We start from the raw sequence: 57,671 nt of genomic DNA on the forward strand, positions 1-57,671 counted from the left end.
CAAGTTATTCCAGGGATGGTAAAAAGATCATCTTCTCGAGCGACAGAACCACTTATGATCAGTCGTTAGAACAGGATATTCCCTTTAACCTGGCCGAGCTTGATCTGGCCACGGGCAAAACAACCGACATCAAAATATTTAACGGTGCGAACAACCTCAACCCGCAATACTCTGCCGATGGTTCACAAATCTACTTTTTATCAAACCGCGATGGTTTCCGCAACATGTATCGCTACACTCCTGGCAGTGGCAAAATTGAGCAAATGACCGATCTGTTTACAGGTATATGTGGCATTACAGAATATTCACCGGCTTTGAGTATCTCTACTCATGATGATGTGATTTACTCCTACTATCGCGCCCAAAAGTATTCCATTTATAACGCAAAGGCATCAGATTTTAAACCGGTTACTTTGCAGGCTACCGATGTAAACTTTAGCGCAGGTATACTGCCACCGGCCCGTGCTGTTGGCGTAGATCTGATCAACTCCAATTTGAATAATTATCTGGCTTATAAAAAAATACCGGCAGATTCGGTTATCAACATTGGCTATAAACCTAAATTTAAGCTAGACTATCTGGCTGGTAGTGGTATCGGAATCGGCGTAAGTAGTTTTTATGGCACAAGTTTGTCAAGCGGTATACAAGGCGTGTTCAGTGATATACTGGGGCGCAACCAGATATTCGCGGCAGCCTCAGTTAACGGGCAAATATATGACTCCGGGGCGGCGATAACTTATGTAAACCAAACCGGCCGGTGGAACCTCGGCTTCGGTATATCGCATATCCCTTACCAGTTTGGTGTACAATCACAAACTTTCCCAACAAAAACTGTGAGTGGCAAAAATGAGACTGTTCTCTCAAATAATATCGATATCATACGCAATTTTGAAGATGCTGCCAGGGTATTTACCTCCTACCCTATTTCCAAAACTACGCGTTTTGAGGTTGGAGCCGGCGCCTCGTATAACTCCTACCGGGTTGATCGCTACGCCGATTACTATGCATTGGATACTACTGTAAATGCTGATAAAAGCAAAACCATCACCCAGAACTACTTAACATCTGACAAGAAAAAGATAGCTAACGATGATGAAAGCAAGCTCATTGGTACCAGCTTAAAATCATACTCGCTTTTCAACGTATCAACAGCTTTAGTTGGCGACAATTCGTTCTTTGGTGTTACCTCGCCACTCAATGGATTCAGGTACCGCCTGGAAGCCGAATACAATTTTGGCACCTACCATTTCTTTGCACCAACTATCGATCTTCGAAAATATGTACGGGTTGAACCTGTTACCTTTGCAGCCCGCTTTTACGGTTACGGACGTTTTGGTGGCGATGCCACCGGACTGTATCCTTTGTACGTGGGTTACCCGTTTTACATACGTGGTTACGAAGGACAAACTTTTTACAATAATGGCAAAGCGGGCACCAATGGCTTCAGTATTGATCAGTTATCGGGCAGCCGCATCGCAGTATTTAACTTCGAGGTACGTTTGCCTTTTACCGGTCCGGAGAAGTTGGCCCAGATCAAATCAAAGTTCCTGTTTACCGATCTTAACTTATTTTTCGATGCTGGTTTAGCATGGAACGCCGGCGATCATATTTATTTCCAGAAAAACCCACCTGTAATTGGTGAAAAACCTGTGCTTAATGACGATGGTACACCTTCCATAGTAAACGGACAACCGGTTACCCAGCCGGTATACGGCAGGGTTCCGGCACTAAGCGCAGGTATATCATTAAGGATCAACATATTTGGAGCCTTTGTATTGGAGCCTTACCTGGCCGTTCCGTTTAACCGTACCGATGTTAAAAAACCATTATTTGGTTTAGGATTTACGCCTGGCTGGTAAGATAATGATCATATAAAAGTAATAAAAGCAAAAGCGGCCCCAAAGCCGCTTTTTTTATTTAAAACCTAAACGGTTCAAAATAGTTATGAAATAATATCTGTTTATATTTGCAGCCTGAAATGAAAAAAATACTGTTGTTGAGTTTGGCTCTGATGATGTGTAGCTTCGCCGTACTTGCCCAGGCAGCTGATACCGACCCCGTTGGCAATGTGCCGGCACTAGGTTCGATGAAAAGTACTGCTGGCGACAGCATGCTACCAGCCAATGATATTATACAAAATATAGCCGCCGATAAGGATCTGTCCATATTTTATAAATTTGTTAATTCGGCTAATTTAGCCGAAACCTATGAAAGCAAAGGCCCCATTACCATATTTGTACCTGCTAACGAAGCATTTGAAAGTTTACCTCCCGGTAAGCTCGATACACTTTTTAAACCCGCACATGTTTGGGAATTAACCCATATATTGGCATATCACGCTATCGCAGGGAAATTTAGTACCAAAGAGTTACACAAGCGGATCAATAAACATAAAGGCTCAACCACTTTAACTACCATTAGCGGAGGTAAACTCATTGCTAAAACTGACGGTGATAACAATATTATATTGGAGGATGAAACAGGTGGCCAATGTATCATTAGCCGGTCTGATATTGCACAAAGCAACGGTGTAGTGCATATCATCAGCAAAGTATTGCTGCCCAAAGCAAAGGCTGTATAATAATACAAGTAGGTGACAATCTGTCTAAAACAACACTACGTATTTAAGATATAATAAATTGTAAGGTTTAGTTGCTATTGGCGACTAAGCATACAAAAGCACAGGTGGGCTTAATAACTCATCGTGTTATTTATATTGACTAAATACCTCAAAATGAAAAGATCGATTTTAGTAATAGCGATATTATTTGTTGTAACCGCATTCGGCTGCCAGAACAGCAGTGGGCAGGATGCCAAAAGAAAGCTGAGCAAACCGGCAGAAGAGTGGAAAAAAACATTAACGCCCAACCAATACCATATTATGGTTGAGAGTGGAACAGAACCGCCTTATAAAAACGACTACTGGAACAACCACCAAAAGGGTGTTTATGTAAGTGCCGCTACCGGCGAAGTATTATTTAGCTCCGACGATAAATTTGACAGCGGTACAGGCTGGCCAAGCTTTGTTAAACCCGTCGACTCCAAAAAAGTGACCATTGTGCATGATGACAGCTATGGCATGAGCCGCGATGAGGTCATTGAAAAAAGTACCGGTTTACACCTGGGTCATGTTTTTGATGATGGCCCCGCCAACCGCGGAGGCAAAAGATATTGTATGAACTCAGGCGCTTTAAAATTTATTAAAAAGTAACCGCCCGGCGATTAGCATTTACAGATGGGCGCAATTGCGGGCGTACCCGTAAACCACTTTCATATTTTAAACCAATGGTCAGATCTACCCAGTCAGGATTAACAGGTCTGATCATTTTTTCTTTTTGCGGGCGTGTGTAGGTGCTTACTACTTTAAAACGTTCCATAGCCTGCTCTTCGGTGTTAATCTCTTCAAAATAAACCAAACGGTTAAGCTGCTGCGCGCTGTCGAAAAACAAAGTGGGCATATCGCTATAAAATTGCAGTGTTTTTACAAGATCTGAGCATAAACCCACGTGAAGATTTTTCCTGTTTCTGTCGGTGATGATATATACAAAACGTTTCATTTTATGATAAAAATTTTGGTGAACCAATATTTATTACTAACTTTATGAGCATAAAATTACTAATAATTTTAGCAAATGCAAATTTTATGTCAATAATTTCACAAAATATTAAGTTTCTCCGCAAAAAGAAGGGTTTAACCCAGCAACAATTTGCCGACCAGTTAGGTATAAAACGTTCATTAGTAGGCGCATATGAAGAAGAAAGAGCCGAACCGAAATACGAACTACTAAAAACTTTAGCAATATTTTTTGACATTACTATTGATGATTTCATCAATGAGAGCATCGATGAAAAGTGGGCTCCCAAGCCCAAAGGCAATCCTGCCAACCTGCGCATACTAAGTATCTCTGTTGATAAAGAGGATAACGAAAATATTGAAATGGTACCGCTTAAAGCAAGCGCGGGCTATCTGAATGGCTATGCCGATCCGGAATATGTATCCCAGTTGCCTAAATTTTATCTACCCATGTTTAAGCAAGGCACCTATCGTGCTTTTGAAATAAAAGGCGACTCGATGCTGCCTATATTGTCGGGCGATATTATTATAGGCGAATACCTGGAAAACTGGGCTGATATTAAAAGCGGCGAAACTTATGTTGTGATATCCAAAAACGATGGCGTAGTATATAAACGCGTTGGCAATAAATTTAAAGAAAACAAAAAGCTCAAACTGATATCTGATAATCCCGTTTACGAGCCTTACGAAATAAATGGCGAGGATGTACTGGAAATATGGAAAGCAAAAGGCTATATCTCCACACAGCTGCCACAACCCACCCCCGAGCCTACCATGGAAAGCCTCACCAGTATGATGGCTCAAATGCAGCGCTCCATATCCAATTTACAACAAAGCAACAATTAAGTTACATCGGCTTATTTAAACCTTTACGATATATCTTTATCCTAAGATTATAAAACGTAATAAATTAAAAAGCTATGAAAAAATTGTTGTTAATGTGCTGTTTCCTGATCGGGATTTCAGCGGTAAGCCGTGCACAAGGTGGCGGTATGAGAAAAAGTCCGGAAGACAGGGCTAAAGATCTGCAAACACAGCTAAAGCTTTCTGACGATCAGACCACTAAAGTAACCGCCATATATAAAGAACAGGCTACCAAAATGGATAGCGTAAGAACAGCTGCTAATGGCGACAGAGATGCGATGAGAAGCGCTATGGCACCGATGATGAAAGCAACTAATGATAAGATCAAAGCAGTTTTAACTCCGGAACAAACCACTGCTTATGATGCCTGGATGAAAGAAAGAATGAGCAGAATGAGACAAGGTGGCGGCGGAGGAGGCTCACAGAACTAACAGTGCTCCGCTTATAAAAAGCAAAGGCTGTCTTTTTACAAGGTAGCCTTTGTTTTTTATGCGTAAACCATGCGGCTTATTTAGGCCAGTTGTTTTCATAGACGATGTTACCAATAGCTAACTTGCACTCAGATACCACAAAGTTCAAGGTTATTGGTTTGTTACCAATGATAGATATCCTCGTTATATTGTAACTTTTAACAATTAATAGTAAGCAAAAAATAATTTGTTTGGTATTTTTAGTTTTTGCCCGGCCAGTCATTGATGTGCTCGGCGTCGCCAACTTTAAGTGTCCTGGCCGAAATTACGAATCTCATACTCATCGGCACCTCTCCAACTATATTTATTCCTTCATCGTAGGCTATAATGTAGCTGTCTTCAAAAGTAAGTTCCTTCATTTTGGCATCTTCTTCTGATTTTTTGATCAGCAGGGTACCTTTAAAAGATTTAAACTGGCTGTTTACCATTGTTTCAATAATGGAGGTGTCTTCAGTTGATTCTATCTCAACTTCAATTTTTCCGCCGTAAACACCCGAGGAAGGGCGTCCTTTAGAATCAACATCGCGGTCAAGCGCGTAAGAACAGGTGAGTACATCATAATCCCTGCCCGAAAAATTTAATCTTGCTTTGAAAGCCATAAAGTTAAACTTAGGGGTTATTTTAAATAAAGTACCGGCTTTCGGCACTTAACTCCTAAACCACAAATAAAGGCAAATATTGTTTACGAAAGAATAAAAATATTTATTAAGTTATTTTTATTAACTATTGCTACAATTTAACTAACAATATATATTTTTGCCTACCATCTATTTAAAAACAACGGTGTTTACGCACTCAATATTAACCAAAATTTAAATCAAATGAAGCTTACCCCCAAAGAAGCTATTGATAAGCTGATAGCCAAAAGCGCTAATAAATTTGAACATGAAATTTACCTCATTAGAAGAGGCCGATTAGAATATGTACACCATAACAACAACAGCATTCAATTTAAAAGCAACGTACCACCTAAACAAACCACCGGGAAAGATGTCAACGAGGCAAAACAGTGGTATAGGTGCATGTCGCAAAGTGATTTTTTACACCTGAAAAGAAGAGATGTATTATTAGGCGGCGAAAGCTATGGAGGTATTGCCACTAACTTTGATTATGCCAGTAGTTATTTTAGCGATACCAACAGCCACATTGTAGAGTTTGAAACCATTGCCGATTCTCCATTACTGTATCACACTTTCCTGGGATTAAATACCGGCAAGGGCACCCCGGCGGGCCCTAAAGGCGAAGGAGATGGTGGCACCTTCGGTCTTGGTAAAACAGGCTACCTGGGCGGCAAAGCCGGAGATAAGTTTAACGAACTTCTGGAACGCACACAAATTACTTGGCGACTGGTAGCCTGCAAGCTCCCGCTTCCGGCTTAAACAAAATTATAAAAGCAAAAAAGGGAATGGGTGGTACCCGTTCCTTTTTTGTTATGGATAAAATACAGTTAATCAACTTAAAAAATAAATGATTTCACCCTGTGTGTAAACGGTAACTTTTTACCTTTGCACAAATCATTTCTATTTTGACATCTGCCGAAAAATATATCGAAAGCAAACTCGAAGAACGACGTTCATCCGGCATTTACCGGATGTTAAAACCAGAAAGTGATCTTATTGATTTTTGTTCGAATGATTACCTCGGCTTTGCGCGATCGATAGTCTTAAAACACCATGTTGATGAGGAAGTACAAAATCATCCGCATAGTTTAAATGGATCAACTGGGTCGCGGTTGTTATCTGGCAATTTACAATATGCCGAAGAACTGGAAAAAACCATTGCTGCTCATCACCAATACCCGGCTGGTCTTCTTTTCAATTCTGGGTATGATGCCAACCTGGGTTTGTTATCATCATTAGCACAACGGGGCGATACCATTATTTTAGATGAACTGATCCATGCCTCGGCCATTGATGGTGCCAGGTTAAGCTACGCTAATCGCTATAGCTTTAAACATAACAATACCGAAAGCCTGGAAGCAAAGCTAAAACTGGCTAAAGGAAATTGTTATGTGGTGATAGAAAGTGTTTACTCCATGGATGGAGATACTCCCCCATTATTGGATATATTAAACATCACCGAAAAATATGGCGCGCATTTAATTGTTGACGAGGCCCATGCTGTAGGTTTACATCCTATGGGCCTGGTAACTGAATTTAGTTTGCAAAACAGGGTATTCGCATCGTTAGTTACATTTGGTAAAGCGCTGGGTGGTCATGGAGCCATTGTATTGGGCAGCGATATATTAAGAGAATACCTGATCAATTTTGCCCGCCCATTTATTTATACTACCGCCGCTTCTTTTCATCAGCTGGCTTCCATAAAAATGGCTTACAGGCTATTAAATAGTGTAAAAGAGGAAATAATTGATCTTAGAAACAACATCAAACTGTTTAAAGAACAAATCAACCCGGAAAGCGCGTATCCACTATTAAATAGCAACAGTTCAATTCAATGCATCGTATTCAAGAGCAACGACAAAGCCCGTGAAATGGCAAACATTTTGCAAAATAAAGGGTTTGATGTTAGAGCTATACTTAGTCCAACTGTTGCAGCCGGAACTGAAAGAATACGAATATGCCTGCACTCGTTTAATACCGTCAGTGATATAAACAAACTTGCCACCATTATTAACCAATTTATAAATGCCTGATAAACAACCTATATTCATTACCGGCATAGGCACCGGAGTTGGTAAAACGATTATTTCGGCCATCGTAACAGAAAAACTGAAAGCCGACTATTGGAAACCCATACAATCCGGAGACCTGGATAACAGCGACACCTTAAAAGTACAGAGCCTCGTATCAAACAAAACTACCCGTTTCTACCCTGAGGCATATCGTTTAACACAGCCCTTTTCCCCCCACAAATCGGCTGCTATTGACAAAATAGTAATGGATATTCAAAGTATCATTCCCCCACAAACAGATAATCAATTGGTTATCGAAGGTGCGGGAGGACTAATGGTACCATTGAATGACAATGAATTGATCATTGACCTGATCAAACAATTAAATGCGCAAGTGATATTGGTATCACAAAATTATCTGGGTAGCATTAATCATACCCTGCTATCTCTTAGCATGCTTAAACAATATGATATACCAGTAATGGGTATTGTATTTAATGGGGATAAGGATATTTACTCGAAAACATTTATCCTTAATTACTCAGGAGCAACAGAGCTGGGACATGTACCCTCTTTTGATAACATCAACCCCAAAACAATAATTGAAGGAAGTGCCTACATTACTTTATAAAAAAAGGCCTCTTTTTCAAGAGGCCTTTTTTTATAAAGTGTATGTCACGAATATTAATAATTGGGGTTTTGAGTTATGCTCTTATTAACATCGGTTTCTGCTTGCGGAATAGGTAACAACCTCCTGAAATTATCTGTAGCAATGGTAGTAATTGAAGGAGCGCTATTAGCCTCAACAGGGCGATTAATAGTCACATTGGTACGCTTAAGATCAAAGAAACGTAAACCTTCAAAAGCAAGTTCCTTACGGCGCTCGGTTAAAATATCACTTATTAACTGATCACCGGTTGATGCGTAAACCAATGAAGGATCGCGTTGTGCAACTAATTGGTTCAGATATTTTAAGGCATTCACCATATCTCCTAAACGGGCGTAAGATTCGGCCAGAGTAAGCAATACCTCAGAATAGCGAAGTATTTTCAGATCGTCCCGGTCGTTAGGATTGGATACATTGCTGTATTTATTAACTATGTAAGCCTGCGCTCCACTTCGCTTGCCATTAATGATCAGACTTTTTCTAACATCAGTAGCTGAGTAAAGATTATATAACGGATCTGTTGACAATATATCGCCATAGCCAGCCGGATTATATATATAATCTAATCCAGCGGTACCATTGTTAGTTATATTGGTAAGTGCCAATTCAAAAATAGTTTCCTGTTTATTGGTTACAGGTCCGGGATTCGTCCAGTAAGCAGCAAAACCGGCAGCAGTTAACAGGGTGTATCCACCTTTATTTACAACCTCCAACGCTGCATCCCGTGCGTTAGCATAATCACCCTTATATAAGTAAGCGCGGGCTTGAAGTGCTTTAGCCGCATATTTATTCATATATTCTGAGCTGGTAGCCGTAGGAGGCATAATTGCATAGGCACTATCCAAATCACTGATGATTTTGGCATATACATCCGCTAATTTGCTCCTGGAAGGCTTTGTATAAGCACCTTGGTAACCAGTAACAAGAGGCACACCATCAGCACCAGGGTTAACTGTATAAGGTGTGGAATAAAAATTAGCCAATTGTAAGTACACTAATGCCCTTGTAGTATAAGCTTCGCCTTTATACAAACCAACAGCTGTACTGGTAGGTAATGCGGTGTTGATTATTCTGTTGGCTTGCAAAATAGTATAATAGCCCTGCGACCATATATTATTTGCCTCCGCATTCGTAACTATATAAGTATAGTTATTCTCTTGCAGATACCTACCGGAATTTGAACTACTGATATAGGCATTATCAGCTAATACATCGCCCAGCACAGGAATATCCCTGCCAAACAATGAAGATGAGCGCGAGGCATTGAACATACCATTTACGGCATCGCTCATATCACTTTCTGTTTTAATTGCATCGCCTATGTTTACTGCTGCAGGCGGCTTTTGATCAAGGAATGATTTTTTGCAGGATGTTGAAACAACAGCACCGGCAATTAATACATATATAAATTTATTGATTTTCATTTCGGGTAATTTTATAATCCAACATTAAGGCCAATAGTATACGTTTTAACCTGTGGAACTTCCAGGTTACTTACACCATATAAAATCTGGTTAGTAGTAGCGTTGTTTACTAATGCACCAACCTCTGGGTCAAACGGTAAACGTTTATCATATGTTTTAGTCCATAAGTTTGTTCCACGACCATATAGATACAGCTTACTGATACCTAACTTCTTCAAAAAGGCAAGGTCTTTAAAGTCATAACCGATGGTTAGGTTTCTAAGCCGTATATAATCACCTTTATACAAGAAACGGCTTGAAAATGATGAAGACTGACCATTATTAACCCCACCTACAACATATTTCGGCACATCAGTAATTTGCCCAGGCGTAGTCCATCTGTTCATGTTAGAAGCATATTTATTGAAGGTATATTGTGTACCATCATTTAAATACTGAGCCCATGCATCTTGGATATAGTTACCATAATTATAGTAAATATCTGCAGATAAGGTTATTCCTTTATAAGAGAATGTATTATTAAAACCACCAAAAGCTTTGGGATCGGCTTGTTTACCGGCTACACGTTGAGCTTTGGTATAATCATTGGTTGTAGCTGTTTTGGTACCATCTGTATACCACAAAGCATCACCGTTGGCCGGATCAACACCAGCGTACTGACGAGCGTACCAGGTATAAAACGGCTTGCCTTCCTGCACCTGGAAGTTACCATTAAGGAATGGCGCATGGTTAACCAGTTGCGTAACCTTGTTTTTATTTAACGATAAGTTAAAACTGGTTGTCCATGTAAAATCTTTTGTTTTTACAGGAATTCCTTTTACAGCAAATTCAAACCCCTTATTGGTCATTGCACCAATGTTTTGATTTATATTTGAAAATCCAGTGGTTAACGAAACGGGATTTAATAAGATCAACTTGTCAATATTCTTGTTATAATAATCTACAACAAATGTTAAACGATCATTAAAAAATCCAAAATCAACACCAATGTCCAATTGCTTAGCTGTTTCCCATCCAAGATTAACATTACCAATATTATTAAAATTTTGCCCAGGAGAACCAGCATAATTTACACCGTAACCCGCTGTTGGACGCCATCCATAATTGCTTAACCCTGCTGAGTTACCCGTTAAACCATATGACGCCCGGAGTTTTGCGGATGACAAAATCTTTTGAACAGCAAAAAAACTTTCCTGGTCAACATTCCAGGCTACCCCTACAGAAGGGAAATTTCCAAAAGCCTGGCTGCTACCAAATCTTGATGAGCCATCTCTTCTGAATGAACCACTCAGCACATACTTATTTTTGTAATTAGCGCTCACTATAGCAAAAACTGCATCATAAGTATAATCAGAGGTATTGGCATTCCCGGCTATTGGTGTTGACGCATTAATGGAGTTTGTTAAAAGTGGTTGAGTAGCCGGATACAAATTGCTATTGGAAGTAATAAAATATGCACGTGATTTTTGAGCTTCATAACCAACGTTAGCATCAACATAAAAATCAGAAATATTAGGGACGTTCCAACGGTATGATAGTTGGTTCCTGGTTAACCAATTAAAAGCACGGGTATAATAATCATAACCACGACCACCCGAGGTACGACCATCGCCCATAATAGCATTATTAAATTGCCGCTCCTCCAAAACATTGTAATCAATACTTACATAGCTGGTATATTTTAACTCATCCCATATATTCCATTTCAAAGTAGCATTTCCTAAAACACGTGTTTGGGAATCGGTTTTTTTATCGTTTTGTGCTATATATAATGGGTTATAAACACTTGGAAAATTGGTATTTCCGGTACGAGTAGAGTTTAAAGATCCATCATCATTATAAGCCAATTGAAACGGCCGAAGGAAATAGGCTGATAAAATTGGATTGGCAAAACCACCACCATTTGAAGGTGTATTTTGATTTACATTCGAAAAGTTTAAACCAATACCCAAGCTAAATCTTTTACTAATAGTATGATCAATATTTAATAAACCGGTTATCCTTTTTAAATTAGAACCGACAGTGGTGGCCTCCTGTTTAAAATAACCGGTTGAGGCAAATATCCTGGTCATTTCATTACCACCATTCAAAGAAACATTATACTGCTGTTGCTTACCGTTTTTGGTAACCAGGTCATACCAGTTATTGCTTTTTCCGTTTAATCCATAGCTGGTTGTGGTTTGCGGGACATCAAACTGACTTTTGGCATTGGCTGGAATTTGATTATAATTATTTAGCCCCTCTAAAAACAATGTACGATACTGATCGGCTGTTGCAGGTTTGCCTGCATCGGGTAATGAAAGGTTTGAAGTAGAACCCATCTCAGCATCAAAACGAACTTGGGTTTTACCCGATTTACCTTTTTTAGTGGTAATAACAATTACACCGTTTGAACCTCTGGAACCATAAATAGCCGTTGCAGAAGCATCTTTTAAAACGGTAACGCTTTCAATATCATTTTGATTAATACCTGCTAAAACATTGGTAGTTGTGCTTAACCGGGAAAGATCACCTGAGTTGATGATCATTCCATCCACAACATACAAAGGATTCGAATCTGCACCTATTGAACCAATACCGCGGATACGAACTTGCATATTGGCACCTGGCTGACCTGAATTTTGGCTAATATTTAAACCGGCAACTTCTCCCTGCAAAGCTTGCAATGGGGTTGAAAATGGTTTATTTTCATTTTCACGTCCATTAACCGTTGCAGCAGCACCCGTATAAGCTTTCTTTGCCCTGGTTACATAACCATCAGAAACAACCACTTCAGTTAATAAACGAGTGTCGCTTTTTAATTTAACCGAATAATTAGCATTACCTTCAATAGTTAATACCTGCGCAGTATAACCAATAAAGGTAAATACCAATTTTTCACCAGCAACACCTGCAATTGAAAACTTGCCGTCTGCATCAGTCTGCGTTCCGCGGTCTGATCCTTGAATTTTAATAGAAACTCCTGGTAAGGGCTGTCCGTCATCGGCCCCCGTTACTCTTCCTGTAATTTTCCTGCTTTGAGCAAAAATACTATTCAATGAAATAATACTTAAGACAAAAAATAAAAGTAATTTTTTCTTCATGCTTTTTGTTTTAGTTTTTACAAAATAATTGTGATGAAATTATGAATTTTATATCAATCACTATGCAATTGTTACATTAAATTACATATTTGACAATTTAATGACCATGTATTTGAAAATATTTTCTTTTAAAAAGGATTCTTTTTCTATTATAACGTGATATAAATGAAGCTTATAACTCATTCCATCAAGATCTATCTCTCTTTAATATAATGGAGATCAGACGTTGACGAATAGCAAAGCCCAGATTTAGTTGCATCCCAATTTTGCCAAATAAATAATTTACTCCACTTTAGCTCATTGTTTTACAGCAATACATAACCACTTAACATCAGCATGAAAAATATTACCGTAATAGGTTCAGGAACAATGGGCAACGGCATTGCTCATACTTTTGCTCAGCATAACTTTGAAGTGTCATTAGTTGATATTAACCCCGGTGCTTTAAATAAAGCTGTACAAACCATCACCAGTAATCTCGATCGCCAGTTAAAAAAAGGGGCAATAGATGAGCAGTTAAAAAACGATACGCTTAGTCGTATTAAAATATATACTAATCTGCAACAGGGGGTTGCAAATGCTGACCTGGTAATAGAAGCCGCTACTGAGAACCGGGAAATTAAATTGAAGTTATTCAAGCAGCTTAGTGATATTTGTGATGATAAAGTGATCTTGGCTTCCAATACATCTTCCATATCCATCACACAAATTGCCGCAGTTACTAAAAACCCGGGAAATGTGATAGGAATGCACTTCATGAACCCCGTTCCGGTAATGAAGCTGATAGAAGTGATCAGGGGTTATGCTACTACTGATCATGTTACCCAAACCGTAATGCAATTATCCAAAACATTGGGTAAAGATCCGGTTGAAGTGAATGACTACCCTGGTTTTGTTGCCAACCGGATCCTGATGCCGATGATCAATGAAGCTGTTTATACGCTTTATGAAGGAGTTGCCGGTGTTGAAGAGATTGATACTGTGATGAAATTAGGCATGGCCCACCCTATGGGGCCATTACAACTGGCTGATTTTATTGGACTTGATGTTTGCCTGGCTATTTTAAAGGTATTGTACGATGGTTTTGGCAATCAAAAATATGCGCCTTGTCCGTTATTGGTGAATATGGTAACAGCCGGCCATTTGGGTGCAAAATCAGGAAATGGCTTTTATAAATATACCCAAGGCAGTAAAGAATTGATAGTGGCCGACAAATTCACCAAAAATTCATTAAACTTATAGCTATATAGAGCGTCTATAAATTTGTAAGCATTTTTAATTAAAACACTTTACAGATGAAAAAGATAGCGAAAATAGGATTATTACTAGCCTTAACCGGCACCTTGTTCAGCTCATGCGCTGCTGATTATTACGTGGCTGAACGCCCTGCTGAACCCGTATATGTACGTCCTGTTGCTCCATATCAAGGTGCCTATTGGGTTCCAGGTGAGTGGGCTTGGCGTGGCGGAAGATACGCTTATATAAATGGCTACTATGCTCATCCTCGCCCTGGCCGGGTATATGTACAGGGTTACTGGCACCCAGCTCACCGCGGCTATGCGTGGCACAGGGGATATTGGAGGTAGGCTGCTGATGGGTAGATGTGCGTATATGCAGATGTGAGGATGAATAAACGATTAATTATAAATTGTAAATAAAAAAGGCCTTGCTGAATTCAGTAAGGTTTTTTTTATTTATTTTATCATTTGCACATCTGCATATACGCACATCTGCACATCAAACTACATCCGCTCAGGCACATTTATACCCAGCAGATTCATGGATTTGCTGATCACTTTGGCCGATGATGCTGACAATTGCAATCGGAATTGTTTCGATATCTCGTCCTCGGCCTGGAGGATTGATTTCTCGTGATAGAATTTATTGTAAACTTTGGCTAATTCGTATACATAGTTGGCTATAACTGCCGGACTATAATCGTTAGCTGCCGTATTGATCACATCAGGAAACTGGGTTAACAATACAATCAGGTCACGTTCAACATCCGCAAGCTCAGTAGTTTCAATTGCGCTATTGACTTGGTAATTTGCCTTACTAAGCACCGATTTAATACGGGCATGTGTGTATTGAATAAACGGCCCGGTGTGCCCTTGGAAATCAACTGACTCATTAGGATCAAACAACAACCGTTTTTTAGGATCAACCTTTAAAAGGAAATATTTAAGTGCGCCCATCCCTATAGTATGGTATAATTGCAACTTGTCTTCTTCACTAAAACCATCAACCTTACCCATAGCTTCGGTTTGTTCTTTAGCAGTAGCTTCCATTTCGGCCATCAGATCGTCGGCGTCAACCACTGTACCCTCACGTGATTTCATTTTGCCCGATGGAAGATCGACCATTCCATATGACAAATGAAATAATCCATCTGCCCCGGCTTTGCCTAGTTTACGCAATATCAGGAACAGCACCTTAAAGTGATAATCCTGCTCGTTACCAACCACATAGATAGATTTATCCATATGAAAGTTGTTATATTTTAACTGGGCGGTACCCAAATCCTGGGTAATATAAACCGAGGTGCCATCTGAACGTAATACCAGTTTCTCGTCCAGTCCATCATGTGTAAGATCTATCCAGACAGATCCGTCAGGTTTTCTGAAGAAAACGCCTTTTTCAAGTCCTTCCTCAATAATATCCTTACCTAAAAGGTAAGTATTTGATTCGTAGTAATATTTATCGAAATCAACACCCAGTTGCTTGTATGTTTCGGCAAAACCAGCATATACCCAACCGTTCATGGTTTTCCACAGGTCGATCACTTCAGCATCGCCAGCCTCCCACTTTTGTAGCATTTGCTGGGCTTCTTTAATAACAGGAGCATTCTTTTTAGCCTCATCCTCACTTTGCCCTTCGGCTTTTAGCTCTTCAATCTGAGTTTTATAAGCCTTATCAAACAGCACATAATATTTACCAACCAAATGATCGCCTTTTAAGCCTGATGATTCCGGCGTTTCACCATTGCCAAACATTTGCCAGGCCAGCATAGATTTGCAAATGTGTATACCACGGTCGTTCACCAGGTTTGCTTTTACCACTTCGTAACCAGCTGCGCCTAATATTTGCGCTATCGAATAACCTAACAGATTGTTGCGGATATGCCCCAGGTGTAGCGGCTTGTTGGTATTAGGTGACGAATATTCCACCATTACTTTTTGACCATTGGGTTTGGCAACGGCAAAATCATCAGGTAAAATTTGGTTGTATAACTGACCTATCCAATATCCATCACTTATAGAAATATTCAAAAAGCCTTTGATCACATTGAACGCAGCGATTTCTTTCACCTCGTTTTTCAGATATTCCCCTATTTCGGCACCAGTTTGCTCAGGGCCTTTGCGCGAAAATTTGGTAAAAGGGAATGTTACTATGGTTATTTGCCCTTCAAATTCTTTGCGGGTTTCCTGTAAACTTATAGCAGCCGGGGCTACATCTGTTTGATATAGTTGTTTTATTGCTTTAACAGCCGCCTCAATAATAAAATCCATTCGGCAAAATTAATTAAATTGCCAATATCCTTGTTATAATAAAATGTTGATTATTCTGAATAGATTTGTTCTTCTTATATCCATTTATGACACTTAAAAACAACGATTTTAGAATAGATGTAACCTCCGAAATTGGAACACTCCGCACCTTACTCATCCACAGCCCAGATAGCGGCCTGGGTAAAGTAGTACCATCAAAAGCCCAGGATTGGCTATTTGAAGACATTGTGCACCTGGATACCATGCGTAAAAATGAATATGATTATTACGTAAAACTGTTGCTTTATTTTTTGGATCAGGATAAGATCAAAGGCAAACTGCAGGAGGTTGATAATGACACTGAACGCACATTTTTTAAGCCTGACAACCCGGGTTTCCATGCGTCAGGCAAAGTAATTGAGATACAAACCCTACTGGCCGATATTTTAAAACAAGCCGATATCCGCGAAAAACTGGTAGCATCAGTTTGCGCTATTGAAAGCTGCAACTATCGCCTGCAACAACAACTGATAGATACCGATCCTGTTGAGCTATCCAAAATATTTATATCGGGCTCATTAAGTACGGAAGAAATGATCTTCGCGCCAATTCCTAACCTCATTTTTTCGAGAGATATTGGTATTGCCATCAACAATCACATGCTGTTGAATAAGCCTGCAAAAAAGGCCCGTTTCCGTGAAACACTACTGGCACGGTATATATTTTTTAATCACCCATTGTTTGCTGAATACCGCAACAACATTTTGGAGATACCAGAAACTGCCCAGCACTTTTTACGCCCAGGCGAAGACAATCTCGAAAAAACAACCCTGGAGGGTGGCGATGTGATGATGGTAAGTCCGCAGCACCTCGTTATTGGTTGCAGTGAACGCACCTCCATCAGCGGTGCCAATGAGGCTATTAAACTTTTGTTTGACAACGATGTGGTAAAGAAAGTAACCATTGTAAAAATCCCCCATAAGCGCGACTACATGCACATTGATACGGTTTTTACACAGGTTAGACGAGATACATGGGTACTGTTACGCTCCCTGGCCGTTGCTGAAGCCCCGCTTGAAGAACAGGAGCCTATATCCTGGTTTGCCGATAAAAAACAAAAGGAAAGACCAGAAATTGTACAGTTTGAAAAAGGCGAAAAGCCAAGATTATTTGGCTGTATTGAAGATCTGTTAGCAGATATCAGTGAAAATGACTTGCAAAGTGGTAACAAAACAAAGTTCATTTACTCGGGTAATAACACCTTCCCGTTTGACGCCCGTGAACAATGGACAGATTCTTGCAACCTGCTGGCCATCAAAGAAGGCGTGGTTTTAGGATACGACCGTAATGATAAAACCGTGGAAGCATTTAAACAAAACGGCTTTAGTGTGATCCGCGTGAATGACCTGCTGCAGAAATTTGAATCGGGCGAACTTGATCCACAAGAACTGACCAATACTTTAATTTTAATGCCATCGGCAGAACTTTCCAGGGCCCGTGGTGGTTTTCACTGCATGAGCATGCCGCTTTTAAGAGATAAAATTGTCTGAATCAGAATTCACTGAATTAACGGATTTACAGAATAACACTATAATAATTCTGTAAATTCTGATTCAGACAAAAAAAATAATAAAATGATCAATAATCAATCAACCGATAATATACTAATGATCAGGCCGGTAAGTTTCGGCTTTAATGAACAAACGGCCAGCAGCAATGCTTTTCAGAACCGTGATGCAGACCAACAAGCTGTTCAAGATAAAGCTCTGACTGAATTTAATGGTTTTGTAAAAACACTAAAAGAAAACGGAGTAAATGTTACCGTGATTGACGACACCTCGCAGCCACATACGCCTGATTCTATTTTCCCCAATAATTGGGTATCATTTCATGCCGATGGTCAGATTTTTTTGTACCCTATGCAAGCCGAAAACCGGAGACTTGAACGGCGGGAAGATATCATCAGCAAACTGGAAGATCACTTCAAGGTAAATCATGTAATAGATTTAAGTCGTTTTGAGGCCGAAAATAAATTCCTGGAAGGCACCGGTAGTATGGTGCTCGATAGGGAGAATAAAATAGCTTATGCCTGCCTTTCTCCCCGTACTGATAAAGAAGTATTAAACTTATTTTGCGAGCAGGCAGGCTACCAGGCTATCAGCTTTGACGCGGTTGATGAACATGGAAAAGCTATTTACCATACCAACGTGCTCATGTGTGTAGGTAGTGGATTTGCTATAATTTGCACAGATAGTATCCCTAATCCTCATGAAAAAGTAGAAGTCCTGGAATCGCTAAAATCTACCCAAAAGGAAATTATCGAAATATCATTTGAACAAATGAATCGGTTTGCCGGCAATATGCTGGAGGTAAAGAACAAGGCCGGCGAAACCTTGATCGTGATGTCGAAGAATGCTTATGACGCACTTTATGAAGAACAAAAAAACACACTCCAAAAATACGGAAAACTGGTCTATGCCGATATCAATACGATTGAAACCAATGGTGGCGGCAGTGCCCGGTGCATGATGGCAGAGGTGCATTTACCAAAGGAGGAATAGCCTATTCAGTGGCTCAAAAATCATTGAACAGGGTAAGTATTATAGGTGATTTTCACTATGAAATATTAACTATGAACCATCAACTAAAACATTACATTCAAACTATAAAAATTATCCCAACAATTAGCCGTTAATTCCGTTTTAAAATCACATTTTTGCCCCAAATTTTTTAAGGATGCAGAGTTACCAGGAATTTCTTGATTTGAGTGTAGGTTTTCCTCAGGATGGTTTTGAGATCATCGACGATGAACTATACTTTCAGGACCTTAATTTAATGGAGATGATCGAAACGTACGGTACGCCGCTGCGTTTTACTTATCTACCCATGATAACCAAGAAAATACAGCAGGCTAAGCTGTTATTTCAGCAAGCTATCGTCAAAAATAATTATCGCGGCAGTTACAAATATTGTTATTGCACCAAAAGCTCACACTTCAGACATATTGTGGAAGAAGCGTTGAAGAACGAGATTCACTTGGAAACATCGTCGGCCTTTGATATGCCGATGATTGATGCTTTGGAAAAAAAAGGTGCAGTAAACAAAGACATCACGGTGATATGTAACGGTTTCAAAACCTTCCAGTATAAAACCTATATTATTGACATGCTGCATGATGGGTTCAAAAACATCATCCCAGTATTGGATAATAAGGAGGAATTTAACCTGTATGATGATGAGATCGAAATGGACACCCCTTGTAACCTGGGTATCCGCATAGCGGCCGAAGAGCAGCCAGACTCTCAATTCTATACCTCCCGTTTAGGTGTACGGATGGAAGATGTGATCGATTTTTATCATAACAAGATCGAGGAGAACCCCAATTTCCAGGTAAAGTTGTTACACTTCTTTATTAACTCAGGTATATCAGACACACCATACTACTGGAACGAACTTGAAAAATACGTAACACTTTATTGCAAGTTCAAAAAGGTAAATCCGGCTCTGGATACATTGGATATTGGCGGCGGTATGCCTTTCAAAGATTCGTTGGTATTTGATTTTGATTACGAGTATATGATCAACGAGATCGTGAGCCGTATCAAAGAGATCTGTGCCGATAATGACACTATGGAACCGGATATTATTACGGAGTTTGGTAAATACACCGTTGCCGAAGCTTCGGGCATTTTATATAAAGTCTTAGGCCGTAAACAACAAAATGATCGTGAAAGGTGGTTGATGTTGGATGGTTCATTCATCACCAACTTACCGGATGTTTGGGCTTTGAACCAAAAGTACATCCTGCTTCCGGTTAATAACTGGGATTCGGAATATGAGCGTGTAAACCTGGGTGGTATTACCTGCGATGGTCAGGATTATTATAACCAGGAAGCCCATATGAACAGCGTATTTATGCCTAAAACCCGTAAAGTACAATACCTGGGCTTTTTTAACACAGGAGCTTACCAAGAAGTACTAAGCGGCTATGGAGGTATACATCATTGCTTACTTCCTTCACCTAAACACGTGATCATCCGTCGTAACCGCGACGAAACATTCAACTTTGAGGTGTTTGGTGAAGAGCAGAACAGTAAACAGGTACTAAAAATACTGGGTTATACTACGTAAAAATTTGCAGTTTTGAGTTGACAGTTGGCACAGCTCTTATCATATTTTATTTAGCGATGGAGTTAAATCCATCGCTATTTTTTTGACCGTTGACTTTGGTGATGGCGTTGATTACGTTGATTTTTTTACCTAATTTGTTTGCCATTTTTTGCAAACTGCAAACTTACCTCGAGGAAGCTACTCCCCAATAACAGCTGTTTCTGATCTTTTTCAATATATCAGGGGTTATGCTGGATATGGGCTGCTGGTTTTTACCTTCATTATTGAGCAGATACAGCGTTCCACTTTGATTATTATAGGCATACGAGCATAAATTATGCTCTTCTCCATCTTCATTTTTCCGAACATCTATTCTTAACCCATCGGTCATGTTGGATTTATTTGCTGACTCTGCAGGGGCTGAAGCTCTGATCCAGTTAACCGTATAAGCGATGTTTTGTGATGATACCGATTCCGTGCTTTGTTTATAACTTTTACTAGCCTGTATCACTTGTAACAAGCATTTCACACAGGGTTCTGCCACGGTAGCCGTACCATAATTTTTTTGCGGGTTATTGATCACACTATCCTTTTTTCCCGCCACCTGTATCATAGTTTTTGTAATGTCGGTAGATACTGGTTTAGTTTTGGCATGCTCACAAGCAGTTAATGCTGCCACCATTATACAAAAACAAGTATTCAATTTTAATATCCTCATGCCAGATCACCTATTATTTATTGTATATACAGCAATGAAAGCTTTTTGTGTTAACCGAATGTAAACTGCATCATCCAAATTGATAAAAGCACAGCCATTTTAATTTAAACAAGTTATTTATTGCATTTAATGGACAGTAAAAGACCTGATTTTCTATAAAAATTTCTTAAAATTGTCTGATTTAATTTTCCCTTGCTGCTAAACATGCCTGCAGGACTTAATCATCACAACAATTTTCAAAAAACCGGGTTATACCTGGTATAATTTAACTTGAGCGTACCTTTACAAGGTGTTATAAAAAGATGGCTAATAGCGATAAAGTTTCAGAATCAAAGGTTGACGTAGTTTTAATTGGCGCGGGTATCATGAGCGCTACATTGGGGGTAATGCTTAAAGAACTGCAACCCGATTTGACCATTGAAATTTTTGAACGACTTGATGTTATAGCCGCCGAAAGTTCGGCCCCGATGAACAATGCGGGTACCGGCCATTCTGCCTTTTGCGAATTAAATTACACTACCGAACTCCCTGACGGATCCATTGAAATAAAAAAAGCCATTAAAATTGCCGAGCAATTTGAGATATCTAAAGAATTCTGGTCATATCTTATCGAACAAAAATATATTCCATCGGCACAAAGTTTTATTCGTCAGGTACCACACATGAGCTTTGTTTGGGGCCCCGAGAATGTAACCTATCTTAAAAAACGTCAGCAGGCCCTTACCAAACATCATTTTTTTAAAGGGATGCTGTATTCTGAAGACAAAGCGCAGCTTCAGCAATGGATCCCCTTGGTGATGGACGGGCGTGATGAAAACGAAAAAGTTTCGGCCACATTCATGGATTTAGGCACCGACGTAAACTTTGGCAGTTTAACCAGCAGCTTACTGGATCAGCTGAAACAAAAAAACGGGGTCGCACTTCATCTTAACCATGATGTACGTAACCTTAAACGTAATACAGATAACAGCTGGCAGGTAACCGTAAAAGACAAAACAACCGGTCAAAAAAGAAAACTGACCTCCAATTTTGTGTTTGTTGGTGCCGGAGGTGGTGCTTTGCCCCTATTGCAAAAATCGGGTATTACCGAAAGCAAGGGCTTTGGTGGTTTTCCGGTAAGTGGGCAATGGCTGGTATGTAACAACCCAGATGTTGTCGCACGCCATGAAGCCAAAGTATATGGTAAGGCATCTGTAGGTTCGCCGCCAATGTCTGTCCCTCACCTGGATACCCGGATGATCAATGGTAAAAGAGAATTACTTTTTGGCCCGTACGCTGGTTTCTCTACCCGCTTTTTAAAAAGAGGTTCATTGCTTGATTTGTTTTGCTCCATCAAACTAAACAATATATGGCCCCTGCTAGCTGTAGGGCGCGACAATTGGCCATTAACCAAATACCTCATCAGCCAGGTATTACAATCGCCCACGGATCGCTTAAAAGCCTTACAAGAGTATATGCCCACAGCCAAGGCCAGCGAATGGGACCTGGATGTAGCCGGCCAACGTGTACAGGTAATTAAAAAAGATGCCAAACATGGCGGTGTACTAGAATTTGGGACTGAAGTGGTAACATCAGCAGATGGCAGTATATCAGCATTGCTGGGCGCATCACCAGGCGCATCAACATCGGTACCTATTATGATACAACTGATAGAACGTTGTTTTAAAACCCATATCAAAACCGATGAGTGGCAGCAAAAATTAAAAGAAATGATACCCTCATACGGACAATCATTAGCTAATGATGAAGCACTAAGTGAAACCACCAGGGCCAGGACAAGCAGGGCGTTAGGAATAGCATAGGAGACCTGGAATAAATCAAAAAAAAGAGGCTGTATCATCAATCATGATCAGCCTCTTTTTTTTGATTTATTCAGATACTTAAGCGCTGTATAGCCTCGGGTTGGATTAACTCCATTAACAAAAGTGCGTTTACATGGTTTACACTTTTTATGGTTAACATTCATTTATATACCTAATAATCAGTTAATTGACATAATTTATTCAAAAAAAGTGTAAACCCACTTTTTGTATAAATTATCGACTAAATTTCAATTCAAAGGTAATATAGCACCAGCGATGTCTGTTTTTAAATAGACAATTCTCCAAGATGGTCAATTTGATTTATGATACAGCTTCTTTTTACTTGAAAGCTTCCGGATAATTACTCTACTGAAAAACCCCGGCAGTCATACCACTATTCACCGCTGTTTCTTTAACCTTAAATTCTGCCGCTTGCCCCAGCAAGGTGGTTTTAATAAGAAATGGTATTCGTATACCGCCGTTTATACCTTCATAGTCAGCAAACTCGGTTACCGAGTTTATGGAGCCCTCCACTACCTGTTTTATTTTAAGACCGGTTTTTTGGCTATAAAAATTCCGTATTTGTGTTCCTTCGGCCAGGTTTATGTCAACTTCATAGGCCAGATCGCCATTCACTATCTTCAGGGTAGAGTCGAGTTCCATGGCGTATCCACCTTTTTCATAGTCGAGCTCTGGGAAAGGTCTGCTTTTCGCTTTTATTATTTTTTTACCGCCATCATCCAACGGTATTTCACGACTTAACTGCTGTACACTGATGCGCTCGCCATTTACCAAAACATGGGCCACAACCAAATTATTGTAAGATGGTACGGTTATTTGCTGAAAAAACATATCGGGCGACCTGTACCGGCTAACCATCTGCACTTCAGATCCCTGAACGGTACCTGTTGATGATATTTGCAGATCTTTTATATTTTTTAATTTCTCGGCCCCACCTATCGCATCAATATATGTTTTGAGAACACTGGCAGCAGTAGCACCTGCAGGCACAGGTAACCCACTGAATGAATTATTCTCCGGATTGATATCAGGCAAAAGATGATCAGGGTCAAGTACAGCCGAAACAATTTTTGAGGTGGATTTATAATGAAATGTCCAAACTCCACCGCGCTGCCATATTTCAACCGGGAGCTTTACCGTAGCAGTTTTACCGTTTTCTTCTTTAATCAGGATAGTTACCGGCAACGCCATTTCTTCCAGATTCTCTAGCGTAATAAGCGCTCCTTTGGAGGCATCACCATCGGGGTAAGTGATATCCTTTATACCCTGGTCAAGTTTCCAGGTGGTGAAAAACCATTCATTCCAAAACCAGCTCAGATCTTCTCCAGCGGCATTATCCATGGTATGGAAAAAATCCCATGGTGTAGGATGTTTAAACGCCCAGCGTTTGATATAGGTTTTAAAGGCATAATCAAAGCGTTGTTCACCCAAAACCTGCTCACGCAGAATAGCCAACCCCAGTGCCGGTTTTTCATATGCCGCTGCGCCTAAATAATCGGCCTGGATCACATCCGGGATAGTCATGATAGGCTCTGCTTCCGGGCTGAATAATTGCAATGCTGCCTTTTGCTGATCGGGTTTTACATAAAACTCGCCATTGTTAAACACCTTGGTATCCACATTATTTAAAAACGTGTTAAACCCTTCATCCATCCAGGCATATTTACGTTCGTTCGATCCTACGATCATCGGGAACCAGTTGTGTCCAAATTCATGGTTGGTCACTTCCCATAACTCTCCTGCCTTATTTTCCGATCCGCAAAAAACAATTCCCGGGTATTCCATCCCACCCACAGTGCCTGCCACATTGGTAGCTACGGGATAAGTATATTCAAACCATTGGTTGGAGTATAGTTCGATAGCTCCTTTTACATATTCTGTAGACCGGCTCCAGGATTGCTTACCCTTACTTTCAACCGGGTAAACCGATTGCGCCAAAGCTTTTTTTCCACCAGGCAAGTTAATACGTGCAGCATCCCATATAAATGCTTTTGAAGCAGCCCAGGCCACATCTCGCGCGTTTTTACATAAAAAGTGCCAGGTAATGTTCGGCTTTTTAGGATAGTCATCTTTTCGCAAAATATCGGCCGAATCTTTGATCATTACTGTTTTATCGCTCTTCCTTGCTTCAGCCAATCGTTTCAGGATAGTTGGAGAATACACTTCAGTTGGGTTAAGTAATTCGCCAGATCCTACAAGAAGCAGGCTGGCTGGTGCAGTAACTGAATAGTCAAAATTGCCATATTCCAGGTAAAACTCACCAGCCCCAAGATATGGCAGCGTATTCCATCCGCTTACATCATCATAAACTTCCATACGAGGATACCATTGGGCCAATTCATATATCCAGCCATTTTTAGTAAGCAAGCGCCCCATACGGTCAGTTCCATATTGCGGGATATCAAAACCATACTCAATCCTGATCTGTAATTTGTTTCCATCGGCACGTAAAGAATCTTTCAATTTTATTTGCAAACGGGTATCGGTCACTATATAATCCGCCTTTTCCGTTTTACCATTTTTAGTAACGAATATGGCTTTTATTTCATCGCCTTTGGTATAAGTACGATTGTTAAATCTACCTCCGGTTATCGGGCTGGTAGCTTCGGCCCTCGAATCTTCCCGGTAAATATTTTGCTCCACCTGTAGCCACAAAAATCCTAGTGCATCCGGGCTGTTATTGGTATAGGTAATCAGCGCAGTGCCATCAATACGATGTTTTAGCGTATCTAAAGTAACATTCAGCTTATAATCGGCCCTGTTTTGCCAGTATTTTGAACCCGGTGCGCCCCCCGCATTTCGGAACGCGTTACCTTTTTCGGGATAAAAATTAGGATTGAATACTTTGTGCTGATCGTATTTTACACCGGGCTGGTCGGTATTTTGCGCATATCCTTTAAAGGTTATGGCGCATAGTAGTATACAAAGCGTTAGGTTATAAAGCTTCATGTAGGTGATTTATCATTTATAAACGCCAAGATATTAAAATTATGGTGATGCCATTATGACAATTGAACTGTTATAACATATTTTAACATATCATTACTGTTACATACTTACCAACGCCCTACTTGCTTTATTGCAACCTCACAAAAACAGTATACAAACCATTATCTATTTTTTATATTTTTGCGGATGATTCAGCGTATGCAAAATCGCTGCTCCGAATCGCATTCCTAATAAATGGATATATCAGTAGTAGTACCGCTTTATGACGAAATAGAATCATTACCAGAGTTAACCTCATGGATAAGCCGGGTAATGGACGAAAACCGTTTTACTTACGAGATCATGTTAATTGATGATGGCAGTAAAGACGGTTCATGGGAAATGATCAAAAAACTACAGCTGAACAACCCTTTTATTAAAGGTATTAAGTTCAGACGTAATTATGGCAAGTCGGCAGCATTGAATACAGGTTTTGAAGCAGCCAATGGTAATGTGATCATCACCATGGATGCCGATCTGCAGGATAGCCCCGACGAGATCCCGGAACTATACCGTCGTATCACAGAAGAAAATTACGACCTGATATCTGGCTGGAAGGCAAAGAGATACGATCCGCTGAGTAAAACCATCCCAACCAAGTTATTTAACGCGGCAACCCGCAAAATGAGTGGCATTGATAACCTGCATGATTTTAACTGTGGTTTAAAAGCCTACCGTAAAGCAGTGGTTAAAAACATTGAGGTTTATGGCGAAATGCACCGCTATATACCAGTACTGGCCAAATGGGCCGGCTTTACTAAAATTGGCGAACAGGTAGTTGAACACCGTGCGCGTAAATACGGTAAAACAAAGTTTGGTATGAGCCGCTTCGTCAATGGCTTCCTGGATCTGCTTTCGATATTTTTTGTAGGCAAATTTGGCAAACGCCCCATGCACTTTTTTGGCACCATGGGCACACTGAGCTTTTTTGCCGGGTTGATCATCACCATCTGGATTATCAGTGAAAAACTTTACCTGATAGCCCATAATGAAAAATATAGGGACATTACAGCTAATCCTTTATTTTATATAGCGCTTGTTGCTATCATTTTAGGTTCGCAGCTATTTTTAACTGGTTTTGTTGCCGAGTTGGTTTCCAGGAACTCTAGCGAACGCAATAATTACCAGGTAGAAGAGATTATTTAAAACAGATATGAGACGTGAGATATGAGATATGAGACTTAGAAAAATGTCTTCCATCTCACATCTCATATCTCATATCTCACATCTAACCACATGTTTTTTTCCATCATCATTCCGTTATATAATCGCCCGCAGGAGATCAAAGAATTACTGGAGACTCTTGTGTTACAAACTTACAAGACCTTTGAGGTTTTGGTAATTGAGGATGGTTCTGTAAATGATGCCGAAGCAATTGTAAACAGTTTTAGCGATAAACTGGAGGTACGCTATTTTAAAAAACCCAATGAAGGTCAAGGTTTTACCCGAAATTTTGGTTTTGAACGCGCCAAAGGTGATTATTTTATTGTTTTTGATTCTGATTGCCTGATCCCGCCCAATTACCTGGAGATTGTAAATAATTCACTGGCTACCAACTATCTCGATGCCTATGGCGGTCCGGATGGTGCTCATAGCTCATTTACCCCGACACAAAAGGCCATCAGCTACTCCATGACATCTCCTTTTACCACCGGGGGTATTCGTGGTAACAAAAAGTCCATAGGGCAATTTCATCCGCGAAGCTTTAATATGGGTATATCCCGCCAGGTATGGGAAAAAGCCGGTGGTTTTATCATTACCCGTTTGGGTGAAGATATCGAATACAGTATCCGTATTCACTCGCTGGGCTTTAAAATAGGATTAATACCCAATGCTGTAGTTTACCATAAAAGGCGCACCAACTTCTTGCAATTTTATAAACAGCTTCATTTTTTTGGCAGGGCACGTATCAACATTTACAAATTCTTCCCAAAGGAGTTAAAGGCCGTACATTTTTTCCCGGCAGTGTTTACCATGGGCGTAATACTCACCCTCATTTTCAACCTGTTAGGCTGGCAAATAGCTCTATTGGCTAACATTTTACTAGCAGTTTACATTTTGTTAATATTTTTTCACGCATGGTGGAAAAATAAATCAGTAAAAATTGCATTTTTGAGCATTATAGCCACCTTCACCCAACTTATCGCCTACGGGTTAGGATTTATGCAGGATTTTTGGAAGCGTGTAATTTTTAACAGATCATAAGAACTTATGTACCACCCATTTTCTGTCGCAGAAACCATTAAAACTGCATGGAATGTATTAAAAAGGAATTTTGTACCGCTTATAGTTTATTCGGTGATTTCCTTGTTCATTTATGAATTTGTTGATTTCCTGAAAGCATTTATCCTAATCGATGACGACATGGTAAGCCGCTTAATCATCATCCTTCTGCAAATGGTTGTCCAGGCTTATATCGGATTAAGCTTTTACAAATTGATACTCACCCTGATGGATAGGGAATATTATGAATTTGAATTTAAGGATATCATACCTTCTTTTAAAATGGCCTTTAACTTTATTGTGATAGGTCTTTTGTTGGGTATTTTGTTTGCCATACTATTTTTTCTTTATGTATTAGCTGAGCGAAACCTGGGATATCCCAGCATTTTTGAGACGCTGGAGCTGATTTTCGTTATGTATTTAGGGCTTCGCTGCATTTTTTGTATTTGTTTTATAGTGGACGATAACTCTGCTCCATTAGAATCGTTAAAGCAGAGTTTTGAAATAACAAAAGACAATTTTTTTAAAACACTAAGCATATTCATCATCATTATTGCCATTTTAATTTTAGCACTGATACCGGTAATAGCTATCATGAACTTTTTTGGCTTAGATGAGAACAATGGTGGGTTTGTATTCAGACTAGCTTTTTACTGTTGGTTTATCCTGACATTTCCGTTCATACAGGTTATCATCATGGTTACTTATCGCAAATTGGTTTACAGCCACCTGGATGTGGATGATGATATTGCCGAAACCAATTAGCAAATGGGACTGAAATCTGCATTAAGCAAAATATTTGCGGCCGCAGTGAACCGGCAGCTAAACCGGCTACGCAAAAATGCCATAGCACTACAGCAAAATACCTTTTCTGATCTGGTGGACGCAGCCAAAAACACCGCTTTTGGTCGTGAGCACCGCTTTGCAGAGATCAACAATTACAACGATTTTAAAAAGAACGTCCCCATACATGATTATGAAGACCTCCGCCCCTACATTGATCGCGTAGTCAATGGCGAAGAGAATGTTTTGTGGCCGGGGAAACCCGCTTACCTGGCCAAAACATCGGGCACAACATCGGGCGTAAAATATATCCCCATATCCAAAGAGAGCATGCCCGAGCATATTAAAGCTGCACGTAACGCATTGCTTAGCTATATTCACGAAACCGGCAATGCCGATTTTGTGGATGGTAAAATGATATTCCTCCAAGGCAGTCCCACGCTTACGGTTAAGGCTGGTATAGCAACCGGCAGACTTTCGGGCATTGTAGCTCATCATGTGCCTGCTTATCTCCAAAAAAACAGACTGCCCAGCTATGAAACCAATTGTATTGAGGATTGGGAACAAAAGGTTGATGCCATAGTTGAGGAAACTTTTAATCAGGATATGCGCCTCATATCTGGCATCCCCCCCTGGTGCCAGATGTATTTTGACAGGCTGTCGGCCAAGGCGGGTGGTAAAAAAGTAAAGGATATATTTCCCAATTTTAAACTGTATGTGCATGGCGGTGTAAATTTTGAACCGTATCGCTCTCGTATGGAAGAAAGCATCGGTGCAAAGATCGATGCTATTGAAACCTACCCTGCATCTGAAGGTTTTATCGCTTTTCAGGATTCGCAAAAGGAAAAAGGTTTGCTTTTACTGGTTGACTCAGGCATATTTTACGAGTTTATCCCTTCGGAAGAATATTTTAATGAAACCCCAACCCGTATTAACCTGAAGGATGTAGAACTGGATAGAAACTATGCGCTCATCATGAATACCAGCGCAGGCTTGTGGGGCTATAGTTTGGGCGATACCATTAAGTTTGTATCCAAAGATCCTTACAGAATAGTAGTAACGGGCCGCATAAAACATTACATATCCGCTTTTGGCGAGCATGTGATAGGTGAAGAAGTAGAACAATCCTTAATGACCGTAGCACAACAGGAAGGCGTTGATGTGGTGGAATTCACTGTAGCCCCGCAGGTTAATCCTCTGGCAGGGCAACTACCCTACCATGAATGGTTTATTGAATTTGGTTCTGCACCGGCAGATCTAGAGGCCTTTGCGCTTAAAGTAGATAAAGCCTTGCAAAAGAAAAATATTTACTATTTTGACCTCATTGAAGGTAACATTTTGCAACCTTTGATCATCCAAAGCCTGCAAAAAGACTCGTTCATTAATTATATGCGTTCGCAGGGGAAACTTGGAGGGCAAAATAAAGTACCGCGATTAGCCAACGACAGGAAGATTGCCGACGTATTAAAGGAATACACTATATAATAAGTAAATTTGACGTTGTTTAGATAAACAGTTTCATCATTTAACCGTTCATCTGACTAACAATTGAAACAGGAATATCATTGATTAATCATACAAAAAACATTGCCATTCTTGGCTCTACAGGTAGTATCGGTACACAAACGTTGGAGGTGATCAGGAACAATAGTAATTTGTTCAGGGCATTTTTACTTACAGCGCATTCCAATGCCGATCTGCTGATCAAACAGGCTATTGAATTCAAGCCCGAATATGCCATTATATGCGATGAAAGCAAATATCAGGAAGTTAAAACTGCGTTAACCCATTTGCCAATTAAGGTTCTGGCTGGTCATCAGGCCATTGTTGATACAGTAACTCATCATGATATTGCAGTGGTGCTAACTGCCATGGTTGGCTTTGCGGGTCTTGAACCTACCATTGCCGCCATCAAAGCTAATAAGGACATCGCACTAGCCAATAAAGAAACCCTGGTAGTGGCAGGTGAGCTGGTAACAGGACTGGCGAAACAGCATAACGTAAAAATTTTACCAGTTGATTCTGAACATTCCGCTATATTTCAATGCCTTGTAGGCGAAGAGCATAACCCTGTTGAGAAATTAATCCTGACAGCCTCTGGCGGGCCGTTCCGCGGGCGTGGTCTTGATTTTCTGGCAAATGTTACCCGTGAGGATGCCCTGAAACACCCTAACTGGGTAATGGGCGCCAAGATCACTGTCGACTCGGCCTCGCTCATGAATAAAGGCTTAGAAGTGATAGAAGCCCGGTGGCTGTTTGATGTGGGGGCCGATCAGATCGATGTGGTCATTCACCCTCAGTCTATCATCCACTCAATGGCACAGTTTAAGGATGGTTCCATCAAAGCGCAGATGGGTTTGCCAGATATGAAACTGCCTATTCAGTATGCCTTAACCTACCCAAACAGGATAGCAAACGATTTTAAACGGTTTAACTTTACCGACTATCCTACCCTTACATTCGAAAAACCTGATTTGGATACTTTTCGTAATCTTAGTTTAGCCTATGCCGCATTAAAGCAAGGTGGTAACATGCCATGCATCATCAATGCGGCAAACGAAGTAGTGGTTGCTGGTTTTTTAAGCCACTCTGTCAGCTTTTTAGCCATGAGCACAATTATTGAAGAGTGCATGCAGAAGATCAATTTCATAAAGCAACCAACCTTAACCGACTATTTGAATACTGATAAAGAAACACGCATCTTTGCGCAAAATTTAATAGAAAAAACGCCGGTAAAGGCAATACAATTTTAATATACATAAACGTAGATAATGAGTATAGTGATCATGGTGGGCCAGCTAATACTGGGCCTTTCAATTTTAATAATCTTGCATGAGCTGGGACATTTTTTAGCGGCTCGAGCTTTTGGCATTAGGGTAGAGAAATTCTACCTGTTTTTTGATGCCTGGAACATAAGTCTTTTTAAATTCACCTTCAAAGGTGTTGAATATGGCATTGGCTGGCTCCCCCTGGGCGGCTACGTAAAAATTGCCGGTATGATAGATGAATCAATGGACACCGATCAGCTTGCAGGTCCGCCGCAGCCTTGGGAGTTCCGTTCAAAACCAGCCTGGCAACGTTTAATTGTAATGCTTGGCGGTGTTACGGTAAACATTGTACTGGGTATACTGATATTTTGGATATTGACTATGCGTTTTGGCGATAGCTATATTCCAAACTCAAGCGCTAAATATGGCATTGTACCTGGCGAGATCGGCAAAAAGATTGGCCTTGTAGCGGGCGATAAAATTGTAGCCATCAATGGTAAAGCAATTGAGCGTTTTGATGACTTAACCAGCCCTAAAGTACTACTCGAAAATACCGTATTTACCATACAACGTGGTACACAAACAGTAAGCGTTACAATACCACGCACCATATTAAACGATCTGTCAGACCATGGTATTGAGGAGTTTATCAGCAGGATTCCCCGCAACAAATTTATAGTTGATTCTATTGTGCCTAACAGCAATGCACAAAAAGCGGGTCTGGCCAGGGGCGATAGTATTGTGGCTGTCAATGATCAACCTATTGCGTTTTATGACGAGTTGAAAACCGAATTGCTCAAAGACAAAGGCAAGGTGGTTGATCTGGGTGTAAAACGTAACAACCAGATTATCACTTTAAAATCACAGGTAACTACCGATGGAACTATTGGTTTTGCACAGTCAAAGAACGATTTACCTGAAATAAAAACCATTTATTATGGTTTCTTTGGTTCATTGCCAATAGGCGCTTCAAGAGCCTGGGGCACATTTACCGATAATGCCAAAGGTTTGGGCAAAATTTTCAAAGGCGATGTTAAGTTCAGCAAGGCGGTAAGTGGCCCTGTTGCCATTGCCAATCTGTTTGGCAGCCATGTTGACTGGGTACATTTTTGGAGCCTGGTAGGCTTTTTATCGATGGTATTGGCCCTAATGAACCTATTGCCTATCCCAGCGCTCGACGGTGGTCATGCGCTGTTCCTGATCATCGAGATGATTAAAGGTAAACCACTGAGCGATAAATTCTTGGAACGGGCCCAAATAGTTGGTTTTGTAATATTAGTTACCCTGATGGTTTTTGTTTTTGGTAATGATATTGTAAAACAGGTAATGAAAAAATAAACTCAACAAAATAAGATATATGGCCCTTGGAGTAATTCCAGGGGCTTTTTTGTTACTATATCCTCAGTCTTGGCCATTTGATAAACCTGCGTTTACGCTAACTTTACTTTGCACGATTTTTTATAAGCTTTAAAACCGTACCTTCGCGGAATTATTTTCCTGAAAAGTGCATAATCCATCTGCTTAACTCTTCAACGACAATAAATACTTATTAATCAATACAATGAAAAAAATTGTCGACTACCGCAAACTTTTAGGCGTAAATGAAGCTGCTGAGCTACAGGAATTAAAAACAACATACCGTAGCCTGATGAAGGCCTGGCACCCGGATAAATTCCAGGATAGCCCGGAAAGTAAATTGGAAGCCGAAGAAAAAAGCAAGACCATTATTGAAGCTTACCATTTTTTAGTAAGCATCGCTCCGGAAACCCGCGAACAATCGTTTGCCGAATATACGATCACTACAACTACCTCAAGCATAGCCGATTTTGAATACAAATCACAAGTACTAAAGATCAGTTTTGCCGATGGCAATACTTACGAATATTTTGACGTACCCAAGACGGTTTATGTTAAGCTGATTAACGCCGACTCACCCGGACGTTTCGCCCGCAGACATATCTACAACGACTATGTTTACCGCAGCATCAGCAAGCTTGTGGCAACTGCGTAGTTTTTTACTGAAAACTTTTTAAAGCTTTTATTTTAACACTTTTCTGCCCAAAAAGAGGGCAAAAACGAGGCAAAAACTGCCAAAAATTGCTTCAAAACCATCGATTTTAACACTTTTTAACAAATTTTAACTCAGTTTCAAAGCTTTAAAAAGTTTTAATTTATTGGTTATCAAATAACTACATACAAAACAATCTGTTTTGGTTACCTTTTTTGTTTAACAAAACAGCCCGGTTTTCTCTGGTAAGAGAACCGGGCTGTTGCTTTTTATAAATATACGAAAAATTCAGGACAGCATCAACTGTTCTATTTCTTATGCAGTCTTAAACTGTTGGTTCAACTGTATCTCCGTCGGTATCAGATATTAAAACCGGCGGACGATCTTTTTTAAAGATAGCGGCGCCAATAAGTGCTATAATGGCTCCCATAATTGCCGCAGAGATCAGTGCGCTAATGGTAACACCTACCGGACTAAGGAGTTTTTTGGTAAAGGACATCGCCTGGTCTACCTGCTCCTGCGACAGGCCTTTTGCCGCCATTTTAGCTTCTGTAGATGCAACTATTTTTTCGAGCATCTCCGGACTCAATATGGAGAAGTACAAATAAGTAAATACAGCCAGTACAATACCCGATAATATAGCAAACAAGAAGCCTGTTTTAAATCCTTCACCAAAAGTTAAATAACCGCCGTTTACATCCCTGTACTCTTTCTGTGTCAGAAACATAAAGCCGATAAACAATAACGTACTCAACCATTTAATGGGCGAATCAGGATCGATATTCATAAATTGGATAATATAAGTAAGTACTATAGAAGCTATTACATATATCGCTCCCCATTTAATAATTACCGGCATTGGACTTGTTTTTTGTATTTCCATGATAGTTATTGGTTTATGATTTATTAAAAGTAATTATTATTCCCACCTATTCAAAAAATCAACTATAGAATATGTTCTGGGAAAGTGATGATTATTCTGGAATCCGGGTATTCGGCTTTTTAATTCCTTGAATTTAGAAGGTCTGATTTTCAGCCTGAAGTCATGCTACCACCTACTATTTCATCAGTAAAGCACGACCAGGTATTTTTTTGCGGCACCGATTTCTCGATGTTATCAAACTTCAAATAAGCCACTTTCCGGGCAACCCGCTGAACGTTTTTTTAAAGCTGAATAAATACCGTTGAATTTAAAGAATGGTTATAGCTGTAATTTAAGCACTTAGAATCCTTTATTAGATAACATGATACAAAAGAATGATAGATTGATACAAAACAACGAGAGTGTTAATTGCTAATTTATTCATATTTGATATGACGGACCTGGTAAATGTAATCTCTCTTACAGCGGGCCTTTAATAAACCAATTATTTAACAACTTAATTAAAAATTAGAGTTATGAGAACATCTAACCAGAGTGTCAAGGCACTGTTAACACTTGCTGCTGTATCATTTTTTTCTTTTTCATGCAAAAAAGAAGTATCAAATAACAATTCAAATGATCAAACAACATCCAGAAAATTAGGCATACAGTCTACAACCTATTACTTAAGTGCATCAAGTAACAGTACCGATTTTCAATCGCTTGTTGATGCAGCAGCTGCCAATGACATCATTATTTTAAAAACAGGAAGTCATTATGTAACAACACCCATCCGGTTAATGGCCGGAAAAAATAACATCACTATACGCGGCGAAAGTGGGGCAGTTGTCCGGAAGGCACCCAACAGCTACAATGCTGCCGTCTTTGAGATAACCGGAAATTATAACACTATTGATCTTATTGAGCTCGATGGAGGAAATTTACCAGAGGCAGGCATCATAATTTACGGACAACATAACACTGTTTCAAATAGCAAGGTGCATAATTGTGGCAATGCATCGGCGGTTGGAGCAGGTATATTACTTCATGATACTGGCAATCCGGTATGTTGTTATAACACGGTTATAGGTTGTAGTGTATATTATAATTATATGGTTGGCGTATCGCAACACGGTCATTCAAATGGCACTATTCGTGACAACCAAATTTACCAGAATGGAGCCGAGGGCCTAACTATTGATGTTTTAAGTCACAATAATTATGTATACAACAATTGGATACATCAAAATAACACAAGTAACTTTGGTGTGGGCGGTATAGGTATTGATGACTCAAACGGCAATCTTATTGATAATAACACCATTGACTATACACAATATAAAAGTGGTATTACTTTCCAAAACAATATTGGCGGATGTGATGGTACAACAGTAACTAACAATCGTATCAATTATAACGCCCAATACGGTATAACAGAACGGTGGACACAGTACAGTAATACAAATACATCGTCTTTTTCAACGGATCAATTTATTGGAAACTCTTCGGGTACCACAACAATTATTCATTAACAATAAGATGTGTCTTATTGAGCCACGCAGACAAGTAAATTGAGCCGTGAAAGACATTTGCCATTAATTATAAGGATGATATTTGTATCGTTAACTTATTAAAAATACAGCAATGTCAAACATAACAAAAATAGCCCTTGGCAAAAACGGCCCGCTTGTTTCTAAACTCGGATTAGGCTGTATGCGCATGTCACCTGTTTGGGGAGGCCCGGCGAATAATGAAAGTGAAAGTATCGCTACTATTCAGTCGGCTTTGGATAGTGGCATTAATTTCCTGAATACCGGCGATTTCTACGGTGCCGGCCACAACGAACTACTGGTTGGTAAAGCCATTAGAAACCGAAGGGACGATGCCTTCATCAGCGTAAAGTTTGGTGCTATTTTCTATGGCGGTCAGTGGCTTGGATTGGACTTACGCCCCATAGCCATCAAAAACTTTATCAACTATTCTTTAGTACGTTTAGGGATTGATACCATTGATCTTTATCAACCCTGCAGGCTGGATAACAGTGTTCCGATAGAAGATGTGATTGGAACCGTTGCCGACCTGATTAAAGAAGGCAAGGTGCGTTATCTTGGAGTTTCTGAAATTACGGCAGATCAATTGCGCAAGGCCCATAGTGTACACCCGGTAACCGCATTGGAGATAGGTTATTCATTGGCCGACCGCCAGATAGAAAACGACTTACTCCCTGCGGCGAAAGAACTGGGTATAGGAGTTGTAGCCTTTGCCAATACAGCCGAAGGATTACTTACCGGTGAGATGAAGACACCGCTTGCAGCTGATGATTACCATAATCATTTCTCACGTTTTCAGGGAGAAAACCTAACAAAGAACCTGGAAAAAGTAGGGGTATTAAAACAAATGGCAGCTGAAAAAGGATATACACCAACACAGCTGGCAATAGCCTGGGTTAATGCACAGGGAGATCATATTATGCCATTGGTGAGCATGAGCAGAAGATCGCGACTACCGGAAAATACACAGGCTATGGAGATAGTTTTTACTCCGGAGGAAATGAATATCCTTACCACTCATTTTTCTCCAGGCGCGATACTTGGGGGCACCTACCTACAGCGTTAACTGGGTGTGGCTATATATAAGCCCCACCTATTTTATATATTTACGTAATGATAAATCCGACTGAAATAATTCCGGGAGTCCTTTTTTATTCCTATCACGCTTCTATGCGAAAGGATAAAGTAGCATTTTTAGAACATACTACCTTGGTGTTGCAAGTTTCAGGCCGCTTTACATTGGAAACTGCCAGCGAAAGGTTTTCGATGGAGCAAGGCGAGATGTTGCTCATTCGAAGAAATCAATTGGGAGAACTCACTAAAACACCTTTAAATGGCGAGGATTACCAAACTATAGTAATTTGTCTGAAAGAAGATTTGCTCAGACAGATCGCACTGGAAGAACAAATAGAACAGGGGAAAAAATACACAGGTGCCCCAAACATCCTTATTCCCGGAAATGATTTTCTACACGCTTTCTTTCAATCGGTGATTCCTTATGTGCGTCATTCGGAAGAAAAGATCACCAATGCGGTGGGCATGCTCAAGGTAAAAGAAGCGGTACTGTTGCTTTTACATATCATGCCAGCGCTCAAAGATTTCCTGTTTGATTTTTCCGAACCATATAAAATCGATATTGAAAAATTCATGCTCAACAATTTCCATTTCAATATACCTATTGAAAAATTCGCACAGCTTACCGGCAGAAGCCTTGCAGGTTTTAAACGCGATTTTCAAAAAGTATTCGGTATGGCGCCACGGCATTGGCTACAGGAAAAACGTCTGTCGGAAGCCCGGCACCTGATAGAAACAAAGAATAAGAAACCATCTGCGATCTATCTTGATTTAGGATTCGAAACCCTTTCACATTTCTCTCATTCTTTTAAGAAAAAGTTTGGCAGAACCCCTACTCAGGGAACGTATTAGTGCAATTTATTCCTTATATCATTACCCACTACAGCGTAGAACCTAAATGGGATTAATAAACTATGTCTAAAAATTAAAAATACGAAGATGAAAAACGATAAAATAAGAGTAGGCATCATTGGAGCAAATACAACCAATTGGGCCTCTAAATCACACATTCCGGCATTAAAACTGATACCCGAATTTGAATTGACTGCAGTAGGTACTACCAAACTGAGTAGTGCAAAGGAGGCTGCAGAAAAATTCGGGATAAAGTACGCGTTTGATAATGCATTTGATTTGGTAAGCTGTCCAGACGTTGACCTTGTAGTCATAGCGGTAAAAGTACCGCATCATTATAAGCTGGTCAAGGCAGCAACAGAAGCAGGAAAAATGATCTATTGCGAATGGCCGCTTGGTAATGGCACAAAAGAGGCGGAAGATCTCACTGAAATGGCTGAAGCCAAAGGATTACGTACCTTTACTGGTTTACAAGCACTTTCATTACCTGAAACCCTTTACCTCAAAAAAGTGATTGCTGACGGATTGATCGGAGATGTACTTTCTTCCGGTATTATTGGTTCTGGTGGCATGTGGGCTGATATCCGTAGCGAAGAAAATCTTTATCTGATAGATCCTGCAAATGGGGCTACCATGTTGGAAGTTCCTTTTGCACATACCCTGGCAGCTTACCTCCACATTATTGGTAAATACAAAACCATCAGTGCAACATTCGCCCGGCGCAGAAAGGAAGTTACCCTTTTAACAACAGGTGAAAAAGTTCCTCAATTATCTAACGACCAGGTCGTCGTTTCCGGAATTCTTGAAGGGGGCGCCGTGTCTAATATACATTACCGGAGCGGTATGTCGGCCGGCACAAATTTTCTTTGGGAAATTAATGGCACTAAAGGCGACATTTTAATTACCGGAGATTTAGGTCACTACCAGTTGACGCCAGTTAATATTCAATATGCGGCATCAGGTAACAAATTGCAACAAATGGAGATACCCACCGAATTTTTAGCAGCAGGTATTCAAACGCCAGGTCAACCCGTGCGCGGATTATATTTCGCATACAAGGCGGTCCTGGCAGATATTAGAAACAATACAAGACACGTTCCTGATTTTAAGGACGGGGTTGCTATGCATAAACTTTTGGACAACATCAGGATAAGTGCTGATGAAGGAAAAACGATAGCGTTGTAATTGGTTTTGCTATATTACGTTTCGGTCAAACATCTACGGTGATAACATAGTCCATAAGCTAAATGATAAAATAGAAGAGGCCTTCTTTAACAAGAAAGCCTCTTCTATTTAGGTGATAGATCTTCTTATCAAACCGTTGGAGGATTATAAACCTGTGCTTCCTTTTTAAAGAACGCGGCAAAGATAATAGCCAGCACAAACATAAAGATGATAGAGATGCCTACTCCTTGTATTTGCCTGCCGATAGTAACATCTTTTTGCGCGTTAAATTCTCCCTGAATCTCAGCCAGTTTCTTTTTGATAATATCCGGACTGGTTTTGCTCTCTTTAAGAAACTTGGTTACCGAATTGGTCATGGCCGCTTGTGTTTTTTCAATCATGTGAGGTTCTATCACTTTGGCAAATAACTGATCGCGCAGGGCGAACTGTATGACAAAAGCTGTAAAAAACATAATGAATATGCCTGTTGCCGCTTCACGCAGGGCCCAGAAACCACCAACCCTTTTCCTGAAATTAAAACACAATACCACCACCAGTAAAATGGGGAACAGCGCCGAGAATATAAAAGGCACGGAAGATATGATCACCACCGATGTTGCCGATAGTATGATATAAAACGAGGCGATACTTAGTACGGTTAACACCACACCCAATAGTAAACCAAAAACTAAACCGGTGATTCTTAACCGTTTTTTGTCAATTTCAAAGGCCATTGATACTATTGAAAGTTGATTAAAATATCTAAAACAGCCATATCAAACTCTTTATCCAGGGCGTTTGCTGCTATTTCGGCTTTCATCTCGTCGGTTGGATCGATAGTTTGGAAAAAGCAGATCATCGGGTAAAACAACTCCTTTAATTCCGAATCCTGCGGAAGGCTTTGGGCTACTTTACTTACTTCCGAAACCGGGCTTTCGATCAGGATCTGGTTGGCTATTACCGGTTCATAAATGCGGTACTCGTCCTGAAACTCGTCCTCATCAACCAGTAAAAATTCTTTCAGGTAATCTTCCAGTTCTGGTTCAATATCTTCATCCTCACATTCGTTCAGATACAGCAACAGGTTTAACAGCTCGGTACCGCGGTCAAGGGTCTGCTCTTCAATATCTTCCCATTCTGGCGTATCTAGGTAGTCTTCTTCCAGCTTTTTAACATCGGCGCTAAAAAAGTTCACCAGCAGGAGGTCAAAAAACACCTCGCGTAATGATTCAACGGCTGGATTATTGTCAAATACTTCGTCCAAAGCGTCAACCTTGGTCAAAAAATCTTCGTCAAGCGCAAAAACTTCACCGAAGCTATTGTTCAGAAGGGTAGCATCAAAGCTGCTATATTTTGAAAAAGCTTCCAGAGCGGCTTCAAAAGCGGTTTGTATTTTTGGATCGATCATGATTGTCGTTATTTAAATATTTGTTTGTTATTATAGGTTAGCTGTACTTTTCCTTTTAGATGCTGCCCAAAGAACGGTGAATTAACCGATTTGGAGCGATTATTTTTATTGCTGTATTCCCATTCCGTTTCTGTGTCAAAAAGCACCAGGTTGGCGCGTTCACCTTCGGCAATAACCGGTACGGCTACACCCAGTATTTCGCGCGGATTAATAGCCAGCTTATCAACCAACAACTCCACTGGCAAACCCGACTTCAAAGCCAGCGGCAAAGCCGTTTGGAAACCCGTTATCCCAAATTCGGCCATTTCAAATTCTACATCTTTAAATTCTACCTCATGCGGGGTATGCTGGCTTACAATGGCATCAATAGTACCGTCTTTTAGCCCTTTTATCAACGCCAAAACATCATCTTTGGTACGCAGCGGCGGTTTTACCTTGTACATGCTGTCAAAACCCATCAGGGCCTCATCTGTAAGCACCAGGTGGTGCGCAGCTACGTCGCAGGTAACCTCGAGCCCCTTACGTTTCGCTTCGCGGATAAGCTCCACTGAGCGGGCGGTCGATATGGTGCTGAAGTGTATCCTGGATACGGTATATTCTGCCAGGTAAAGGTCGCGCGCTATCATTAGCTCTTCGGCCAATGATGGAATGCCTTTCATCCCTAACAGGGTGCTTACTTCGCCTTCGTTCACTTTAGCTTTACCGGCTATAGCTGTATCTTCCGGGTAGGAGAACACCATGGCATCAAAACCCTGGGCATACAGCAGGGCACGTTCCATGAGGCCTGCATCCTGTACAGGGCGGTTACCATCGGTAAAAGCACGGGCACCGCTTAGGTACATATCATACATTTCGGCCAGATCCTTACCCTCACGCTTGTGGGATATCGTTCCTAAAGGATATACATCAACCAGGTTATTTTTGGCGCGGTTAAGCAGGTATTCAATTTCGGCTTTGGAGTGTACCGGCGGGGTGGTATTGGGCATCAGGGCAATACCGGTAAAGCCACCGGCAGCAGCGGCTCGTGTACCCGAGTGCATATCCTCCTTGGTTTCCAGCCCCAGTTCGCCGATGTTACAGTTCAAGTCGAAAAAGCCAGGCGATACATATTTGCCCTCTCCATCTACCAGTTCGGCATCGGCCTCAATGTCTTCGGCAATGCGGGTGATCACCCCATTTTCAATTAAAATATCGGTAACTTGTTGATGAAGGGTTGATCCGGGATCAAGAATGGTGGCAGATTTGATAAGCAAATTCATGAGCACTGCTTTAAGGATTTGTATGGATCAAACAGGCTGCTTTACGGCTTGTTTACCCGGGTTAAAGTACCTGATCAACAAAATTTCGGCGGCCAGAAAAATCAATGCCAAAATTATACAAAGTTTCCATAATTGTGTGCCAAAATTTGTTTCGGCCACAATACCTTTTAATGAAGTGTTACCACCTGTTAATAAGGCGGTTGAAGCAGGCATCAATTGTTTCAAGTTAGCCTGGCTCAAATAACTCATGTCAGATTCGCTGCGGTTATCGTTAAAGGCCAGCGTAGCCAGCGTACTATCCTGCTTTTTCAGCGTATAGATCCCGGTTTCGTGTAACTGATCAGACAGGTACAGCATCGTGCTCCCCTCCTGCTGCCGCACATCCGGAATGGTGCTTTGATCGCCCTTCACCAGCTTAAGCAGTTGCTTTTCGGTAACCTGCACGGGTGGTATCTCCAGTGTCTCATCCTGACCCAGGGTATAAAACAAAGGAAGGTCATGTCCGCTTAACAAGGCTATCCGGAACAATGTAGGTACAAAAAGAGCGTGCCTGGGCAAATTGCTATATGCTTCATCAAGCGGAACGGCGGCTACGTATACTTTACCGCGACCAAGGTTATAACCCGCCCAAAAGGTTTGTCCGCCACTTAGTTTCATCAGGTTATCTGACCTTGCACCCGCGTCGCTTAACTGGTAATATTTTTTAACTACCGGCAGATCGGGATTTTCGGGAAAATTCTCAAACACATTTTTAAATACCGGGCTTTGCCTGTTCAGGGTCGATACTTTGGTGGCCTCGGTCAGCAGTTTTTCGGGCCAGGCAGCATTCATTGGTTGCAGAAATGCGCGATAGTTGGCCAGGTCGGCATCCGCGGCTGGGAAAACAACCAACGTTCCGCCTTTGGCAACATAGGTTTTTAACTGTTGCGCCAGACCTGTGGATATAGCTTTTATATCACTGATCACTACAATAGGCAAACTGTTAAGCCCTTCATAATCTACATTACCATCGGGCACACGCTGCGCGGCAAAAAACGGATCAGAAGCAAATACAGCCTTTAAATATGGATTAGGTGTACCACCGTCAATCAACAATACCGGCATTTGTGCACTTACATTAAAGCTGAAATAAAATTGATTATCAAACGTAACCGGATTATCCTGCAGTTCAACCAGGCCCTGTTGCCAGCCGGCTTGTAAACCCATAAAGGCTAGTGTATCAGTTTGTACCACACGGGCTGGAATAGTGTAACTACCCAATGCTTTCTGCGCGCCATTGATGGTGACTTTTAGCGGTACTTTATCGGCCTTTTCATCGGCATAATTGTGTAGCCTTACCACTAGCTTTTCGTTTTCCCCCGGCCGATGCACCGCGCTTAGCAACCAAACAGAATCAACTGCTACATTGGGCAGCTTACCAGCTTTAAGCTGTATCAAGCTGATGGCTATACTGGTATCTGTTTTTAATGACTTGCTGGCCATGTTTTTTTGAAGATCGGAAATAATATAAGCCGATTTGATAGCCCCCGGCTGTGTAACTAACAGGTTCTGCTGACGGTTGATGATTTGCTGCAGGGTACGGCTTTGCGCGCTGATCTTTACCTGATCGACAGCGTCATTAAACTCATCGCGACTTAATAGGCGCTGGTGTTTACCCTCAAAATCCTGCGTAAGTAGCTGAAAACGGTCATTGATACTATAGGCCGAGGCAATTTCTTTGGCTTTTTGTTTGGCATCGTCCAGCAGCGAGCCTTCCCGGTTAAGGGTTTCCATGCTGTAGGAGTTATCTACAAAAATACTTACCGCATTTTGACGACCGGTATTGTTGGCGTTTTGCCCCGGCAAATACGGCCTGGTAAAAGCTAGCACCAGGAAAAACAAGGCTAATAAACGTGCAGTTAGGATCAGCCTTTCTTTTAAATTTCGGCGCGATGCCTGCTGCTCCTGGATCTCTTTTAAAAACTGAACGTTGCTAAAATTCACTTTCTGGAATTTACGAAAGTTGAACAAGTGGATGATGACCGGGATAGCTAATGTAAGCAGTGCAAATAAAAAAGCCGGATATATAAAGCGCATATTTTATCGGTGCAATAGGCAGATATACAAATGTGCAGATTTTATTTCAGATGTACAGATATGCGGATGTGCGGATATGCAGATTAGTGTTATGAATCGATACATCGATCCGCGCTTCGCTGGGTGGGGTAAGTCGTCGTTACTATCCTTATCCCCTATTCCAAACAGAAAATTAATTAAATATTTGTAAGTAAATAATCATTTACTTACTTTTGTATTGAAATTAATAATCAAGGCATTATGCGCCCAAAGAATTTAGAAAAAGAAGAAGCCATCCGTACCATAGCCCTGCAAATTATTGCGGAGGAAGGGTTGGAAAACCTCACCATGCAAAAGCTGGCCAAGGCTGCCAATATATCGCCACGTACCATTTATATTAAGTACGACAATAAGGAGGATCTTTTGGTAAAGCTCTTTATTGAAGAAGTGTTGAGTGCTTACGAGCAGGCGGTGCTGAAAGACTTTCAGTTTGATATGGATTTTTCCGAAGGCATAAAAAAACTCTGGCTAAACGGCTTTGCCTATTTTAAAAACAACCGCCATGCTTTTGTTCTGATGCAATATGGTAAATCGTCGCCCCTGCTGAATAAGGCTTATCAGCAAAAAAGCATTAAACAGGGTGATTTTTTCGGGCCTATTATGCGTTTCCTGGAACACCATGTAGTGGCGGGCACTATCCGGAATTTTCACCACGACATACAACGGGCCCTATTGTTTTCGCCTTTGATTGACCTGATGAGTGAGTATTTTGATTACCAGGAAAGACCTGAACAGATTATCACCGAAGAAACGCTTTTACAATGCTGCGATGCGGTGATAAAAGGAATGTTGAAATAAATTAAAACATAAAAAAATGAACAATATTAAAAATAAAAAGATAGCCATTGTAGGCGGTGGCCCGGGTGGCTTAACATTGGCAAGGCTACTGCAAATGAATGGCGCCGACGTAAAAGTATATGAAAGGGATATCAATAAAGATGCCCGGGCAAAAGGTGCTACGCTTGATCTGCATCAAGACTCGGGCCTGAAAGCGTTGCAGGAAGCCGGGTTGATGGACGCCTTTAACGCTAACTTCCGTCCCGGTGCCGATAGGGTGCGCATTATTGACAAAGACGCCAACATCGTTCTTGATGAACATGACACGCCCAAACGAGAAATGGACAGGCCCGAAATTGACCGGGGACCGCTGCAAAACATCCTGCTTGATTCTTTACAACCCGGTACGGTGGTTTGGGACAGCCATTTTTTAAGTATGGTATCACAGGGCAATTCCTGGAAACTGGAATTTAAAAATGGCCTTTCGGTTATTGCCGATATGGTGATAGCTGCTGATGGGGCAAATTCCAAATTGCGCCCATATATTACACCCATTAAGCCTTTTTATTCGGGAGTTACCGCTATAGAGGGGGCCGTTCATCATTCCGAAACAGCCAGCCCTAAAATGCATCAACTATTAAAAGGCGGTAAAATATTTGGAATGGGTAATGAAAAAACCCTGATCGTAAGCTCCAAAGGCGATGGCAGTTTGGTGTTTTACGCAGGTTTAAAAACTGATGAAAATTGGGTTAAAGATTCTGGTATAGATTTTACCGATAAAGCACAAGTACTCGCCTGGTTCAAAACAGCATATGCCGACTGGGACAGCGTATGGCAGGAATTGTTTGAAAACGCGAGCTATGCCTTTGTGGCGCGCCCGCAATACTGCATGCCTTTTGACCAAACATGGGAAGCTTTGCCGAACCTCACCATACTAGGCGATGCCGCGCACCTGATGCCCCCTTATGCCGGCGAAGGCGTGAACATGGCCATGCAGGACGCCCTGGAACTAAGTCAGTACTTACTCAGCGAGGATTTTGCCGATACACAGTCGACTATAGCTGCTTATGAAGCCCAGATGCGGGTAAGGGCCAGTGAAATAGCCATGATCACCATGGAATCAACAGCCGCATTACACTCGCCGCAGGCTATCGACTTTTTGCTCAGTATCATCGGCTAAGTTTAAAACAAAATGCCACTCGCGTTCTTTTGTATAAACAAACAATACAAGGAATGGAGTGGCATATCGGTTGTTCGGGTTTTCATTATAAAGATTGGAAAGGGCGTTTTTATCCCGCAGATCTGCCACAGCGTAAATGGTTTGATTACTATTGTGAACATTTTAAAACGCTGGAACTCAATGTAACCTTTTATCGCTTTCCACAACTGTCGTTCCTGCAAAACTGGTATGGTAAAAGTCCGGCAGATTTTCGTTTTGCGGTAAAAGCGCCGCGCGCCATCACCCATTACAAAAAGTTTAATGATACAGCAGAGCTCATCACCAGTTTTTATGATACCATTAACCAGGGATTACAGGAGAAACTTGGCCCGGTGCTATTTCAGCTGCCGCCAAGTTTCACTTATGATGATGAAAAGCTCGATCGCATTATCAGCAGCCTAAATCATTCTTTTAAAAATGTATTGGAGTTTCGCCATGTAAGCTGGTGGAATAAATCCGTTTATGAAAGGCTTGCCAAACACAACATCACTTTTTGCGACATGAGTCACCCGAGTTTGCCCGATGATGTGATACAAAATACGCCTATAGTTTATTACCGTTTTCATGGTGTACCCGTGTTGTACCGATCTCCTTATTCCATAGATTTCCTCGAAAAAATCATCAACACGGTAAAACAAAATCCTGATACCCGCGAAGGGTGGTTTTATTTTAATAATGATTTTGACGCCGTTGGCGTTGGTAACGCAAATGATATGATTTCGTTGACTAAATAATTTTTTAATCTCAACAATTAAATACATTTTGCTGCCGGATTTTAAACCACTTATTTATCTATGGAATTTAGACGATTAGGAGAAACTAAGCTTGCTGTTTCGGTTATAACCTTTGGTGCCTGGGCAGCCGGTGGCTGGATGTGGGGTGGTAATGACGAAAAGGAAGCCATTGAAGCCATGCGCGTATCCTACGATATGGGTATCACCTCTATCGACACCGCACCTATTTACGGACAGGGTAAAAGTGAAGAACTGGTTGGCCAGGCCATAAAAGGTTTGCCTCGTGATAAAGTTCAATTACTCACCAAATACGGCATGCGCTGGGATTTGGCTAAAGGCACTTTTGGTTTTAAAAGCCAGGATAATGATGGTAAGGATATCGATATTTACAAATACTCTGGTAAAGAAAGCATCATACTGGAATGCGAAAACAGCCTGAAACGTTTAGGTACCGACTATATCGACCTGTACCAGATCCATTGGCCGGATGCCTCTACACCTATTGATGAAACCATGGAAGCTATATTGCGCCTTAAAGAACAGGGCAAAATACGCGAGGCCGGTGTAAGCAACTATGATATACAACAAATGGCTACTGCCGAAAAAAGCATCAAGCTAGCCTCAAACCAGGTACCTTTCAGCATGGTGAACCGTGATATTGAGGATGAGTTGATCCCCTACTGCATTGAAAATAAAAAATCGATACTGGCTTATAGTCCGCTGGAACGGGGTTTGCTAACCGGAAAAATAAAACCGGGGCATCAATTTGATGCTGGTGACCATCGCGCGGATCACAAATATTTCAAAGAAGAAAATATCAGGCGTACCAATGAATTCCTGGCTAAAATAAAACCCCTGGCCGACGAAAAAGGTGCTACCCTGGGGCAATTAGTAATCCGGTGGACCATCAACCATCCGGGTATAACCATAGCGCTTGTAGGTGCCCGTAATGCAGCGCAGGCTAAACAAAACGCCAAAGCTATCGAAATCCATATCAACGGCGAAGAAATGGAGTTTATCAATAACCAGTTGAGCGATTTGGAGATTGTTGGGTGATTTTTGAGCATATAGCCAATTGTCATGCTGAGCATAGCGAAACATCTGTTATACGACCGGCATCTTGAAGAAGATCCTTCGTTCCTCAGGATGACAAAATATAATTATAAAACAAAAAGAGCGGTATCAAAATGATACCGCTCTTTTTGTTTTACTCCTCCTCCCGATGCCTTCTCCTGTGTTTCTTCTTTTTCTTTGATTTTGACGAAGATGACTTATGCTTCTTTTCAGATTTCTTCTTAGTAGTTGTAGTTTTCTTTTCCACGTTCTGTTTAACAGGCGTGGCAGCTACGGCCCCTTTTTTATCAGCGACATCAGTCGAATCTTTGCTGAGTTGTTTTACAGTAAACTCATTACCTCTTAAACCATACTCCAGCTGGCGTTTGGCGCCGGTAGGTTTAGCCTCTTTTCCGCTGCCACTGTAAATTGGAAATTCCCGCATCAGTTTACCATCGCGAATGTAAAAATTGTCGTTACCCCGATAGCCCTTGCGCTGCGAACTGTTTAGTTTCGGAAAATCGAGCTTATTGGCTTTGTTGTTACTGAACTCGAAAGCATAAATACTGGCGTAATTGGTGGTATCTTTTGATTTGGCCTGTATCAATATCTCCGGATTCCCATCCAGATCCATATCGGCATTGTATGCATCCACTATAGTACCGTCAAGATCACCAGTGGTAGTGGTATATTTTATGGCCGACGAATCGGAATGCAGGATCATGAATGATCCGGCGTCTAACGAACCTCGCCCCCAGCTCAATATATCATAGCTTTGCCCTGGTGATACCTCTATCAATTTATGAAACCTGAAAGGCGGCATCAGTTCCGGCTTTTTAGCCACCGGAGCTGTTGCCACGGGCTTTTGTTGGTTACCACCACAGCCCGCAATTACGGCACCTATTAATAGCGCGAAAAGATAAAATCTGTTGGTCATTTTATTTTACAGGATATTAATTATATAAAGTATCTGCTGTTAATTCAGCTTTTTGTTTGCCCGGCGCGTTGATGAATACTTTTAGGCTACTTGGCCCGCCCGCATCAACATATTTTAAAGTAACCTTGTGATAGCCTTTTAATAAGGGTACTGCACCTGCCTGTTCGGTAACTGCATGTTTGCCATCATTATCAACCACCGGCTGACCATCAATCAGTAACACCGACCCATTGCCTGAAAGGGTAGAAAAGCCATAATTTCCATCAGCATCAATATTCAAATAGCCCGAATAGATAATGCCATATTTACCCTTGCTTTTCCGAAAATCGATAGTGCTGAAAGTTTTAACAGCGCCGCTGTCGGCAGCCGGTAAATTGGTTAACTGGCTGGTAGCCGTATAAGTACCGGGGAATAACTGATATTTTACACCTGGTGTTGATCCTGCATAATTAACGGCTGTCATTGGTGCTTTATTATACATTACGGTACGCGTTACCACGCTCCTTTTGCCCGATGGGGTGATCACGATGGTTTGCAATTCGCGATATTGATCAGGCGGAACAGACAAACTCAGCGGAATGGTATAGATCAGATCGGTCTCTCTTGGAGTATAACCATCAATGGTATAATATACTTTTGCCCCCTCTACCGATGGTTTTAAGGTAGCGCTCAACTGCGTACCTATCATCACCGTGTCTTTAGCGCCGATAGCCACAGGCACGCGGTAATTGATATTGTTTTTATCCAGCCAGGCTAAATGACCAGGCAAACGGGTTTCTGAAAAATCTTTAAAGTTCTTATTGGCCAAAGGCGACCAGGCCACTTCTGACAGGGCCATCAACCGCGGCAGCAACATATATTCTACTTTAGCATCGGTTGCTATATACTCTGTCCATAAATTAGCTTGTACTCCTTCTATGTATTTTTGTTCCTCAGCAGTTAGAACAGCCGGTGTTGGGTTATAGCTGTATATTTTTGATAAAGGCTCGTTGCCACCTATGCTCAAGGGTTCCTGGCTGGGTTTACCCTGACCATGATCGATATATAAACCGCCACTTCCCGGCGTCATGATCACGTTATGTTTTTGCTGGGCCGCTGCAATACCTCCTTCTTCACCCCTCCAGCTCATTACCGTGGCATTGGGTGCAAGACCGCCTTCCAGTATCTCGTCCCAGCCTATAATGCTGCGCCCTTTGGAATTCAGGAATTTCTCTATTCTTTGGATAAAGTAGCTTTGCAAGCCGTGCTCGTCCTTCAGGTTTAATTTTTTAATCAACTGCTGGCAAAAGGCCGATTTTTTCCAGGCATCCTTCGGAGCTTCGTCGCCGCCAATGTGGATGTATTTACTTGGAAAAAGCTCCATTACCTCAGTTAGCACATCCTGCAAAAAGCTGAATGTTTTATCAGACGGGCAATAAATATCCGGAAATACGCCCCAGGTTTCGGCTACTTTAACAGGAGTTCCGGGATCGCAGCCTAATTCAGGATAGGCAGCCAAAGCCGCTGAAGAGTGACCAGGCATCTCAATTTCAGGAACAATGTTAATATATCTGTCAGACGCATATTTGACCACATCCCGGATTTGATCCTGGGTATAAAATCCGCCGTATGGCGTACCGTCAAATTGCTGCGGGGTGCGATCGCGATAACCACCAATTAAGGTTTGTGCACGCATACTGCTGATCTGTGTAAGCTTTGGATATTTCTTTATTTCAATTCGCCAGCCCTGATCTTCAGTGAGGTGCCAGTGAAAAGTATTCAGCTTGTAGGCAGCCAACAGGTCAATGTATTTTTTAACCAGTTCCACCGAGAAAAAATGACGGCCCACATCCAACATTGCTCCGCGATAACCAAAACGGGGATAATCCTCTATCTCGACACATGGAAATTTAGCGGTAGCGCTACTTTCCAGGGGCAGCAACTGTAAAAGTGTTTGTACTCCATAAAAAAGCCCCGAACCTTTACCGGCAACTGTGATTTGTTGCGGGGTAATGGTTAAACGATAACCTTCGGCAGGTAAATTATCGGTACCCTCGGCTGTTAACTTGATCAAATTTGCGTTTGGATGGTTTTTCATCATCGCTTTTACCACAACCGACTTACGATAGCGCATGTTGTTCGCCAGGTAATCTTTAAAAAACAAAACCGCTTTGTTTGAGGGCGAGTCGGCCTGGATAATGGTTTCCTCGCTCAATATAAACTGGCCAAGAGATTTTTTTAATGAAACAGGAGCTGGAATGATGCCCAGGTTAGGATCGGAGTCTTGTGCTTTTGCCATGGTTACAAATACTGTTAACACAGCAAAAAGCACGTAAGATGCTTTTTTGTACATATTTATTAATCAGGTTGGTACGAAGTGGTGAATATAGATGTTTTTAAAAAAATACAAGAAGTTTGGCATGTAAAAAATCTATGCTAAAACGAATTTATTAGCGATATTATCCTTTTAACCATCGCCTATGTCCTCACGGCAACTTCCAACGCCGTTGTCTGTGTTCTCACAGACAACGGCGTTGGAAGTTTGATGTGTAAATAACATATAACAACCACACTAGATTTTCCCTATCTTGATCATAATCTTAGTAGAACAAACACGTTGATAAATATGCTTCAATACAATATTAACTGGGTAAAATTTGGAACAGGAATTATCTTTAGTGTGATACTGTCGCTCAGTGTTCATATTGTTATGCTTCAGAGCATGAATGTAGCATTTCCTGATTTGGCCATTATTACTACGCCTTACAAATTCATTAGCCGTGGGATTTCAGTCCTGAGTTTGCTATTTTTTTGGGAATTAGCAGATAAGAAAATCGGCTATTCTTTCGCAAAAAAATGGATTTTGTTGGTTATTCTCGATGCGATGTTGACGGAAACACTTTTTAGGGGGCCATTCATGAATGGTTATTGTACCAAGTCCATAAGCTTTATGCTTATAAGCAACATCCCAAAGTTGATGACGACTGCTGTGACGTGCGGATTGATAGTTTTTACCGCTCCAAGACTAAATAAATTTTTCTTGAAATGCCTGGCTGCAGCCGCCATAGTCGCTATTTCTATGTTTGTCGCGGGGCCATTAATAGAAACAGCCTGGAAACCGGTAATGAACACCATAGCTCACCTTGCTCCTACAGGTGAATGGTGTAAATTGCCTTACGGCCCTGAAGTGCTCGTACCTGCATATATCAGCTTTATTGAACCTGTTATAGCTTGTGTGATCATGGCCATGTTAATTTGGGATCAACTTTCACCAACAAGGTGGTTCAGGTATTTGCTGTTCATTTTAATTGTATTAGCTATAAGAAATCAATTGTTGCTACCTATATTTTACGCAGTATTGGGCAAAGGTATTTTTGTAATGAATTTGGCAAGTGAAGGTCAATTTGCCTTGGAAGCTATTGTTTTAGCCATAACAGCAGGTTTTACTTTTGAGTGGAGCTTAAAAAGATAAACATCCAAAACACTTGATCATGATACTCCCGAAAATGGATCAAAAAGAAAGCGCCAACTGTTTCCAGTTGGCGCTTAATATATTTCTTTACCACCCTTTAGGAGGGTGGGGGGCTTAACTTATGCTGTAACCACGTGCTCCTTAGCGGCCAGGTAACGTTCGGCATCAATGGCGGCCATACAGCCTGTACCTGCAGCGGTAACTGCCTGGCGGTAGATGTGATCCTGGGCATCACCGCAGCAAAATACACCTTCTACGTTGGTTTCTGTTGATCCCGGGCGGGTAAGGATATAGCCTGTTTCGTCCATATTTAACCAGCCTTTAAAAATATCAGTATTAGGGTGATGACCTATGGCTACAAAGAAGCCGGTCACATCCAGATCTGTTTCTGCATTGGTTTGGTTATTGATCACACGTACACCGGTTACGCTTTGCCCGTCGCCAAGGATCTCTTTGGTTTCGGTATTATAAAGAATCTCGATATTAGGTGTATTCAACACGCGGTGTACCATTGCTTTTGAAGCACGGAACTCATCACGGCGAACAATCATATAAACTTTACGGGTTAATTTAGCCAGATAAGTAGCTTCTTCGGCAGCGGTATCACCGGCGCCTACAATGGCCACATCCTGTCCTTTAAAAAAGAAACCATCACATACGGCACAGGCCGAAACACCAAAGCCGCTGTATTTTTGTTCAGACTCCAGACCCAGCCATTTAGCTGATGCGCCGGTAGCAATGATCACCGTATCAGCAGTAATAGTTTTATTTTCATCGATAACCACTTTATGTGGTAGGCTCGAAAAATCGACAGAACTAGCATAACCAAAACGAATCTCGGTACCCAAGCGCTCGGCCTGTTTGCGCAGATCTTCCATCATTTCGGGGCCCATGATACCTTCAGGATATCCGGGAAAATTCTCTACCTCGGTAGTTTGGGTAAGCTGACCGCCGGCCAGTAAACCAGTGTACATAACGGGTTTCAGATCGGCCCTTGAAGCATATATTGCGGCGGTATAACCGGCCGGCCCTGAGCCTATGATAAGGCATTTGATGTGTTCAGTTTCTTGAGACATTGTTATAAAAAAATGTAGGCGAATTTACGATTTATCTGTCTATCAGACAATAGGTGAATGGTCAATACTGTGCCATCATTTACCTGTATTAGCTTTCAGCACCCGCATCACGTTGCCCCCTAATATTTTATCGATATCCTTTTCAGTGTAGTTAAGTTTAAGCAGCTCCGCAGTTACTTTGGGATAATCTGCAACACTATCCATCCCCAAAGGAAATGATTCGGATCCATCAAAATCTGAGCCGATGCCTACGTGATCGATGCCTATCAATTTGACGATATAATCAATGTGTTGAATGAGCATGCTTAAAGGCGGACGTAATTTGTCGGCCTCGGCCTGATGCAGAGAGCTTGTTTTGATAAATCCCAGGTCAGCATCATTATATACTTTGCCAAGCGAATCAATCTCGGTTTTATATTTCAGATAGAAGGTAGTCACCTTAGCAGCATAAGTACTATCTACAAAACCGCTGTAAAAATTCACACACACCACTCCCCCGTTTTTTGCAAGAGCCTTAAGCTGATCATCTTTCAGGTTACGCCTGTTCGGGTTGATATTGTAAACGCAGCTATGTGAAGCAATGACCGGCTTATTGGTAGTAGCCAGCACATCATAAAAAGTACGCTCGCCTACGTGCGATACGTCCACCATCACACCTAATTCATTTAAATGATGTACAATTTGTTTGCCATAATCCGTCAAACCCAGATGTTTTAAACTATCTTTTTTGATCACCTCGTCACGAGCAGATGTGGCCCAGGAAGTACTGTTGTTCCAGGTGAGGGTTAAGTAGCGCATCCCTCGTTTGGCCAGGCTATCAATATAATCCATCCTGTCTTCTATCATATGCCCGCCTTCTACACCTATCAACGCAGCCAGCTTTTTCTGATCAACCGCTTTCTTCAATTCAGCACTGTTACGTACCAATACTATTTTATCAGGGTTGCGTTTGATGAGCGCATACAGGGAATCAATTTCCTGGTTAGCCTGTGCAAAGGCTGTGCCCTTGCCATACTTTTCACCGCACCATATCGAAAAGATCTGCGCATCCAACCCACCCTCTTTTGCCCGTACCAAGTCAAAATTACCCGTACTTTGCCGTTTGCCCAGATCGTTTTTAGTAATCAGTTGGGTCGACAATACATCATTATGCGTATCAATCAAAATAGCTCTTTGATGGATTTGCTGCGCGTTTTGCGCCGATAGTTTCAGAGAAAAGAGTAGTAAAGGGAGTAGCAGTTTTTTCATGTTTCAAGATAAGGTTTTAGCCCGTGATTATAACCTAAAAAGTATGTCATTTCGAGCGAGAGCGTGGCAATCTCCTCAATTGTTTATAAATGCGAGGAGATTGCTTCGTCGTTCCTCCACGCAATGACATGATGGGAGATTCCATGTTTCCTTCAATTATTTACGTTTGTATCACCCCCACATTAAACGCCTTTTCAATAGGCGCGTGATTCGCCGCTTCAATACCCATGGATATTACCTTGCGCGTTTCCAATGGATCAATGATGCCATCAACCCAAAGCCTTGCTGCGGCGTAATATGGAGTGGTTTGGCTGTTGTACCTGTCGGTTATTTGTTTCAGCAGCTCGGCTTCTTTTACTTCATCAACTACTTCGCCCCGGGATTTTAAGCCGGCAGCCTGTATTTGCAGCAGGGTTTTGGCGGCCTGCCCGCCCCCCATTACCGCGATTTTAGCCGATGGCCAGGCGTATATCAACCTGGGATCATAAGCTTTACCGCACATGGCATAATTACCCGCACCGTAGGAGTTTCCTATTACGATGGTGAATTTAGGCACAACAGAATTGGCCACCGCATTCACCATTTTTGCGCCGTCTTTGATGATGCCTCCCTGCTCTGACCGGCTACCTACCATAAAGCCGGTAACATCCTGCAAAAATACAAGGGGGATCTTCTTTTGGTTACAGTTCATGATAAAGCGGGTGGCTTTATCGGCCGAATCGGAATAAATAACACCGCCAAACTGCATTTCTCCTTTTTTTGACTTGATTACCTTGCGCTGGTTGGCTACTATACCTACTGCCCATCCGTCGATACGGCCCAGGCCGCAAATAATGGATTGACCGTAGCCTTCCTTATATTCCTCAAAAGCCGAGTCATCTACCAAACGTAAAATAATCTCCCTCATGTCATAGGCTTTCTCGCGATTATCAGGCAGAATGCCATAAATATCCTTTTCGTTTAGTTTGGGGGCAACGGGCTTTATACGATCAAAACCTGCTTTGTTATAATCGCCCACCATACTCATGATGTTGCGGATAGAATCTAAACAGGCCTGATCATTTGGCTGTTTATAATCGGTAACCCCTGATATTTCGCAATGGGTTGTTGCTCCACCAAGTGTTTCGTTATCTACATCTTCGCCTATGGCCGATTTAACCAGATACGATCCAGCCAGGAAAACCGAACCGGTGCCCTCCACGATCATAGCTTCATCACTCATGATAGGCAGGTAAGCACCGCCGGCTACACAAGAGCCCATAATAGCCGAGATTTGGACAATGCCCATACTACTCATGATGGCATTATTGCGAAAAATACGCCCAAAATGTTCTTTGTCTGGAAATATCTCATCCTGCATTGGCAAATAAACACCGGCAGAGTCGACCAGGTAAATGATGGGTAAGCGGTTTTCCATGGCAATCTCCTGTGCCCGCAAGTTTTTCTTAGCGGTTATCGGGAACCACGCACCGGCTTTTACAGTGGCATCATTAGCCACCACTACGCACTGCCTGCCCGATACATAACCAATGCCACATACTACTCCGCCTGAAGGACAGCCGCCATGTTCGGCATACATACCATCGGCGGTAAAGGCACCCATTTCCAGCCAGGGTTTGTCGTCGTCAATCAGATAGGCCACGCGTTCACGGGCCAGCATCTTGCCTTTTTCTTTTTGTTTGGCTGCGGCCTTTTCGCCACCGCCCTCATGTACTTTTTTGAGCCTGGTATTAAGCTCATAAACAAGTTGTTTGTTTATATCCTCATTGATATTGAATGCGATATCCATAATTGGTTTATAGTAGGAAAACGTAAATTAGGAAAAATTAAAGGATCAAAAGCTACTGAATCGCTGTTTTGTTTTGCACATTATAGCGTAAAAAATCTTTTGACATTGCTAATCAACTATTTATCTTGTTCAAACATTTAGGTGGCAACACGCATAAGATAACGTAAAAACACGTATCTGAATTATCAGCAAACGCTATACCTTTATTGCATAAATACTCATCCCTATATGATACAACAAACCAAACACTATGGCTGGTTACCTGACCTGCCTGACTACCGCGACTTTCAATATGCAGTTGTACGCCACGAAGCCCTGGCCCAACCCGCTCCTACACTAGTAGACCTTCGCGCACAATGCCCACCCGTTTATGACCAGGGGGAACTAGGCTCCTGCACAGCCAATGCCATAGCCGGCGCTTTTCAATTTGAGTTGATGAAACAAAAGCTGGCTGTATTTAATCCTTCAAGGTTATTTATTTATTACAATGAACGTGTTTTAGAAGGTCATGTTAATGAAGATAGTGGCGCTCAATTACGCGATGGTGTAAAATCAATTGCTACTCTGGGTGTTTGCGACGAAACATTATGGCCATACAACGTTAGTCAATTTGCACAGCAGCCAACACCATCGGTTTATACAAGTGCGCTGGCAAACAAGGCATTGCAATATACCCGTTTAAATAATACTGCTATCAATGAGTTAAAAACGTGCCTCGCCAGCGGCAACCCTTTTGTGTTTGGTTTTACAGCTTACCAAAGCTTTGAAGGTGATGCCGTGGCTAAAAGTGGTATTTTACCAATGCCCGCCCAAACTGAAAGCGTGATAGGCGGTCACGCGGTAATGGCTGTGGGTTATGATGACCAAAAGAGCGCGTTTATTGTACGCAACAGCTGGGGTGATAGCTGGGGGCTGCAAGGCTATTTTTATATGCCTTATGACTACATTACCAGCACCAATCTGGCCGACGATTTTTGGACCATTAGCCAAGTAGCTTAGATTTTCACGTTGTACGTATTACATTATAAGTTATATGTTTTTATTATAATGATAATATGATGTAGAGCACGTCTCATAAAAATTCAACATTAATAATCCAAACGTAATACGTACAATATATTAAAGATGCAATCATCGGTCATTAAAGCCTTGCAGCACTTAAGCAATAAGCCCGAAAATTTATTTGTAAAAGTTATTGAACATGGCAGTATGTCGGTAGAGATATACCGGCCGGTAAATATTGATCCCCAAAAACCACATCTCCAGGACGAATTATATGTGATCATTAGCGGGCATGGGGAGTTTTTGAACGATGGCGTACGTACAACTTTTCAGCAGGGGGACGTATTGTTTGTGAAAGCCGGCGTTGAGCACCGTTTTGAAAACTTTACCGACGACTTTGCTACCTGGGTTATTTTTTACGGCCCTGAAGGCGGAGAGTGAGTTTTGGATATGCGGATGTGGGAAGATGTGCGGATAT

49 protein-coding genes (1 of these 49 cut by a window edge) are annotated in these 57,671 nt (G+C 41.3%); 32 read left to right on the top strand and 17 right to left on the bottom strand.

Annotation, left to right across the window (positions count from 1 at the left end; all coding sequences use genetic code 11):
- From BW976_RS03700 to msrB, 3 genes are all read left to right on the top strand, one after another.
- A protein-coding gene (locus BW976_RS03700; RefSeq protein ID WP_084192049.1) for a DPP IV N-terminal domain-containing protein crosses the window boundary here: on the top strand, window positions 1-1,859 show its 3' portion. 1,357 nt of this gene lie to the left of the window's left edge; only the last 1,859 of its 3,216 coding nucleotides appear in the window; its start codon lies beyond the left edge, outside the window; it ends in the stop codon at window positions 1,857-1,859.
- A gap of 119 nt (window positions 1,860-1,978) precedes the next feature.
- Window positions 1,979-2,581: a fasciclin domain-containing protein gene (locus BW976_RS03705; RefSeq protein ID WP_076370461.1), complete on the top strand. Its 603-nt coding sequence runs from the start codon at window positions 1,979-1,981 to the stop codon at window positions 2,579-2,581.
- Between the two features lie 153 nt (window positions 2,582-2,734).
- Window positions 2,735-3,211 (top strand): peptide-methionine (R)-S-oxide reductase MsrB, encoded by a 477-nt coding sequence (gene msrB, locus BW976_RS03710; RefSeq protein ID WP_084192050.1) that lies wholly within the window; start codon window positions 2,735-2,737, stop codon window positions 3,209-3,211.
- On the opposite strand, the gene BW976_RS03715 is transcribed toward msrB, so the two are convergent.
- Window positions 3,201-3,557: a GIY-YIG nuclease family protein gene (locus tag BW976_RS03715; protein ID WP_076370463.1), complete on the bottom strand. Its 357-nt coding sequence runs from the start codon at window positions 3,555-3,557 to the stop codon at window positions 3,201-3,203. The genes msrB and BW976_RS03715 overlap by 11 nt on opposite strands.
- An 86-nt stretch (window positions 3,558-3,643) precedes the next feature.
- Here BW976_RS03715 and BW976_RS03720 point away from each other — a divergent pair, with 86 nt between their 5' ends.
- The gene (locus BW976_RS03720; RefSeq protein WP_076370680.1) at window positions 3,644-4,420 is read left to right on the top strand and encodes an XRE family transcriptional regulator; all 777 of its coding nucleotides are present in this window, start codon (window positions 3,644-3,646) and stop codon (window positions 4,418-4,420) included.
- Window positions 4,421-4,494: 74 nt separating this feature from the next.
- Window positions 4,495-4,869: a hypothetical protein gene (locus BW976_RS03725; protein WP_076370465.1), complete on the top strand. Its 375-nt coding sequence runs from the start codon at window positions 4,495-4,497 to the stop codon at window positions 4,867-4,869.
- A gap of 239 nt (window positions 4,870-5,108) precedes the next feature.
- On the opposite strand, the gene tssD is transcribed toward BW976_RS03725, so the two are convergent.
- Window positions 5,109-5,507: a type VI secretion system tube protein TssD gene (tssD, locus tag BW976_RS03730; protein WP_076370682.1), complete on the bottom strand. Its 399-nt coding sequence runs from the start codon at window positions 5,505-5,507 to the stop codon at window positions 5,109-5,111.
- A gap of 222 nt (window positions 5,508-5,729) precedes the next feature.
- Between tssD and BW976_RS03735 the strand changes: the two genes are divergently transcribed.
- From BW976_RS03735 to bioD, 3 genes are all read left to right on the top strand, one after another.
- Entirely contained in the window at window positions 5,730-6,287 is a 558-nt protein-coding gene (locus tag BW976_RS03735) for a hypothetical protein (RefSeq protein WP_076370467.1), read from the top strand.
- A 146-nt stretch (window positions 6,288-6,433) separates the two neighbouring features.
- A complete protein-coding gene (locus tag BW976_RS03740; protein WP_076370469.1) occupies window positions 6,434-7,561 on the top strand; it encodes an aminotransferase class I/II-fold pyridoxal phosphate-dependent enzyme in 1,128 nt (375 codons plus the stop codon).
- Complete coding sequence (bioD, locus tag BW976_RS03745) at window positions 7,554-8,171, top strand: dethiobiotin synthase (RefSeq protein WP_076370471.1); 618 nt, start codon at window positions 7,554-7,556, stop codon at window positions 8,169-8,171. The genes BW976_RS03740 and bioD overlap by 8 nt, the downstream gene beginning before the upstream one ends.
- A 53-nt stretch (window positions 8,172-8,224) precedes the next feature.
- Here the strand turns inward: bioD and BW976_RS03750 are convergent, their stop codons facing one another.
- Entirely contained in the window at window positions 8,225-9,631 is a 1,407-nt protein-coding gene (locus BW976_RS03750; RefSeq protein ID WP_076370473.1) for a RagB/SusD family nutrient uptake outer membrane protein, read from the bottom strand.
- Window positions 9,632-9,642: 11 nt separating this feature from the next.
- Entirely contained in the window at window positions 9,643-12,714 is a 3,072-nt protein-coding gene (locus BW976_RS03755) for a SusC/RagA family TonB-linked outer membrane protein (protein ID WP_076370475.1), read from the bottom strand.
- 336 nt (window positions 12,715-13,050) lie between these two features.
- Here BW976_RS03755 and BW976_RS03760 point away from each other — a divergent pair, with 336 nt between their 5' ends.
- Together BW976_RS03760 and BW976_RS03765 are read left to right on the top strand one after the other, a co-directional pair.
- The gene (locus BW976_RS03760) at window positions 13,051-13,956 is read left to right on the top strand and encodes a 3-hydroxyacyl-CoA dehydrogenase family protein (protein ID WP_076370477.1); all 906 of its coding nucleotides are present in this window, start codon (window positions 13,051-13,053) and stop codon (window positions 13,954-13,956) included.
- 53 nt (window positions 13,957-14,009) lie between these two features.
- Window positions 14,010-14,300 (top strand): YXWGXW repeat-containing protein, encoded by a 291-nt coding sequence (locus BW976_RS03765; protein WP_076370479.1) that lies wholly within the window; start codon window positions 14,010-14,012, stop codon window positions 14,298-14,300.
- 156 nt (window positions 14,301-14,456) lie between these two features.
- Here BW976_RS03765 and argS read toward each other — a convergent pair whose 3' ends face one another.
- The gene (argS, locus tag BW976_RS03770) at window positions 14,457-16,223 is read right to left on the bottom strand and encodes an arginine--tRNA ligase (RefSeq protein WP_076370481.1); all 1,767 of its coding nucleotides are present in this window, start codon (window positions 16,221-16,223) and stop codon (window positions 14,457-14,459) included.
- An 86-nt stretch (window positions 16,224-16,309) separates the two neighbouring features.
- Here argS and BW976_RS03775 point away from each other — a divergent pair, with 86 nt between their 5' ends.
- The 3 genes from BW976_RS03775 (at window position 16,310) to BW976_RS03785 (ending at window position 20,333) form a co-directional block, all read left to right on the top strand.
- Complete coding sequence (locus tag BW976_RS03775; RefSeq protein WP_076370483.1) at window positions 16,310-17,752, top strand: arginine deiminase family protein; 1,443 nt, start codon at window positions 16,310-16,312, stop codon at window positions 17,750-17,752.
- An 84-nt stretch (window positions 17,753-17,836) separates the two neighbouring features.
- Entirely contained in the window at window positions 17,837-18,763 is a 927-nt protein-coding gene (gene ctlX, locus BW976_RS03780) for a citrulline utilization hydrolase CtlX (protein ID WP_245834621.1), read from the top strand.
- 175 nt (window positions 18,764-18,938) lie between these two features.
- Window positions 18,939-20,333: an arginine decarboxylase gene (locus BW976_RS03785; RefSeq protein ID WP_076370485.1), complete on the top strand. Its 1,395-nt coding sequence runs from the start codon at window positions 18,939-18,941 to the stop codon at window positions 20,331-20,333.
- Between the two features lie 163 nt (window positions 20,334-20,496).
- Here BW976_RS03785 and BW976_RS03790 read toward each other — a convergent pair whose 3' ends face one another.
- Complete coding sequence (locus tag BW976_RS03790) at window positions 20,497-20,994, bottom strand: hypothetical protein (protein WP_076370487.1); 498 nt, start codon at window positions 20,992-20,994, stop codon at window positions 20,497-20,499.
- Between the two features lie 338 nt (window positions 20,995-21,332).
- Between BW976_RS03790 and BW976_RS03795 the strand changes: the two genes are divergently transcribed.
- Window positions 21,333-22,832, top strand: a complete 1,500-nt coding sequence (locus tag BW976_RS03795; protein WP_076370489.1) for a malate:quinone oxidoreductase — start codon at window positions 21,333-21,335, stop codon at window positions 22,830-22,832.
- A gap of 366 nt (window positions 22,833-23,198) precedes the next feature.
- Here the strand turns inward: BW976_RS03795 and BW976_RS03800 are convergent, their stop codons facing one another.
- Window positions 23,199-25,802, bottom strand: a complete 2,604-nt coding sequence (locus tag BW976_RS03800) for a M1 family metallopeptidase (RefSeq protein WP_076370491.1) — start codon at window positions 25,800-25,802, stop codon at window positions 23,199-23,201.
- Window positions 25,803-26,036: 234 nt separating this feature from the next.
- Between BW976_RS03800 and BW976_RS03805 the strand changes: the two genes are divergently transcribed.
- The 7 genes from BW976_RS03805 to BW976_RS03835 all read left to right on the top strand — a co-directional run bounded on the left by BW976_RS03805 (window position 26,037) and on the right by BW976_RS03835 (window position 33,626).
- Window positions 26,037-26,987 (top strand): glycosyltransferase family 2 protein, encoded by a 951-nt coding sequence (locus BW976_RS03805; protein ID WP_076370493.1) that lies wholly within the window; start codon window positions 26,037-26,039, stop codon window positions 26,985-26,987.
- Window positions 26,988-27,077: 90 nt separating this feature from the next.
- Entirely contained in the window at window positions 27,078-28,046 is a 969-nt protein-coding gene (locus BW976_RS03810; protein ID WP_076370495.1) for a glycosyltransferase family 2 protein, read from the top strand.
- A 6-nt stretch (window positions 28,047-28,052) separates the two neighbouring features.
- Window positions 28,053-28,829: a glycerophosphoryl diester phosphodiesterase membrane domain-containing protein gene (locus BW976_RS03815; RefSeq protein ID WP_076370497.1), complete on the top strand. Its 777-nt coding sequence runs from the start codon at window positions 28,053-28,055 to the stop codon at window positions 28,827-28,829.
- Window positions 28,830-28,832: 3 nt separating this feature from the next.
- A complete protein-coding gene (locus BW976_RS03820) occupies window positions 28,833-30,332 on the top strand; it encodes a GH3 auxin-responsive promoter family protein (RefSeq protein ID WP_076370499.1) in 1,500 nt (499 codons plus the stop codon).
- Between the two features lie 80 nt (window positions 30,333-30,412).
- A complete protein-coding gene (locus BW976_RS03825) occupies window positions 30,413-31,600 on the top strand; it encodes a 1-deoxy-D-xylulose-5-phosphate reductoisomerase (RefSeq protein WP_221275916.1) in 1,188 nt (395 codons plus the stop codon).
- Between the two features lie 18 nt (window positions 31,601-31,618).
- The gene (gene rseP, locus BW976_RS03830; protein ID WP_076370501.1) at window positions 31,619-32,953 is read left to right on the top strand and encodes an RIP metalloprotease RseP; all 1,335 of its coding nucleotides are present in this window, start codon (window positions 31,619-31,621) and stop codon (window positions 32,951-32,953) included.
- Window positions 32,954-33,176: 223 nt separating this feature from the next.
- Window positions 33,177-33,626, top strand: coding sequence for a KTSC domain-containing protein (locus BW976_RS03835; protein ID WP_076370503.1), 450 nt, complete (start codon window positions 33,177-33,179; stop codon window positions 33,624-33,626).
- Window positions 33,627-33,948: 322 nt separating this feature from the next.
- Here BW976_RS03835 and BW976_RS03840 read toward each other — a convergent pair whose 3' ends face one another.
- Entirely contained in the window at window positions 33,949-34,506 is a 558-nt protein-coding gene (locus tag BW976_RS03840) for a DUF4199 domain-containing protein (RefSeq protein WP_076370505.1), read from the bottom strand.
- 515 nt (window positions 34,507-35,021) lie between these two features.
- On the opposite strand from BW976_RS03840, the gene BW976_RS03845 reads away from it, so the two are divergent.
- From BW976_RS03845 to BW976_RS03860, 4 genes are all read left to right on the top strand, one after another.
- Window positions 35,022-36,017, top strand: a complete 996-nt coding sequence (locus BW976_RS03845; protein WP_076370507.1) for a right-handed parallel beta-helix repeat-containing protein — start codon at window positions 35,022-35,024, stop codon at window positions 36,015-36,017.
- Window positions 36,018-36,129: 112 nt separating this feature from the next.
- The gene (locus tag BW976_RS03850) at window positions 36,130-37,101 is read left to right on the top strand and encodes an aldo/keto reductase (protein WP_076370509.1); all 972 of its coding nucleotides are present in this window, start codon (window positions 36,130-36,132) and stop codon (window positions 37,099-37,101) included.
- A gap of 104 nt (window positions 37,102-37,205) precedes the next feature.
- On the top strand, window positions 37,206-37,961 hold the full coding sequence (locus tag BW976_RS03855) for a helix-turn-helix domain-containing protein (protein WP_245834623.1): 756 nt from the start codon (window positions 37,206-37,208) through the stop codon (window positions 37,959-37,961).
- 87 nt (window positions 37,962-38,048) lie between these two features.
- On the top strand, window positions 38,049-39,146 hold the full coding sequence (locus BW976_RS03860; protein WP_076370513.1) for a Gfo/Idh/MocA family protein: 1,098 nt from the start codon (window positions 38,049-38,051) through the stop codon (window positions 39,144-39,146).
- A 128-nt stretch (window positions 39,147-39,274) separates the two neighbouring features.
- On the opposite strand, the gene BW976_RS03865 is transcribed toward BW976_RS03860, so the two are convergent.
- The 4 genes from BW976_RS03865 to BW976_RS03880 are packed head-to-tail and all read right to left on the bottom strand — an operon-like array spanning window position 39,275 to window position 43,868.
- Complete coding sequence (locus tag BW976_RS03865) at window positions 39,275-39,859, bottom strand: DUF4199 domain-containing protein (protein ID WP_076370515.1); 585 nt, start codon at window positions 39,857-39,859, stop codon at window positions 39,275-39,277.
- Window positions 39,860-39,864: 5 nt separating this feature from the next.
- Window positions 39,865-40,533, bottom strand: a complete 669-nt coding sequence (locus BW976_RS03870; RefSeq protein WP_084192051.1) for a hypothetical protein — start codon at window positions 40,531-40,533, stop codon at window positions 39,865-39,867.
- A gap of 8 nt (window positions 40,534-40,541) precedes the next feature.
- The gene (locus tag BW976_RS03875; protein ID WP_076370517.1) at window positions 40,542-41,792 is read right to left on the bottom strand and encodes a dihydroorotase; all 1,251 of its coding nucleotides are present in this window, start codon (window positions 41,790-41,792) and stop codon (window positions 40,542-40,544) included.
- 27 nt (window positions 41,793-41,819) lie between these two features.
- Window positions 41,820-43,868 carry a BatA domain-containing protein gene (locus BW976_RS03880; RefSeq protein WP_076370519.1) on the bottom strand — a complete coding sequence of 683 codons (2,049 nt, stop codon included), beginning with the start codon at window positions 43,866-43,868 and terminating at the stop codon, window positions 41,820-41,822.
- Between the two features lie 240 nt (window positions 43,869-44,108).
- Here BW976_RS03880 and BW976_RS03885 point away from each other — a divergent pair, with 240 nt between their 5' ends.
- Genes BW976_RS03885 through BW976_RS03900 form a run of 4 tightly spaced genes read left to right on the top strand, consistent with a single transcriptional unit; the run spans window position 44,109 to window position 47,693 of the window.
- On the top strand, window positions 44,109-44,705 hold the full coding sequence (locus tag BW976_RS03885; protein ID WP_076370521.1) for a TetR/AcrR family transcriptional regulator: 597 nt from the start codon (window positions 44,109-44,111) through the stop codon (window positions 44,703-44,705).
- 16 nt (window positions 44,706-44,721) lie between these two features.
- Window positions 44,722-45,864: an FAD-dependent oxidoreductase gene (locus BW976_RS03890; RefSeq protein ID WP_076370523.1), complete on the top strand. Its 1,143-nt coding sequence runs from the start codon at window positions 44,722-44,724 to the stop codon at window positions 45,862-45,864.
- Between the two features lie 53 nt (window positions 45,865-45,917).
- Window positions 45,918-46,637, top strand: a complete 720-nt coding sequence (locus tag BW976_RS03895) for a DUF72 domain-containing protein (RefSeq protein WP_076370525.1) — start codon at window positions 45,918-45,920, stop codon at window positions 46,635-46,637.
- Between the two features lie 60 nt (window positions 46,638-46,697).
- Entirely contained in the window at window positions 46,698-47,693 is a 996-nt protein-coding gene (locus BW976_RS03900; RefSeq protein ID WP_076370527.1) for an aldo/keto reductase, read from the top strand.
- Window positions 47,694-47,844: 151 nt separating this feature from the next.
- Here BW976_RS03900 and BW976_RS03905 read toward each other — a convergent pair whose 3' ends face one another.
- Together BW976_RS03905 and BW976_RS03910 are read right to left on the bottom strand one after the other, a co-directional pair.
- Window positions 47,845-48,627, bottom strand: coding sequence for a hypothetical protein (locus tag BW976_RS03905; protein WP_076370529.1), 783 nt, complete (start codon window positions 48,625-48,627; stop codon window positions 47,845-47,847).
- 16 nt (window positions 48,628-48,643) lie between these two features.
- Window positions 48,644-50,905 carry a family 20 glycosylhydrolase gene (locus BW976_RS03910; RefSeq protein WP_076370690.1) on the bottom strand — a complete coding sequence of 754 codons (2,262 nt, stop codon included), beginning with the start codon at window positions 50,903-50,905 and terminating at the stop codon, window positions 48,644-48,646.
- A 327-nt stretch (window positions 50,906-51,232) separates the two neighbouring features.
- Between BW976_RS03910 and BW976_RS03915 the strand changes: the two genes are divergently transcribed.
- Window positions 51,233-52,078: a hypothetical protein gene (locus tag BW976_RS03915; RefSeq protein ID WP_076370531.1), complete on the top strand. Its 846-nt coding sequence runs from the start codon at window positions 51,233-51,235 to the stop codon at window positions 52,076-52,078.
- A gap of 119 nt (window positions 52,079-52,197) precedes the next feature.
- Here the strand turns inward: BW976_RS03915 and trxB are convergent, their stop codons facing one another.
- The 3 genes from trxB to BW976_RS03930 all read right to left on the bottom strand — a co-directional run bounded on the left by trxB (window position 52,198) and on the right by BW976_RS03930 (window position 56,191).
- Window positions 52,198-53,154, bottom strand: a complete 957-nt coding sequence (gene trxB / locus BW976_RS03920) for a thioredoxin-disulfide reductase (protein WP_076370533.1) — start codon at window positions 53,152-53,154, stop codon at window positions 52,198-52,200.
- 75 nt (window positions 53,155-53,229) lie between these two features.
- A complete protein-coding gene (locus tag BW976_RS03925; protein WP_076370535.1) occupies window positions 53,230-54,402 on the bottom strand; it encodes a dipeptidase in 1,173 nt (390 codons plus the stop codon).
- 160 nt (window positions 54,403-54,562) lie between these two features.
- Window positions 54,563-56,191 carry an acyl-CoA carboxylase subunit beta gene (locus BW976_RS03930; RefSeq protein ID WP_076370537.1) on the bottom strand — a complete coding sequence of 543 codons (1,629 nt, stop codon included), beginning with the start codon at window positions 56,189-56,191 and terminating at the stop codon, window positions 54,563-54,565.
- A 228-nt stretch (window positions 56,192-56,419) separates the two neighbouring features.
- Between BW976_RS03930 and BW976_RS03935 the strand changes: the two genes are divergently transcribed.
- Complete coding sequence (locus BW976_RS03935) at window positions 56,420-57,190, top strand: C1 family peptidase (RefSeq protein ID WP_076370539.1); 771 nt, start codon at window positions 56,420-56,422, stop codon at window positions 57,188-57,190.
- A 126-nt stretch (window positions 57,191-57,316) separates the two neighbouring features.
- Window positions 57,317-57,634, top strand: a complete 318-nt coding sequence (locus BW976_RS03940; protein ID WP_076370541.1) for a cupin domain-containing protein — start codon at window positions 57,317-57,319, stop codon at window positions 57,632-57,634.
- Window positions 57,635-57,671 lie beyond the last annotated feature (37 nt).

Source organism: Mucilaginibacter lappiensis (genome assembly GCF_900155965.1).
GTDB classification, from domain to species: domain Bacteria; phylum Bacteroidota; class Bacteroidia; order Sphingobacteriales; family Sphingobacteriaceae; genus Mucilaginibacter; species Mucilaginibacter lappiensis.

Bases quoted from the DNA above. Each gene is read 5' to 3' on its own strand.
- BW976_RS03705 (WP_076370461.1), top strand. From the start codon at position 1,979: ATGAAAAAAATACTGTTGTTGAGTTTGGCTCTGATGATGTGTAGCTTC.
- msrB (WP_084192050.1), top strand. From the start codon at position 2,735: ATGAAAAGATCGATTTTAGTAATAGCGATATTATTTGTTGTAACCGCA.
- BW976_RS03715 (WP_076370463.1), bottom strand. From the start codon at position 3,557: ATGAAACGTTTTGTATATATCATCACCGACAGAAACAGGAAAAATCTT.
- BW976_RS03720 (WP_076370680.1), top strand. From the start codon at position 3,644: ATGTCAATAATTTCACAAAATATTAAGTTTCTCCGCAAAAAGAAGGGT.
- BW976_RS03725 (WP_076370465.1), top strand. From the start codon at position 4,495: ATGAAAAAATTGTTGTTAATGTGCTGTTTCCTGATCGGGATTTCAGCG.
- tssD (WP_076370682.1), bottom strand. From the start codon at position 5,507: ATGGCTTTCAAAGCAAGATTAAATTTTTCGGGCAGGGATTATGATGTA.
- BW976_RS03735 (WP_076370467.1), top strand. From the start codon at position 5,730: ATGAAGCTTACCCCCAAAGAAGCTATTGATAAGCTGATAGCCAAAAGC.
- bioD (WP_076370471.1), top strand. From the start codon at position 7,554: ATGCCTGATAAACAACCTATATTCATTACCGGCATAGGCACCGGAGTT.
- BW976_RS03750 (WP_076370473.1), bottom strand. From the start codon at position 9,631: ATGAAAATCAATAAATTTATATATGTATTAATTGCCGGTGCTGTTGTT.
- BW976_RS03755 (WP_076370475.1), bottom strand. From the start codon at position 12,714: ATGAAGAAAAAATTACTTTTATTTTTTGTCTTAAGTATTATTTCATTG.
- BW976_RS03760 (WP_076370477.1), top strand. From the start codon at position 13,051: ATGAAAAATATTACCGTAATAGGTTCAGGAACAATGGGCAACGGCATT.
- BW976_RS03765 (WP_076370479.1), top strand. From the start codon at position 14,010: ATGAAAAAGATAGCGAAAATAGGATTATTACTAGCCTTAACCGGCACC.
- argS (WP_076370481.1), bottom strand. From the start codon at position 16,223: ATGGATTTTATTATTGAGGCGGCTGTTAAAGCAATAAAACAACTATAT.
- BW976_RS03775 (WP_076370483.1), top strand. From the start codon at position 16,310: ATGACACTTAAAAACAACGATTTTAGAATAGATGTAACCTCCGAAATT.
- ctlX (WP_245834621.1), top strand. From the start codon at position 17,837: ATGATCAATAATCAATCAACCGATAATATACTAATGATCAGGCCGGTA.
- BW976_RS03785 (WP_076370485.1), top strand. From the start codon at position 18,939: ATGCAGAGTTACCAGGAATTTCTTGATTTGAGTGTAGGTTTTCCTCAG.
- BW976_RS03790 (WP_076370487.1), bottom strand. From the start codon at position 20,994: ATGGTGGCAGCATTAACTGCTTGTGAGCATGCCAAAACTAAACCAGTA.
- BW976_RS03795 (WP_076370489.1), top strand. From the start codon at position 21,333: ATGGCTAATAGCGATAAAGTTTCAGAATCAAAGGTTGACGTAGTTTTA.
- BW976_RS03800 (WP_076370491.1), bottom strand. From the start codon at position 25,802: ATGAAGCTTTATAACCTAACGCTTTGTATACTACTATGCGCCATAACC.
- BW976_RS03805 (WP_076370493.1), top strand. From the start codon at position 26,037: ATGGATATATCAGTAGTAGTACCGCTTTATGACGAAATAGAATCATTA.
- BW976_RS03810 (WP_076370495.1), top strand. From the start codon at position 27,078: ATGTTTTTTTCCATCATCATTCCGTTATATAATCGCCCGCAGGAGATC.
- BW976_RS03815 (WP_076370497.1), top strand. From the start codon at position 28,053: ATGTACCACCCATTTTCTGTCGCAGAAACCATTAAAACTGCATGGAAT.
- BW976_RS03820 (WP_076370499.1), top strand. From the start codon at position 28,833: ATGGGACTGAAATCTGCATTAAGCAAAATATTTGCGGCCGCAGTGAAC.
- rseP (WP_076370501.1), top strand. From the start codon at position 31,619: ATGAGTATAGTGATCATGGTGGGCCAGCTAATACTGGGCCTTTCAATT.
- BW976_RS03835 (WP_076370503.1), top strand. From the start codon at position 33,177: ATGAAAAAAATTGTCGACTACCGCAAACTTTTAGGCGTAAATGAAGCT.
- BW976_RS03840 (WP_076370505.1), bottom strand. From the start codon at position 34,506: ATGGAAATACAAAAAACAAGTCCAATGCCGGTAATTATTAAATGGGGA.
- BW976_RS03845 (WP_076370507.1), top strand. From the start codon at position 35,022: ATGAGAACATCTAACCAGAGTGTCAAGGCACTGTTAACACTTGCTGCT.
- BW976_RS03850 (WP_076370509.1), top strand. From the start codon at position 36,130: ATGTCAAACATAACAAAAATAGCCCTTGGCAAAAACGGCCCGCTTGTT.
- BW976_RS03855 (WP_245834623.1), top strand. From the start codon at position 37,206: ATGCGAAAGGATAAAGTAGCATTTTTAGAACATACTACCTTGGTGTTG.
- BW976_RS03860 (WP_076370513.1), top strand. From the start codon at position 38,049: ATGAAAAACGATAAAATAAGAGTAGGCATCATTGGAGCAAATACAACC.
- BW976_RS03865 (WP_076370515.1), bottom strand. From the start codon at position 39,859: ATGGCCTTTGAAATTGACAAAAAACGGTTAAGAATCACCGGTTTAGTT.
- BW976_RS03870 (WP_084192051.1), bottom strand. From the start codon at position 40,533: ATGATCGATCCAAAAATACAAACCGCTTTTGAAGCCGCTCTGGAAGCT.
- BW976_RS03875 (WP_076370517.1), bottom strand. From the start codon at position 41,792: ATGAATTTGCTTATCAAATCTGCCACCATTCTTGATCCCGGATCAACC.
- BW976_RS03880 (WP_076370519.1), bottom strand. From the start codon at position 43,868: ATGCGCTTTATATATCCGGCTTTTTTATTTGCACTGCTTACATTAGCT.
- BW976_RS03885 (WP_076370521.1), top strand. From the start codon at position 44,109: ATGCGCCCAAAGAATTTAGAAAAAGAAGAAGCCATCCGTACCATAGCC.
- BW976_RS03890 (WP_076370523.1), top strand. From the start codon at position 44,722: ATGAACAATATTAAAAATAAAAAGATAGCCATTGTAGGCGGTGGCCCG.
- BW976_RS03895 (WP_076370525.1), top strand. From the start codon at position 45,918: ATGGAGTGGCATATCGGTTGTTCGGGTTTTCATTATAAAGATTGGAAA.
- BW976_RS03900 (WP_076370527.1), top strand. From the start codon at position 46,698: ATGGAATTTAGACGATTAGGAGAAACTAAGCTTGCTGTTTCGGTTATA.
- BW976_RS03905 (WP_076370529.1), bottom strand. From the start codon at position 48,627: ATGACCAACAGATTTTATCTTTTCGCGCTATTAATAGGTGCCGTAATT.
- BW976_RS03910 (WP_076370690.1), bottom strand. From the start codon at position 50,905: ATGGCAAAAGCACAAGACTCCGATCCTAACCTGGGCATCATTCCAGCT.
- BW976_RS03915 (WP_076370531.1), top strand. From the start codon at position 51,233: ATGCTTCAATACAATATTAACTGGGTAAAATTTGGAACAGGAATTATC.
- trxB (WP_076370533.1), bottom strand. From the start codon at position 53,154: ATGTCTCAAGAAACTGAACACATCAAATGCCTTATCATAGGCTCAGGG.
- BW976_RS03925 (WP_076370535.1), bottom strand. From the start codon at position 54,402: ATGAAAAAACTGCTACTCCCTTTACTACTCTTTTCTCTGAAACTATCG.
- BW976_RS03930 (WP_076370537.1), bottom strand. From the start codon at position 56,191: ATGGATATCGCATTCAATATCAATGAGGATATAAACAAACAACTTGTT.
- BW976_RS03935 (WP_076370539.1), top strand. From the start codon at position 56,420: ATGATACAACAAACCAAACACTATGGCTGGTTACCTGACCTGCCTGAC.
- BW976_RS03940 (WP_076370541.1), top strand. From the start codon at position 57,317: ATGCAATCATCGGTCATTAAAGCCTTGCAGCACTTAAGCAATAAGCCC.